General features: G+C 51.9%; 53 protein-coding genes (1 of these 53 only partly in view). 36 read left to right on the top strand and 17 right to left on the bottom strand.

The features are described 5' to 3' along the window. From OGX98_RS18755 to OGX98_RS18690, 14 genes are all read left to right on the top strand, one after another. Nucleotides 1-551, top strand: partial view of a fimbrial biogenesis chaperone gene (locus OGX98_RS18755; RefSeq protein WP_045443811.1) — the 3' portion only. Its footprint begins 172 nt before the window's first position; the window shows 551 of its 723 coding nt (coding positions 173-723); its start codon lies beyond the left edge, outside the window; its stop codon occupies nt 549-551. A gap of 55 nt (nt 552-606) precedes the next feature. Beyond that, entirely contained in the window at nt 607-2,886 is a 2,280-nt protein-coding gene (locus OGX98_RS18750; RefSeq protein ID WP_286595881.1) for a fimbria/pilus outer membrane usher protein, read from the top strand. Between the two features lie 19 nt (nt 2,887-2,905). After that, a complete protein-coding gene (locus OGX98_RS18745; protein WP_284096694.1) occupies nt 2,906-3,874 on the top strand; it encodes a Csu type fimbrial protein in 969 nt (322 codons plus the stop codon). Nucleotides 3,875-4,204: 330 nt separating this feature from the next. Beyond that, entirely contained in the window at nt 4,205-5,479 is a 1,275-nt protein-coding gene (locus tag OGX98_RS18740; protein ID WP_045443817.1) for a Glu/Leu/Phe/Val family dehydrogenase, read from the top strand. 323 nt (nt 5,480-5,802) lie between these two features. Next, nucleotides 5,803-6,873, top strand: a complete 1,071-nt coding sequence (gene dhaK, locus OGX98_RS18735; protein ID WP_045443820.1) for a dihydroxyacetone kinase subunit DhaK — start codon at nt 5,803-5,805, stop codon at nt 6,871-6,873. Nucleotides 6,874-6,884: 11 nt separating this feature from the next. Beyond that, nucleotides 6,885-7,517 carry a dihydroxyacetone kinase subunit DhaL gene (dhaL, locus tag OGX98_RS18730; RefSeq protein WP_048221336.1) on the top strand — a complete coding sequence of 211 codons (633 nt, stop codon included), beginning with the start codon at nt 6,885-6,887 and terminating at the stop codon, nt 7,515-7,517. Nucleotides 7,518-7,527: 10 nt separating this feature from the next. Continuing rightward, the gene (gene dhaM, locus OGX98_RS18725; protein ID WP_286595736.1) at nt 7,528-8,958 is read left to right on the top strand and encodes a dihydroxyacetone kinase phosphoryl donor subunit DhaM; all 1,431 of its coding nucleotides are present in this window, start codon (nt 7,528-7,530) and stop codon (nt 8,956-8,958) included. Nucleotides 8,959-9,129: 171 nt separating this feature from the next. Next, nucleotides 9,130-10,842, top strand: coding sequence for an alpha,alpha-trehalase (locus OGX98_RS18720; RefSeq protein WP_200011050.1), 1,713 nt, complete (start codon nt 9,130-9,132; stop codon nt 10,840-10,842). Nucleotides 10,843-11,040: 198 nt separating this feature from the next. Further along, on the top strand, nt 11,041-12,063 hold the full coding sequence (locus OGX98_RS18715; protein ID WP_286595735.1) for an iron ABC transporter substrate-binding protein: 1,023 nt from the start codon (nt 11,041-11,043) through the stop codon (nt 12,061-12,063). Nucleotides 12,064-12,089: 26 nt separating this feature from the next. Then, entirely contained in the window at nt 12,090-13,049 is a 960-nt protein-coding gene (locus OGX98_RS18710) for a FecCD family ABC transporter permease (RefSeq protein WP_502873569.1), read from the top strand. Continuing rightward, entirely contained in the window at nt 13,046-13,807 is a 762-nt protein-coding gene (locus tag OGX98_RS18705) for an ABC transporter ATP-binding protein (protein ID WP_048221331.1), read from the top strand. Before OGX98_RS18710 ends, OGX98_RS18705 begins: the two co-directional genes overlap by 4 nt. 9 nt (nt 13,808-13,816) lie before the next feature. Further along, entirely contained in the window at nt 13,817-14,629 is an 813-nt protein-coding gene (locus OGX98_RS18700) for a class I SAM-dependent methyltransferase (protein WP_225761005.1), read from the top strand. Then, a complete protein-coding gene (modD, locus tag OGX98_RS18695; protein WP_286595733.1) occupies nt 14,626-15,483 on the top strand; it encodes a ModD protein in 858 nt (285 codons plus the stop codon). Before OGX98_RS18700 ends, modD begins: the two co-directional genes overlap by 4 nt. Nucleotides 15,484-15,506: 23 nt before the next feature. Next, a complete protein-coding gene (locus OGX98_RS18690; RefSeq protein ID WP_286492636.1) occupies nt 15,507-17,477 on the top strand; it encodes a TonB-dependent receptor plug domain-containing protein in 1,971 nt (656 codons plus the stop codon). A 41-nt stretch (nt 17,478-17,518) separates the two neighbouring features. On the opposite strand, the gene OGX98_RS18685 is transcribed toward OGX98_RS18690, so the two are convergent. Beyond that, the gene (locus tag OGX98_RS18685; protein ID WP_045449665.1) at nt 17,519-17,773 is read right to left on the bottom strand and encodes a GlsB/YeaQ/YmgE family stress response membrane protein; all 255 of its coding nucleotides are present in this window, start codon (nt 17,771-17,773) and stop codon (nt 17,519-17,521) included. A gap of 188 nt (nt 17,774-17,961) precedes the next feature. Here OGX98_RS18685 and ycgR point away from each other — a divergent pair, with 188 nt between their 5' ends. Then, complete coding sequence (gene ycgR / locus OGX98_RS18680; RefSeq protein WP_045443852.1) at nt 17,962-18,696, top strand: flagellar brake protein YcgR; 735 nt, start codon at nt 17,962-17,964, stop codon at nt 18,694-18,696. An 11-nt stretch (nt 18,697-18,707) separates the two neighbouring features. On the opposite strand, the gene emtA is transcribed toward ycgR, so the two are convergent. Continuing rightward, entirely contained in the window at nt 18,708-19,319 is a 612-nt protein-coding gene (emtA, locus tag OGX98_RS18675) for a membrane-bound lytic murein transglycosylase EmtA (protein WP_048221326.1), read from the bottom strand. Between the two features lie 98 nt (nt 19,320-19,417). On the opposite strand from emtA, the gene ldcA reads away from it, so the two are divergent. Together ldcA and OGX98_RS18665 are read left to right on the top strand one after the other, a co-directional pair. Continuing rightward, entirely contained in the window at nt 19,418-20,332 is a 915-nt protein-coding gene (ldcA, locus tag OGX98_RS18670) for a muramoyltetrapeptide carboxypeptidase (RefSeq protein ID WP_048221325.1), read from the top strand. Nucleotides 20,333-20,430: 98 nt separating this feature from the next. Then, nucleotides 20,431-22,164 (top strand): potassium/proton antiporter, encoded by a 1,734-nt coding sequence (locus OGX98_RS18665; RefSeq protein ID WP_045443861.1) that lies wholly within the window; start codon nt 20,431-20,433, stop codon nt 22,162-22,164. 62 nt (nt 22,165-22,226) lie between these two features. Here OGX98_RS18665 and dadX read toward each other — a convergent pair whose 3' ends face one another. Continuing rightward, nucleotides 22,227-23,297, bottom strand: a complete 1,071-nt coding sequence (gene dadX / locus OGX98_RS18660; RefSeq protein ID WP_048221324.1) for a catabolic alanine racemase DadX — start codon at nt 23,295-23,297, stop codon at nt 22,227-22,229. A 12-nt stretch (nt 23,298-23,309) separates the two neighbouring features. Further along, a complete protein-coding gene (locus OGX98_RS18655; RefSeq protein WP_284096686.1) occupies nt 23,310-24,608 on the bottom strand; it encodes a D-amino acid dehydrogenase in 1,299 nt (432 codons plus the stop codon). Nucleotides 24,609-24,930: 322 nt separating this feature from the next. Between OGX98_RS18655 and OGX98_RS18650 the strand changes: the two genes are divergently transcribed. After that, nucleotides 24,931-26,463, top strand: coding sequence for a SpoVR family protein (locus OGX98_RS18650; protein WP_045443867.1), 1,533 nt, complete (start codon nt 24,931-24,933; stop codon nt 26,461-26,463). Nucleotides 26,464-26,503: 40 nt separating this feature from the next. On the opposite strand, the gene fadR is transcribed toward OGX98_RS18650, so the two are convergent. Beyond that, a complete protein-coding gene (gene fadR, locus OGX98_RS18645; protein ID WP_045443868.1) occupies nt 26,504-27,223 on the bottom strand; it encodes a fatty acid metabolism transcriptional regulator FadR in 720 nt (239 codons plus the stop codon). A gap of 237 nt (nt 27,224-27,460) precedes the next feature. Here fadR and nhaB point away from each other — a divergent pair, with 237 nt between their 5' ends. From nhaB to OGX98_RS18630, 3 genes are all read left to right on the top strand, one after another. Next, nucleotides 27,461-29,005: a Na(+)/H(+) antiporter NhaB gene (gene nhaB, locus OGX98_RS18640; RefSeq protein WP_225761008.1), complete on the top strand. Its 1,545-nt coding sequence runs from the start codon at nt 27,461-27,463 to the stop codon at nt 29,003-29,005. Between the two features lie 141 nt (nt 29,006-29,146). Next, on the top strand, nt 29,147-29,677 hold the full coding sequence (dsbB, locus tag OGX98_RS18635) for a disulfide bond formation protein DsbB (protein WP_045443875.1): 531 nt from the start codon (nt 29,147-29,149) through the stop codon (nt 29,675-29,677). A gap of 109 nt (nt 29,678-29,786) precedes the next feature. Further along, nucleotides 29,787-30,128: a TehB family protein gene (locus tag OGX98_RS18630; RefSeq protein ID WP_045443877.1), complete on the top strand. Its 342-nt coding sequence runs from the start codon at nt 29,787-29,789 to the stop codon at nt 30,126-30,128. 29 nt (nt 30,129-30,157) lie between these two features. On the opposite strand, the gene ycgN is transcribed toward OGX98_RS18630, so the two are convergent. The 3 genes from ycgN to OGX98_RS18615 form a co-directional block, all read right to left on the bottom strand. Then, nucleotides 30,158-30,604, bottom strand: coding sequence for a cysteine cluster protein YcgN (ycgN, locus tag OGX98_RS18625; protein ID WP_045443879.1), 447 nt, complete (start codon nt 30,602-30,604; stop codon nt 30,158-30,160). 92 nt (nt 30,605-30,696) lie between these two features. After that, on the bottom strand, nt 30,697-31,356 hold the full coding sequence (locus OGX98_RS18620) for a fumarylacetoacetate hydrolase family protein (RefSeq protein ID WP_048221320.1): 660 nt from the start codon (nt 31,354-31,356) through the stop codon (nt 30,697-30,699). 69 nt (nt 31,357-31,425) lie between these two features. Continuing rightward, nucleotides 31,426-31,719 carry a YcgL domain-containing protein gene (locus tag OGX98_RS18615; protein ID WP_045443883.1) on the bottom strand — a complete coding sequence of 98 codons (294 nt, stop codon included), beginning with the start codon at nt 31,717-31,719 and terminating at the stop codon, nt 31,426-31,428. A gap of 126 nt (nt 31,720-31,845) precedes the next feature. On the opposite strand from OGX98_RS18615, the gene minC reads away from it, so the two are divergent. The 3 genes from minC to minE are packed head-to-tail and all read left to right on the top strand — an operon-like array spanning nt 31,846 to nt 33,659. Beyond that, complete coding sequence (gene minC, locus OGX98_RS18610) at nt 31,846-32,553, top strand: septum site-determining protein MinC (protein WP_200011062.1); 708 nt, start codon at nt 31,846-31,848, stop codon at nt 32,551-32,553. Nucleotides 32,554-32,576: 23 nt separating this feature from the next. Then, the gene (gene minD, locus OGX98_RS18605; RefSeq protein ID WP_045443887.1) at nt 32,577-33,389 is read left to right on the top strand and encodes a septum site-determining protein MinD; all 813 of its coding nucleotides are present in this window, start codon (nt 32,577-32,579) and stop codon (nt 33,387-33,389) included. 3 nt (nt 33,390-33,392) lie between these two features. Beyond that, complete coding sequence (gene minE / locus OGX98_RS18600) at nt 33,393-33,659, top strand: cell division topological specificity factor MinE (RefSeq protein ID WP_003833739.1); 267 nt, start codon at nt 33,393-33,395, stop codon at nt 33,657-33,659. Between the two features lie 81 nt (nt 33,660-33,740). Here the strand turns inward: minE and OGX98_RS18595 are convergent, their stop codons facing one another. Next, nucleotides 33,741-34,658 (bottom strand): LysR substrate-binding domain-containing protein, encoded by a 918-nt coding sequence (locus OGX98_RS18595; protein WP_045443897.1) that lies wholly within the window; start codon nt 34,656-34,658, stop codon nt 33,741-33,743. Nucleotides 34,659-34,761: 103 nt separating this feature from the next. On the opposite strand from OGX98_RS18595, the gene OGX98_RS18590 reads away from it, so the two are divergent. The 5 genes from OGX98_RS18590 (at nt 34,762) to OGX98_RS18570 (ending at nt 41,369) form a co-directional block, all read left to right on the top strand. Then, entirely contained in the window at nt 34,762-35,844 is a 1,083-nt protein-coding gene (locus OGX98_RS18590; RefSeq protein ID WP_045443899.1) for a tartrate dehydrogenase, read from the top strand. Nucleotides 35,845-36,103: 259 nt separating this feature from the next. Continuing rightward, on the top strand, nt 36,104-37,705 hold the full coding sequence (locus OGX98_RS18585) for a BCCT family transporter (RefSeq protein ID WP_286595730.1): 1,602 nt from the start codon (nt 36,104-36,106) through the stop codon (nt 37,703-37,705). Nucleotides 37,706-37,752: 47 nt separating this feature from the next. Next, nucleotides 37,753-38,877, top strand: a complete 1,125-nt coding sequence (yeaW, locus tag OGX98_RS18580; RefSeq protein WP_286595729.1) for a carnitine monooxygenase, oxygenase subunit YeaW — start codon at nt 37,753-37,755, stop codon at nt 38,875-38,877. A gap of 18 nt (nt 38,878-38,895) precedes the next feature. Next, nucleotides 38,896-40,344, top strand: coding sequence for an NAD-dependent succinate-semialdehyde dehydrogenase (locus OGX98_RS18575; protein ID WP_286595728.1), 1,449 nt, complete (start codon nt 38,896-38,898; stop codon nt 40,342-40,344). Nucleotides 40,345-40,403: 59 nt separating this feature from the next. Beyond that, a complete protein-coding gene (locus OGX98_RS18570) occupies nt 40,404-41,369 on the top strand; it encodes a PDR/VanB family oxidoreductase (RefSeq protein ID WP_048221315.1) in 966 nt (321 codons plus the stop codon). Between the two features lie 50 nt (nt 41,370-41,419). Here the strand turns inward: OGX98_RS18570 and rnd are convergent, their stop codons facing one another. The 5 genes from rnd to yoaA form a co-directional block, all read right to left on the bottom strand. Further along, nucleotides 41,420-42,535 (bottom strand): ribonuclease D, encoded by a 1,116-nt coding sequence (rnd, locus tag OGX98_RS18565; RefSeq protein ID WP_045443915.1) that lies wholly within the window; start codon nt 42,533-42,535, stop codon nt 41,420-41,422. 84 nt (nt 42,536-42,619) lie between these two features. Beyond that, nucleotides 42,620-44,305 (bottom strand): long-chain-fatty-acid--CoA ligase FadD, encoded by a 1,686-nt coding sequence (gene fadD, locus OGX98_RS18560; protein WP_136345473.1) that lies wholly within the window; start codon nt 44,303-44,305, stop codon nt 42,620-42,622. A gap of 204 nt (nt 44,306-44,509) precedes the next feature. After that, nucleotides 44,510-45,091: a Slp family lipoprotein gene (locus OGX98_RS18555; protein WP_045443922.1), complete on the bottom strand. Its 582-nt coding sequence runs from the start codon at nt 45,089-45,091 to the stop codon at nt 44,510-44,512. Nucleotides 45,092-45,185: 94 nt separating this feature from the next. Then, on the bottom strand, nt 45,186-45,881 hold the full coding sequence (gene tsaB, locus OGX98_RS18550) for a tRNA (adenosine(37)-N6)-threonylcarbamoyltransferase complex dimerization subunit type 1 TsaB (protein ID WP_286595727.1): 696 nt from the start codon (nt 45,879-45,881) through the stop codon (nt 45,186-45,188). Nucleotides 45,882-45,939: 58 nt separating this feature from the next. Beyond that, nucleotides 45,940-47,850 (bottom strand): DNA repair helicase YoaA, encoded by a 1,911-nt coding sequence (yoaA, locus tag OGX98_RS18545; RefSeq protein WP_045443927.1) that lies wholly within the window; start codon nt 47,848-47,850, stop codon nt 45,940-45,942. A gap of 130 nt (nt 47,851-47,980) precedes the next feature. Between yoaA and OGX98_RS18540 the strand changes: the two genes are divergently transcribed. Beyond that, nucleotides 47,981-48,325 carry a RidA family protein gene (locus tag OGX98_RS18540; RefSeq protein WP_045443929.1) on the top strand — a complete coding sequence of 115 codons (345 nt, stop codon included), beginning with the start codon at nt 47,981-47,983 and terminating at the stop codon, nt 48,323-48,325. 6 nt (nt 48,326-48,331) lie between these two features. Here OGX98_RS18540 and OGX98_RS18535 read toward each other — a convergent pair whose 3' ends face one another. Continuing rightward, complete coding sequence (locus OGX98_RS18535) at nt 48,332-48,517, bottom strand: YoaH family protein (protein ID WP_045443940.1); 186 nt, start codon at nt 48,515-48,517, stop codon at nt 48,332-48,334. 83 nt (nt 48,518-48,600) lie between these two features. On the opposite strand from OGX98_RS18535, the gene pabB reads away from it, so the two are divergent. The 4 genes from pabB (at nt 48,601) to pdeD (ending at nt 53,821) form a co-directional block, all read left to right on the top strand. Further along, a complete protein-coding gene (gene pabB / locus OGX98_RS18530) occupies nt 48,601-49,962 on the top strand; it encodes an aminodeoxychorismate synthase component 1 (RefSeq protein ID WP_225761063.1) in 1,362 nt (453 codons plus the stop codon). A 3-nt stretch (nt 49,963-49,965) separates the two neighbouring features. Further along, nucleotides 49,966-50,544, top strand: a complete 579-nt coding sequence (locus OGX98_RS18525; protein ID WP_045443946.1) for a CoA pyrophosphatase — start codon at nt 49,966-49,968, stop codon at nt 50,542-50,544. 183 nt (nt 50,545-50,727) lie between these two features. Beyond that, nucleotides 50,728-52,092, top strand: a complete 1,365-nt coding sequence (sdaA, locus tag OGX98_RS18520) for an L-serine ammonia-lyase (RefSeq protein WP_045443949.1) — start codon at nt 50,728-50,730, stop codon at nt 52,090-52,092. Between the two features lie 130 nt (nt 52,093-52,222). After that, a complete protein-coding gene (gene pdeD / locus OGX98_RS18515) occupies nt 52,223-53,821 on the top strand; it encodes a cyclic di-3',5'-guanosine monophosphate phosphodiesterase PdeD (protein WP_048221311.1) in 1,599 nt (532 codons plus the stop codon). A gap of 6 nt (nt 53,822-53,827) precedes the next feature. Here the strand turns inward: pdeD and yoaE are convergent, their stop codons facing one another. Next, complete coding sequence (gene yoaE / locus OGX98_RS18510; protein WP_045443964.1) at nt 53,828-55,387, bottom strand: CNNM family cation transport protein YoaE; 1,560 nt, start codon at nt 55,385-55,387, stop codon at nt 53,828-53,830. After that, a complete protein-coding gene (locus OGX98_RS24115) occupies nt 55,375-55,533 on the bottom strand; it encodes a protein YoaL (protein WP_404979409.1) in 159 nt (52 codons plus the stop codon). Before OGX98_RS24115 ends, yoaE begins: the two co-directional genes overlap by 13 nt. Before the next feature lie 313 nt (nt 55,534-55,846). Between OGX98_RS24115 and manX the strand changes: the two genes are divergently transcribed. Together manX and OGX98_RS18500 are read left to right on the top strand one after the other, a co-directional pair. After that, a complete protein-coding gene (gene manX, locus OGX98_RS18505) occupies nt 55,847-56,812 on the top strand; it encodes a PTS mannose transporter subunit IIAB (RefSeq protein WP_045443967.1) in 966 nt (321 codons plus the stop codon). Between the two features lie 58 nt (nt 56,813-56,870). Further along, entirely contained in the window at nt 56,871-57,671 is an 801-nt protein-coding gene (locus OGX98_RS18500; protein ID WP_045443971.1) for a PTS mannose/fructose/sorbose transporter subunit IIC, read from the top strand.

Below are 57,671 nucleotides of genomic sequence, written 5' to 3'. Positions count from 1 at the left end.
TCAATGCCCAGGTCCGGGTTTTTCGCTGGAGTCAGAGCGCTTACGGCGACAGGTTATCCCCCTCCCAGGGACTTGTTATAAGTCCACCGATGCTGGCATTAGCACCGGGTGAACGTCAGTTGATTCGCGTTATTCGCACCGCTCCGCCATCAACCCAGGCAGAAGATGCTTACCGGTTATCCATCGATGAATTACCGCCCACAAAATTACAAAAAAATAAGCTGCAATTTGTCCTGCATTATTCCGTGCCCGTTTTTATTCAGCCAGCCACACAGGCTGAAACCGAAGCAAAACTTCAATGGAAGTTACAACTACTGGATGGCAAAAAATTCCTTGAAGTCAGTAATCAGGGAAACGGACATGCACAATTATCTGCTGCAACTTTTATTAATCATAACGGTACCAAAAAAGTCATTACGTCGGGACTGCTAGGTTATGTTCTTCCAGGCTCAACTATGCGGTGGATATTATCCCCGTCCGCCAGTGATACCCATAATGGCGGTAAAGTTGAAGTAACAGTAAATGGCCAAAAAACAGTACAAGATCTCTGACTGGTCATGCTTTCTGCTGAAATTTTGCTTACTCAACGGAGCATTAATATCTGCCATGGTTTCCGCACAAGCGCTTAATAATAACCAGACAAAAAATGGCGTTATTAGTGACGCAACTCCACTTGTGGGTGCCGATTTATATCTTGATGTAACGTTAAATGGTAACCCCGTTGGGCTGGTTCACCTTGGCTATGATAATGGAAAACTCTACGCTGGCGCACAGACCTTGCGCCAGCTAGGTTTTCGCATACCACAGGAAACCTCCGGGCCTGTTAACCTGAACGACATCGACCAGTTAAATATTGACTACAACGTTCAGCAGCAAACCCTGGCGCTTACAGCACCATTGAGCGTACTTGATCTTGCCACCACTCAGCTTAACCCCCCTGCAGAGAACGCACCGATGGCATCATCATCGCGTGGGGCGTTACTCAATTATGATGTCTATGCGCAACAGGGGGATGAAAGCGGTTTTAACACCTTTAGCGAACTGCGCGCTTTCAACAGCTTAGGGGTATTAAGTACAACCCAGCTTACGCAATATTCTACTGTTGCAAATGCGAATAACACTTTTAACCGGCTGGATACCAGCTGGCGTTCCTCGTTTCCGCAGGACATGCTGGCGATCACCGTTGGCGATACCCTGACAAGCTCACTCGCCTGGTCCCGACCTACCCACATCGGCGGTATTCAGATTGGGACCGATTTTGGTCTGCAACCCTATATGCCAACCACCCCACTCCCCGCCTACCTCGGCTCCGCAACCGTCCCCTCGAACGTTGAGCTGTACGTCAACGGAGTCAGGTACTACAACGGAGAAGTTCCGGCCGGGAGTTTTCAGATAAACACCATGCCAAACATCAGTGGCGCGGGTACCGGCCAGGTGATGATGACAGACGCGCTGGGCAGAACAACGGTACAAAACTTCTCTTTTTATAACGATCAACAACTCCTGCGGGCAGGGCTAACATCCTGGTCAGCTGAGCTGGGCGCAGTCCGGGAGAATTACGGTTACTCCTCATTTGATTATGCCAGCGTCCCTGTACTCAGCGGTACCTGGCGTCGGGGGATCAGCAATACGTTCACCGCTGGCGTCCATGCAGAAACAAGTGATGGGCTTATTAATGCGGGTTTCAGTAATGACTGGATCCCCGGTAGCCGCAGCGGAACGCTGTCCACCGCTCTGGCAGCCAGCGCCGACTCAGGGAAAAATGGTTTTTTGTACAGCGTGGGTTATCGCTGGTCTGCGGATAAATTTAATTTCAGCACCACTACCACCGCTACCTCCGGCGATTATCGGGACGTTGCCACCCATTATGGCGAGCCGCCGCCGACGCTGACCAGCAACACGGTTATTGGTTATTCAATGGCGTCTGCCGGGAATGTCAGCCTCAGCTACCTGCAGTTTCGCTATCCGCACGAAACGGCAGTGCGTTACGCCAACGCCAGTTGGTACAAATCTGTCACCGATAATGTCTCCCTCAATGCAGGCTTCAATCAGAACATTGATGATGACCGCGATCGCAGCATCTATCTGATGGTGACAGTCACCACCGGCAATAACCTGAGTGCCAGTAGCACCATACAACACACCAATAATGAAACCGGCTATCAGCTAAATGCCAGTCAGACACCGCCTGCCGACGGTGGATGGGGATGGAATATTGCCGCCAACCAACAGGCATCCCGCCAAAGCGGCCAGGGTGAGGTGGGATACCTGGGACGTTATGGGAAAGCATATACCGGCTTTAGTCGTTTACCGGACAACCACTATGGATATGCGGGGGTGACCGGTTCTCTGGTCACGATGGGCGGCGGCCTGTTTGCTGCCCGTGAAATCAATAATGGTTTTGCTGTGGTATCAACAGACGGCGTTCCTGACGTCCCTGTCAAACTGCAAAATAATCTTGTCGGGCACAGCGATGATCAGGGTTTGTTGTTAGTTACATCGTTGAACAGCTACCAAAGTAATCAGATCAGTATCGACCCGATGGATCTTCCCGCCAATATGCGGATCTCACGCGTTGAGGCTAACGCAACACCAGCGGATCGTTCCGGAACACTTGTCAGTTTTGGCATAACTCCCGTTCGCGCCGCACAAGTCATCCTGGTGGATGTTCAGGGTAAGGCGATTCCTGAGGGCAGCATGGCGAACGCTACCACCGGTTCGGGTCAGTCGTCTGTCGTCGGATTTGACGGTATGACCTGGTTCGACACGCTGGAACAACATAATCGTCTGCGCGTCGATACTGAAACCGGCAGTTGCAACGTGCAGTTTGACTACCCTCCTTCAGCAAAAGGCATTGTGCAGATAGGACCACTGGTATGCCGGTAAAAAGAACAGGAGAATTTTCTTGAGGTTAAGACATTGGCTACTCATGGTCGTTTTACCCGGATTTCCCGGAATAAGCTATGCAGTTACCTGTTCGGTAAGCAATGTTCAGCCAGTCAATTTTGGCTCCGTAAACCCGTTGTCGACGAATGGCGCGACATCAATAATGACGTTTGCCTATAGCTGCGCAAAGGAACTTGGCGACGTGCTTGCAGGGATCAATCTCTGCTTTAATATTGGCGCGTCAAACGTCAGCGGGCAGGTTACCCCGCGCACTATGTCATTAAGCGGTACACCGGCCAGAACGCTAAACTATCAACTCTACCAGGACACCGGATACAGCAAAATCTGGGGGAGCCAGTATCAGTCGGGAACCACCTTCCCGATGGTGCAGCTTAATCTGCTGAACCTGACGCCGGTAACAGGCACGTTAACGGTATTCGCGAAGATTGCCACCCCACAAACCGCCGCAGTCCCCGGCAACTATCAGGATAGCTATACGTCAGCAACCGCCCTGGTCACCCTCAATCCAGGACTACTTTTCCCGCCTACCACCTGCGGCGATACCGTTGCCGCCAGGTTGCCTTTCAACGTATCGGCCGTAGTCACGAAACAATGCAATATCAGCTATGCCAACAACATTGCCTTTGATCCGGTTAAGGCGAGCCAGCGTAATGCCACCGCGACAGGCTCCCTCGGCGTGGCATGCTCCACGAGTACCCCTTATACCATTGGGTTAACGCCCTCCAACGGCAATACAACAGGCAGTGGCATTATGGCCGGTACGGGTGCGAACAACGATAAGGTACCCTATCTGCTTAGCTCGACACCGGGGCCATCCGGTACAGTGTGGGGCAATACATCCCTCAATAACGTGGCAGGAACCGGCACGGGTTCAACCACCGCTTATCCGGTTTACGCCACTGTTCCCAGCGCGAACTATACCCCTGACAACTATGCCGACACCGTCACCATCTCTGTCACCTACTGACGCGCTGAACTGTCACCAAAAAACAACAAAAGAAAGCACAAATCATTATCATATTATTTACTTTTAGAGGTGCGTCATAAATCTGACAAATAGCACGCCTTAGGCATCATGCAGATTATGTGCATCAATTATCTATAAAAGCGCAAATTACGCCTTTAATATAAATAATTATTCACTAAGACTTTGCGTCAGCACCGAATTTTTGGCGGAAATTTCGTTTCTGGATGAGCCGATTCTTTGAAAAAATGTTAAATTTAAGTTTATATGGTGAGATTCACTGTATACCACGGCTAAATTAAGAACATATTACTTTTATAACTAAGGTTTATCATGGATAAGTTATCTTACGCTTCAGATAGCAGCACATCTGCCTGGAATACCTACCTGCAACAAATCGAGCGTGTGGCCCCTTACCTGGGCGAACTTTCCCATTGGGTGGATACCCTGCGTCACCCAAAACGCGCTTTGATTGTCGATATCCCGGTACAGATGGATGACGGTACCATCCGCCATTTCGAAGGATACCGCGTGCAGCACAACCTCTCACGAGGTCCAGGTAAAGGTGGTGTGCGTTATCATCCTGATGTTGATCTTAATGAAGTGATGGCCCTTTCTGCGTGGATGACCATCAAATGCGCAGCGCTGAACCTGCCCTACGGCGGCGCAAAAGGCGGCGTTCGCGTCGATCCGTTTAGCCTGTCCGAAGGCGAACTGGAGCGTTTGACCCGTCGCTATACCAGCGAAATCGGCATTATCATCGGGCCGCAGAAAGATATTCCTGCGCCGGATGTTGGTACTAACGGCAAAGTCATGGCCTGGATGATGGATACCTATTCCATGAACCACGGCACCACAGTGACCAGCGTGGTCACCGGTAAACCTATCCACCTCGGTGGCTCTCTGGGTCGTGATAAAGCAACCGGCCGCGGCGTTTTTGTTAGTGGTCTGGAAGTGGCACGCCGTGCAAACATCATGGTTGAAGGCGCTCGCGTGGCAGTGCAAGGTTTTGGTAACGTCGGCAGTGAAGCCGCCCGTCTGTTCGCAGCCGCGGGCGCTCGCGTCGTGGCGATTCAGGACCATACCGCTACGCTGTTTAACGCCACCGGGATCGATATGACCGCCCTCACCGCCTGGCAACTGGAGCACAAACAGATTGCCGGTTTCCCGGGTGCAGAAACGATTGCCAGCGAAACCTTCTGGAGCCTGGAGATGGATATTCTGATCCCAGCAGCACTCGAAGGTCAGATTACCCGCCACCGCGCGGAGACGCTGACCTGTAAGCTGGTGCTCGAAGGCGCAAACGGCCCAACTTATCCGGATGCCGATGACGTTCTGGCAAGCCGCGGTATTGTCGTCGTACCTGACGTTGTTTGTAACGCGGGCGGCGTAACCGTCAGCTATTTCGAATGGGTTCAGGACATGGCAAGTTTCTTCTGGAGTGAGGAAGAGATCAACGCACGTATGGATAAAATCATGACCGATGCGATGGTGCACGTCTGGGAGAAAGCGGCTGAGAAATCCTGCTCCCTGCGTACCGCTGCCTACATTGTGGCGTGTGAGCGAATTCTGTTGGCCCGTAAAGATCGTGGTATTTACCCGGGCTAATGCCAGGCCAATCCTAAAAGACCACCTGCTCAGCAGGTGGTTTTATCTCTACAATACCCATCACGTTCACTTTCTGCGATAAACGCTGCCTAACCTCTCATTTCTGCTGATTTATGCACCAATACGTTCCAATACGGAACATTGCAAGCCATGAATGTTCCGTATTGAAACATACATGCCTTCAATTTTCTTTTGACTACCCTCGTGCACAATAACCTTATCGGCAGCGAGCGGTCGCCGTGCGTTGTACACAACCGATACCCTACATCAGATGTCTGCCCGATTTATGCAGCCATCTCAGGACTGTCTGCGGAGCATAAAAAATGAAAAAATTGATTAACCGTGTTGAAGACGTACTGAATGAACAACTCGCGGGACTGGCAAAAGCCTACCCTTCACTGTCACTGCATCAGGACCCTGTGTACGTTACTCGCGCAGACGCGCCGGTGATGGGTAAAGTGGCGCTGCTCTCTGGTGGCGGCAGCGGACACGAGCCGATGCATTGTGGTTATATTGGTCAGGGCATGCTTTCCGGTGCCTGTCCGGGTGAGATCTTCACCTCACCAACGCCTGACAAAATGTTCGAATGCGCAATGCAAATTGACGGTGGCGAAGGCGTCCTGCTCATCATCAAAAATTACACCGGTGACATTCTTAACTTCGAAACCGCTACCGAGCTGTTGCATGAAAGCGGCGTAAAAGTCACCACGATGGTGGTGGATGATGATGTTGCGGTAAAAGATAGCCTGTATACCGCGGGTCGCCGTGGTGTCGCCAATACGGTACTGATCGAAAAACTGGTTGGTGCTGCCGCTGAACGTGGAGATTCACTGGAAGCCTGCGCGGCGCTGGGTCGCAAACTGAATAATCTGGGTCATTCCATTGGTATCGCTATCAGCGCGTGTACCGTTCCTGCCGCCGGACAACCCTCTTTCACCCTACAGGACAATGAGATGGAGTTCGGCGTCGGTATTCATGGGGAACCCGGGATTGACCGTCGCCCCTTCTCTTCCCTTGACCAGACCGTGGATGAAATGTTCGATACCCTGCTGGAAAACGGTAGCTACAGCCGCTCATTACGTCACTGGGATAACGTCCAGGGTGCCTGGCAGGAAGGCAAAGAAACCAAGCAACCGCTACAGGATGGCGATCGCGTCATTGCGCTGGTCAATAACCTTGGTGCAACGCCGTTGTCCGAACTTTTTGGCGTGTATAACCGTCTTGAAAGCCGCTGTCAGGATGCAGGCATCATTATCGAACGCAACCTGATCGGTTCTTACTGCACCTCTCTGGATATGACCGGCTTCTCAATCACCCTGTTAAAAGTGGATGACGACACGCTGAACTTATGGGATGCACCGGTTCACACCCCTGCTCTTAACTGGGGTAAATAAGGAGATTCATGATGTCCCTCAACAGAACACAAATTGTTAACTGGCTCTATCGTTGCGGTGAAATATTCACCACAGAAAGTGATTTCCTGACCGGACTTGATCGGGAGATTGGTGATGCAGACCACGGCCTGAATATGCACCGTGGCTTCAGTAAAGTGGTCGAAAAATTACCGTCAATTGCGGACAAAGACATCGGCTTTATTTTGAAAAACACCGGAATGGTGCTGCTTTCAAGCGTCGGAGGTGCCAGTGGCCCGCTGTTCGGCACCTTTTTCATCCGCGCGGCGCAGGTGACTCAGGCACACCAGAGTCTGACGCTTGAGGAACTTTATCAAATGATACGCGATGGCGCTGAAGGTGTGATCAGCCGGGGTAAAGCAGAGCCTGGTGACAAAACGATGTGCGATGTTTGGGTGCCGGTGGTTGAGTCGTTGCGCCAGTCCTGTGAACAGAAGCTAACGGTACAGGCAGCGCTGGAAGCAGCAAGCCAGCAAGCGGAAGCGGCGGCGCAAAGCACTATTACGATGCAGGCACGCAAAGGCCGCGCCAGCTATCTGGGTGAGCGCAGCATTGGGCATCAGGACCCTGGGGCAACGTCCGTTATGTTTATGGTGCAGATGCTGGCTCAGGCATCCAGAGAGTAAGGATAAAGCGATGGTAAACCTGGTTATTGTGTCTCATAGCGCTCAGTTGGGCGAAGGCGTCGGTGCGTTAGCCCGGCAGATGTTAATGGGTGACGGCTGTAAACTGGCGATTGCCGCGGGCATTGACGATCCTGAGAACCCCATCGGCACCGATCCGATTAAGGTAATGGAAGCCATTGAGTCAGTGGCGGATACCGATCATGTTCTGGTAATGATGGATATTGGTAGCGCATTACTGAGTGCGGAAACGGCGCTGGAGTTACTCGATCCGGCGATTGCCGCAAAGGTACGTTTATGCGCCGCCCCTCTGGTTGAAGGCACGCTGGCAGCGACGGTCAGTGCTGCTGCGGGGGCCGATATCGAGCGGGTCATCAAGGATGCCATGAACGCCCTCGACGCTAAATATGAGCAACTGGGTTTACCTTCGTCATCTCCGGATAAAACCGCACCGGCTGCACTGTCAGCCGACGCGGATGCACGTTCGGTTGCCGTAGTAGTGAAGAATCCCAACGGCATACACGTCCGCCCGGCGTCAAAGCTGGTCTCCACCCTGTCTGTTTTCAACGCTGACATGTTGCTGGAGAAAAACGGTAAGTGCGTAGTCCCTGACAGCCTTAACCAAATCGCCCTGCTTCAGGTACGTTGTAACGATACGCTGCGACTCATTGCCAAAGGTGAACAGGCGGACGATGCGCTGGCAGCATTCCAGCAGCTTGCAGCAGAGAATTTTGGCGAAACCATAGAAAAACCACATGCTGACAAATTGGCACATTCAACGCCCTCGCAGGTAACCGGTATGGCCTTCTGTTACACACCGTTCTCGCCGGAAATCCCCTGTCATGCAGCAGCAAATATGCAGGAAGAACAGCAGCAGTTACAGGTAGCTATACGCAAGACACTGGACGACCTGAGCTTTCTGACAGCTCTCGCGGAAGAAAAATATTCCGCCGATATCGCCGCAATTTTTTCTGGTCACCACACTCTGTTGGATGATCCTGAGCTGTATGATATGGCCTGCGATCTGATGCGTGAGAAACAGTGTAGCGCCGGGTATGCCTGGCAAAACGTTCTGAACGATCTGCGCCAGCAGTATCTCCAGCTCGACGATCCGTATCTACAGGCACGATATATTGATATTGAAGATTTGCTGTCCCGTTCGCTGAGGCATCTGACTGGGGAACATACGCAAATCCCCACATTTGTTCGCCCAACAATCCTGGTCGCGGATGCCATTTACCCCTCTACCGTGTTGCAGCTCGATCCGCTGACTGTTAAAGGCATCTGCCTGCGAGACGGGAGCGAGACTTCTCATTCGGCGATTATTGCACGTGAAATGGGCATCTGCTGTATTTGCCAGCAAGGCGAAGCACTCGACGCGATTCAAACGGGTAACACCCTGACCCTTGACTGCGTGGCGAATAGACTGGTCTTTGTGAACTGATACTCACCGCACACCCTTACCGTCTGGGGTGTGCGGCTTCCCCTGAGTACATCAGGAAATGTCTGTTTGTTCGCAAAATAGGGCCTCTATCACGCGCAACGGCCAATCCTGAACTAAGGTTTTCTCATGGTAAATGCCGCTACTTCGGCACGCCGCTAAGGAGATTAACCGATGATAACGCCAGCAATTCGCCATCCTGGCATGCTCTCTGTCGCAATAAAACTGACACTCGCAAGTACCCTTTTCGCCTTTAGCTCGTTTGCCGTTAATGCCGCGGAACAGCCAACCGACGCACCTCAGCCTCCTGATATCCTGCTCGGCCCCCTGTTTAATGATGTGCAAACAGCGAAACTATTCCCCGATCAGAAGACCTTTGCCGACGCCGTACCCAACAGCGATCCGTTAATGATCCTCGCTGATTACCGGATGCAGAAAAATCAATCCGGTTTCGATTTACGCCATTTTGTGAATGTAAACTTTACACTGCCCAAAGAGGGTGAAAAATACGTGCCGCCTGCAGGACAGTCACTCCGTGAGCATATCGATGGGCTGTGGCCGGTGTTAACGCGTTCAACAACAGATGCCGAGAAATGGGATTCGTTGCTACCACTGCCCGAACCTTATGTCGTACCCGGCGGTCGTTTTCGCGAAATTTATTACTGGGACAGCTATTTCACCATGCTGGGGCTTGCTGAAAGCAATCACTGGGACAAGGTTTCCGACATGGTGGCGAACTTTGCTTACGAAATCGACACATGGGGACACATACCTAACGGTAACCGTACCTACTATCTAAGTCGTTCTCAGCCTCCGTTCTTCGCCTTTATGGTCGAACTGCTGGCACAACATGACGGTGATGATGCTCTGAAAAAATATCTGCCGCAGATGCTCAAAGAGTACACGTACTGGATGGAAGGCGTCGAAACTCTCCAGCCTGGCCAGCAGAACAAGCGTGTCGTCAAACTGGCTGACGGAACCATTTTGAACCGCTACTGGGATGACCGCGATACACCAAGACCGGAGTCCTGGGTTGAGGACATCGCGACCGCCAAAAGCAACCCGAACCGCCCCGCCACAGAAATTTATCGCGACCTGCGATCTGCCGCGGCTTCGGGCTGGGATTTCAGTTCACGCTGGATGGATAATCCCAGCCAGTTGAGCTCCATTCGCACCACCAGCATCGTCCCGGTAGACCTCAATGCGTTGCTTTATAAAATGGAAAAAATGATCGCCCTCGCCAGTAAAGCCGCAGGCGACGACGCGAAGGCTGCGCAATACGAAGGCTTCGCCAACGCCCGGCAAAAAGGGATCGAAACCTGGTTATGGAATGATAAAGAAGGCTGGTACGCCGACTACGATCTGCAAAGTAAGAAAGTACGTAATCAGCTGACTGCCGCCACGCTGTTCCCGCTGTATGTCAATGCGGCAGCAAAGGATCGAGCCAGTAAAGTCGCTACTGCAACCCAGAAGCACCTGCTGCAACCCGGCGGTGTGGCTACCACGTCGGTGAAAAGTGGCCAGCAGTGGGATGCCCCTAATGGCTGGGCTCCCCTGCAGTGGGTTGCCGCCTCCGGGCTACAAAACTATGGTCAGGATAACGTCGCCATGGACGTGACCTGGCGGTTCCTCACTAACGTTCAGCACACCTACGACCGTGAGAAAAAGCTGGTTGAAAAATATGACGTGAGCACCACTGGCACCGGCGGTGGTGGTGGCGAGTATCCGTTGCAGGACGGCTTTGGCTGGACCAACGGCGTGACATTAAAAATGCTCGATCTGATTTGTGCCAAAGAAAAACCCTGTGACAACGTTCCATCAACGCGCCCGACGCCTGCCAGCGTTACACAGACCGAAACCCAAAAGCAGACTCAAACAACCCCATAACGTGCATGTATTGCCCGAAAATCCGCGCGTCGCCGCGGATTTTTTATTTCAGTCTCCCTCTCTTTTCACTGTCCCCATTGCACATAACTCTTACGGGTTACCCGGGATTTTCATCAGTGTGAAATTGATTCTGAACATGTTTTTATTCGCTATATATGTAAATATATAGCGAATTTATCACCGTTCAGGATGAATATAATGCCACTGACAAGACGGATGTTTGCCCAGCTCGTGGCCTCTGCGCTGCTTTTACGCCACTTTCCGGCCAGCGCCCGTACGCCGCTCACCGTTGCTATCGGTTCCTCTCCCGGGACTAACGCTATTCAACGCGTGGTGAGCGCCGGAGCTCCCGCTGATGTACTGCTGTTAGCCGTCGCACCGGAAAAGCTGGTGGGATTTTCATCCTTTGATCTCTCCCACCAGGCTGCCATTCCTTTGTCAGATAACATCCGGACATTACCCAAACTGGGCAGGCTGGCGGGTCGTGCCAGCACATTGTCTCTTGAAGCATTGCTGGCGCTGAAGCCCGATCTGGTCGTTGATTGCGGTAATGCGGACGAGACCTGGCTTTCACAGGCAAAGCAGGTCTACGCGCAAACGCAGATACCGTGGCTGCTGATTAACGGCGAACTTCGACAAACTCCGCAACAACTGCACGCCGCGGGTAAAGCACTGGGCACGGAAACGCGGACAGCAGCACAGGCAGCACTTGCCCAGAAATTCATTGATGAAGCCGATATTTTTTCGCGCTCTCCAGCCGCCAAACTGCGTTTTTATGCCGCTCGCGGCGCCAGAGGACTTGAAACGGGGTTACAAGGCTCACTGCACACCGAAGCCGCAGAGCTACTGGGATTACACAATGTAGCGCAAATCCCAGGACGGCACGGATTGGCGCAGGTGTCGATGGAAAACCTGCTCAGCTGGCAGCCCGATATCATCCTGGTGCAGGATGCGATTACAGCACAGTACCTGCGAGAAGATCCGGTCTGGCAAGGGGTAAAGGCCGTCGCCGATAAACGTATTCTTTTTCTCAGCGGTCTGCCGTTTGGTTGGCTCGATGCGCCTCCCGGCATCAACCGTTTACTGGGTTTACGCCGCCTGCACGCCTGGCTTGACCCACTGGTAAATGCAAGCTTTCAGGATGACATGCAGCGCTATTCACAGCTGTTCTGGCATACCTCTTTAAGCGACTCGCAGTATCAACAACTGGTGGCGGTCTGATGAGAACAACGACACTCAGTCTCCTGATGATTGTGACCATTGCGCTTTGTGTGGTTGTCGCTGTGCTTTCCGGAGCCTATCGGCTGGATATTCAGCATGTGATGGCGCTCATTGTCAGCCAGGAGGGTGTGACGGCGCAGGATAAAATCGTCTTCTGGCAAATTCGTCTGCCGCGTATTGTGGCCGCGCTGCTACTGGGGGCGGCACTGGCCGGAGCAGGCACAACCTATCAGGGAATGTTCCGTAATCCGCTGGTCTCACCGGATATTCTTGGCGTCGCGGCTGGTGCCGGTTTAGGTGCCTGCTCGGCCATCCTGCTGGGTTTGCCGATACTGTTTATTCAGCTTTACGCATTCGTCGGAGGTTTGCTGGTAGTCGCGGGCGTCTGGCTCATTACCTGCCGTGTTTCCCGCCACGATCCGGTATTAACGCTGGTACTGGTTGGGATTGCGCTGGGAACAGTATGTGGCGCGGGAATTTCGCTTATCAAGACGCTGGCTGACCCATATACCCAGCTCCCTTTGATTACCTTCTGGCTACTCGGCGGTTTATCCACCATTACGCTACATGACCTTTGGTTTTCAGCGCCGCTGATCGTGGCAGGTTCGATTCCGCTTTTGCTGCTGCGATGGCGCATGAACCTGCTTACGCTCTCGGATGATGAAGCACGCTCACTGGGAATTAACGTTTCTCGGCTGCGGCTGGGGTTGATCGTCTGCGCCACGCTCATTACCGCCAGTACCGTCGCCATTGCGGGCATTATCGGCTGGATTGGGCTGGTTGTGCCGCATATTGGCAGACTCCTCACCGGTAACAATCACCAGCAGTTACTGCCTGTTTCAATGGGAATTGGTGCCATTTTACTGCTGTTGACCGACACCCTCGCGCGCACGCTTAGCAGCACGGAAATCCCACTCGGGATCCTGACGGCCTTTATTGGTGCCCCCTTCTTTTTGTTACTGCTCCTGCGGGGTGGCCGCCCATGACGCTGCTAACCGTGTGCAACGCTTCGCTGGGATATTCTGCCCAACACCCGGTGTTGCGCAATGTCTCGTTCAACGTCTGCGAGGGGGCAATTTGCTGTCTGCTTGGCGCAAACGGTAGCGGAAAAACCACGCTGATGCGCACGCTCCTTGGCGTTATCCGGCCACTCCACGGCGATATTTTACTGGATGGCGTAGCGGTGAATCTTCTCAGCGAACGTGAGCGCGCGGGTGCCATCGCCTGGGTCCCGCAAGCCCACGACGGCGCTTTTGCCTTCACCGTTCTGGATATGGTGATGATGGGACTGACCCCGCAGATGGCCGCCTTTGCAGTCCCTGGCGTAAAAGAGCGCGAAATTGCATATCAGCAACTGGAGCTGTTGGGGATCCCCCATCTGTCAGACAGACGCTGGAACACGCTGAGTGGCGGTGAACGCCAGTTAGTGCTGATTGCCCGCGCGCTGGCGCAGCACCCACGTTTACTGTTGCTGGATGAACCGGCCTCCAGCCTCGATTTTGGTCATCAGATCCGCCTGCTCGACACGCTGGTTACACTGAAGAAGAGCGGAATGGCCCTGTTGATGTCCACTCACCACCCATTGCATGCGCGAGCAATAGCCGACAGCGTAGTGCGCATCGAACCAGACGGGCTGGTATCGCAAGGACTTCCCGAACAACAACTCGCCACAGATCGGCTGGCAACGCTGTACCGCGTCGCCCCTTCTCAAATCCACCACCACCTCTTTGGCACCCAACAATAAGGAATCACGATGCTCATTGACGACATTGATTTTGCTGACCTTTACCGTAAACAGTTACTTCTGGCGAACCGAACCGAGAAAAAGCCGGAGCACTGGGATAAACGTGCGGAAAAAATGGCAGAGAATTGCGCCTCATTAACCGACAGCTATCTGCAACAGCTGCTGGGAAAAATTAATCTTGAAGGTGTTGGATCACTGTTCGATATGGGCTGCGGTCCTGGTACGGTCTCACTGGCATTGGCAAAAAAGATCCCGACAATATACGGCGTGGATTATAGCCAGGGAATGCTGAGCGTGGCCGCCCGTCGCGCCGGGCAGATGGGAGGCAGCCATGTCCACTGGGTGCAACGTTCCTGGGAGGAACACTGGGACGATTTGCCCCCATGCGATATCGCCGTAGCGTCCCGCTCCACGCTGGTCGCCGATATGCGCCAGGCGATGACAAAACTGAACAATCAGGCGCGGCTGCGGGTTTACACCACCCATCTCGTGAGTTCTTCGTTTGTTTCTCCCACCATTCAGCGCGCACTGGGCCGCGAGGTGATTGAGCTTCCTAACTATATCTACGCGTTAAACGTTTTATACCAGATGGGCATCCACGCCCACGTTGATTTTATCCGGGGGCCGAACTGTCAGCAGGACAACAGCACCTGGTCCCGCTTTCTGGAAAATGTGCGCTGGAGTATGGGCGATCTCAGTGAAGATGAGGTTGATCGTCTGGATACCTGGTATCAGCAACAGGATCCCCGCGCCATTGCTCCCGCCAGTCGCGACTGGGCGCTGATCTGGTGGGACAGCGTCGCCCCGGAGGCGCTGCGATGATTTACTTTTCTCAGGCGCAGACCGACGCCTTGTTACTGGAAGATATTCAGGGGGGCGACCTGACTACCCGGGCACTGGGTATCGGTGCGCAACCGGGAGTCATGGAATTCTGTCATCGCCAGGGCGGGTGCGTCAGCGGCATTACCATCGCCAGACAAATGCTTCATTCACTGGGACTGACCGTCACTGAACAACTGGCGGAGGGTGAACGGGCGACCGCCGGTCAGTTAGTTATTCGCGCACACGGGAATGCGGCCGCGCTACATCAGGGCTGGAAAGCCGTACAAAATGTTCTGGAATGGAGTTGCGGCGTTTCAGACTATCTCGACAATATGTTGACCATTGTTCGTAGCCGCTACCCTGACGCCCAGATAGCCTGTACCCGAAAAGCGATTCCTGGCACCCGAATGCTGGCCACACAAGCGATTCTCGCGGCGGGAGGGATTATCCACCGAGGCGGATGTTCCGAATCCGTACTGCTTTTTGCTAATCATCGCCGTTTTCTTGCTAACGAAAACAACTGGGCTGACGCTATCGCACAGTTGCGACGTCATGCGCCGGAAAAAAAGATTGTGGTCGAAGCGGACAATCCCACAGAGGCGCTGGACGCGCTACGCGCCGCGCCCGATGTTCTGCAGCTCGACAAGTTTAGCCCTGAACAGGCCGCTGAGATTGCACGCATAGCCCCTTCTCTGGCCCCCCATTGCACGCTGGCGCTGACTGGCGGCATTACTCTCGCCACCCTGGCGAGTTACCTCGATTGCGGCATCAGACTCTTTATCACTTCCGCACCTTACTACGCGCCACCAGCGGATATCAAAGTCACCCTGAGTCCGGAAGCTCGCGGTATTTAACATTCATAAATGGACTAAAAATAATGAATTTCAACAAGAGTTTTCTTTACACAGCGCTGTCGTTTGTTTTTGCACAGAGTGCTTTCGCCGGGCCAGAAAGCGAAACGATGACTGTCTGGTCAAGTCCAGCCTCTGCGGCCAGCACGACGGTACTTGGACAGGAAACAATGCAGGATCTGGACAAGCAAAACGTTGCCCAGGCGTTGAGTGTTATCCCCGGTGTAGTGCTACAAAAATCAGGCAACCGTAACGAACAGCAGGTGAAAGTACGCGGCTTTGATAGCCGTCAGGTGCCGGTATTTTTCGACGGTGTTCCTGTTTATATCCCCTATGATGGCAACCTGGATTTAGGACGTTTTCTCACCTCTGATATCGCCACGGTTGAAGTCTCTAAAGGTTACTCATCCTTGCTTCAGGGACCAAACCAGATGGGTGGCGCTATCAACATCACCACTAAAAAACCGACGAAACCCGTTGAGGGCAGTATCGGATATCGTCAGGGCTGGAGTCGCAGTAAAGACAATGCCCACGATATGCACGCCTCATTTGGTGCCAGTAACGACTTGGGATATATCCAGCTTAGCGGGAGCCAGCTGAAGCAAGATTTTCTCGGCCTGCCGCATGGTACGGATAACCCGGTGGCGGGTCGCAATGGTAAAATGATTAACTCATCCGCTGATGATAAACGCGGGATCGTTAAACTGGGTTTCACCCCGCGTGACAATGATGAATATGTCCTCACCTACATCAATCAGGACGGCGAAAAAGATAACCCTCCCTACGCCGGTACCAGCAGCCAGAAATCACGCTACTGGCAGTGGCCACAATATGATAAAGAGAGTTATTACTACCAGGGCACGACACATCTGGGCGATCGCTTTACCCTGAAAAGTCGACTTTATCGCGACACCTTTGAAAATACGCTGATGATGTACAACTCTGTTGCTGATTTAAAAAATAAGAAAGGCAGCTACAGCCACTATTCTGACTATAGCGACGGGGCTGGCCTGCAGCTCGCCGCCGATATGCGTGAAAACGATCTGCTCTCTTTTGCTGTTAACTGGAAAGACGATGTTCACCGCGAAAAAGGCGCGCCGAACGCTGCTTACGATCGTTACGAAGACCGTACCTGGTCTGTCGCCAGTGAATACCAGTGGGCAGCAGCGGACAGTGTCGATGTCGTCGCGGGTATAAGCTACGACTGGCGCGACAGTCTGGAGGGGATGAAGCATGAGAAAAACGGTAGCGTCACCCATTATGATGACAACAATCAGTCGGCATTTAACTGGCAGGTGATGACCAAATATCACTTTGAAAATTCTGACACCCTGGCGCTTTCTTACTCTGACAGAACGCGCTTTCCGACGCTCAAAGAACGTTACACCACGTCGAAACCCGCTTATAACCAGGTGGCACTTGTTAATCCACAGCTAAAACCTGAACGTGCCCGCAGCGTCGACCTGACCTGGAATGGTTCGCTCACACAGGACTGGGGATTTGAAGTCAGCGTGTATTACAACCGCATTACCGATGCGATTCTTTCGCACAATATTGATGCAGACACTATCCAGAATCAGAACAGCGGTCGCGTGGATTACACTGGTCTGGATGCGGGTGTCAAAGGTAACGTCTTTGATATGCTGGACGTCGGGTTAAGCTATGGACTCATCCATGCAGACGCCAAACGCAGTGATATCGGCAAGATTACCGACCTGCCTACGCAAACGCTCACAGCCTGGATGACGCTAAAACCCTGGGATCCGCTCAGCATCACGCTGTCCGAAGAGGCACGTTCCTCGAGCTACAGTAATACGGATGGCTCACAAAAAGCAGCAGGTTTTGCCATCACCCATTTACGTGCCGACTACGCCATCGGTCACGGTTTTAGCGTTAACGCATCGGTCAATAACCTGTTTGATACGCAATATGTCTATAGCGAAGGGTTTATCGAAGAAGGTCGCAATTACTGGGCAGGCGTTGAGTATAAATTCTAGCTATTATTGTTTCAGAAAAACGGCCCCGAGGGGCCGTTCAATTAATTTCTGCGCACAAGGCGGAAAACACCCAGCACGACAATCGCACCAACGACAGCCACCAGGAAACTGTGGAGGTTAAATCCACTGATATCACCACCGAGACCAAACATTGTTGCCAGCCATCCACCAACCACGGCCCCGACGATACCGAGAATACAGGTCAGGATATACCCACCACCATCACGACCCGGCATGATCAGTTTGGCGATCACCCCCGCAATCAGACCAAAAATAATCCAGGCAATAATTCCCATTTTCAGGCCCTCTTTCCAGTGAATGCACGCGCAAGACATTCCTGCGCCACTAGGTTAAGTATAGGCAGTGCGTTTTCATTCAGACGTAATTCCGTGGATTTGATAAAAAATTTCATCCATTTGTATTAAGTTCCGTCACGTGATGCCGATAATCCAACGACAAACCAGGCATCCAGGAGTCATTAGGTGTGAGCAACTACAATGAGCAGTTCCTGAAGCAAAATCCATTAGCGGTGTTAGGCGTGCTCCGGGACTTAAATATCAACCAGGTTCCACTGCGTATCTCCTGGTCAGGAGGTCAGTTCATCAGCAAGATCCTCGCTGTTAACCCTGACGAACTGATCATGGATTTTGGCAGTCAGGAATATGAAAACCACGCCGTACAACGCGCGAATCAAATTTCGATAATCGCCGAAACGCAGGGGGCCAAAGTTGAATTCACCCTGCCAGAGCTCAAAAAAGGCGAGTATCAGCGGCTGCCGGCATTTATCTCATCACTGCCGCCTGCGCTATGGTTCATCCAGCGTCGGGAGTATTTTCGCATCTGTGCTCCACTGCATCCTCCCTATCACTGCACGGCAAAAATGCCGGACAACAGTATTCTGCGTTTCCGCTTATTCGATCTGTCTCTCGGCGGGATGGGCGCATTGTTAGAAGAGGCAAAACCCGAGGGGTTGACGGAAGGGATGCGCTTCTCGCAAGTTGAACTGAATATGGAACGATGGGGGGTATATCATGTTGACGCCCAGCTCATCTCCATTAGCGAACGCAAAGTTATTGACGGGAAAAATGAGACCATCACCACTCCCCGCCTGAGCTTCCGTTTTCTCAACGTTGGCCCGGCGGTGGAGCGGGAATTACAGCGGATTATTTTTTCACTTGAGCGCGAAGCCCGGGAAAAATCTAATAAGGTGCGCGAATAGCATCACGCTAACTACATGGCATCCAGCGCTTGCTGAAGCTTCCAGATATAGCGTGGAGCCTGCGGCGCAGGATGGTTATCGGCAACGTGTTCGATAAACTCATCAGCACTAAGATCGTTGATTTTGCTGATAGCCTTTTTCCTGTCGGAGGAGAATGTCCGCAGAAGCGCGCCGGCACCGTTGGCATATGACACCACCAGGGCATATTGCATTACCTGTGGATCTTCGATCCCAGCCAATGGCCCGTTTTCCAGAATACTCAGGTATGCTGCACCCATAGAGATATTTCGCTCAGGGTTTTTCAGCTCACTGGTAGACGGCTCTCCACTCCATCCCATGCGACGATATACATCCCGTCCCGAAGTGGAGGCTTTTAATTGCATCAGTCCAATTGCATTGGATTTGCTGACGGCATTTGGGTTACCACCCGATTCAATCGCGATGATAGCCGTAATCAATTGTGGGCTAACCCCCCAGGCCGCGCCGGCTTTTTCACTAATAGGCATCCATTGCATTGCGCGTTTTACCGGAACTTCAGCATTCCATGGCGGATTTTTGTAATCCTGTTTTGAACTACAGCCCGCAAGTAATACAACCAAAAAAGCAAACCATCTCAATTTCACGTCATCTATCCTTATAGCCGGAACCTGTCGCTGAGGTGACAACGACATACCTACGCGGCATGATATACATTTGGTTTTAGTTGTAGCAAGGAAATGCCATGTCCCGGTTTCACTTAATTGCCCCTTCGGGCTACTGTCTCAACCAGCAAGCGGCGTTACGCGGGCTTCAGCGTCTTACTGAAGCTGGTCATCAGGTCGAAAACTCTGCAGTTATTGCCCGTCGCTACCAGCGTTTTGCCGGTACCGAAGCAGAACGACTGGCGGATGTAAATTCACTCGTTGACCTGAAAACGCCCAATACCATTGTGATGCCGGTACGCGGCGGCTACGGCGCCAGTCGTTTGCTGGAGGATATTGACTGGCAGGCGCTGGCCGCCAGACAGCAACACGATCCGTTGCTTATCTGCGGGCACAGCGACTTTACGGCAATCCAGTGTGGTCTGCTGGCGCAGGGCAATGTCATCACCTTCAGCGGTCCGATGCTGGCAGCAAACTTCGGTGCCGAGGAGATGGATCCGTTTACTGAACAGCATTTCTGGCTGGCGCTGCGCAATGCGCAATTTACTGTCGACTGGCAGGGTAATGGCCCTGAATGCGCGACTGAAGGAACGTTGTGGGGGGGAAATCTGGCGATGCTCATGTCGCTGATAGGTACGCCGTGGATGCCAGCTATCGATAACGGTATTTTGGTGCTGGAAGACATTAACGAGCACCCATTCCGCGTAGAACGTATGCTCCTGCAGTTGTATAACGCGGGTATTTTAGCTCGCCAGAACGCCATCATTCTGGGCAGTTTTAGCGGCAGTACGCCGAATGATTACGACGCCGGTTACGATCTGGATGCAGCCTGTACGTTTCTACGTTCCAGACTGTCTGTGCCATTGATTAGCGGCCTCGATTTTGGCCATGAGCAACGTACCGTCACGCTACCGCTGGGCGCTAATGCAGTGCTGAAAAATGATAAAAACGGCAGTCAGCTCACACTGACCGGACATCCGGTGCTTAAATCGTAAAAAAAGCTTCATCCAGGGCTAAGTAAAACGCTGTTTCTGTCGTTATTATGTTAGGGTGTTATTAATACGAAACAGCGTAATTCAGGAGTAAACGAACGTTGGATGCCGCAGCAATTATCAGCCTTTTTATTTTAGGTTCCGTCCTCGTCACTTGTAGTATTTTACTCAGTTCATTCTCATCACGCCTTGGTATCCCTATTCTGGTGATATTTCTCGCTATCGGTATGTTGGCGGGCGTGGACGGTATTGGCGGTATTCCTTTCGATAACTACCCTTTCGCCTACATGGTGAGTAACCTGGCGCTGGCGATAATCCTGCTCGATGGCGGGATGCGAACCCAGGCCAGCTCCTTTCGCGTTGCGCTAGGTCCGGCGTTATCGCTGGCAACCATCGGGGTGTTGGTTACCTCCGGGTTAACCGGCATGATGGCCGCATGGCTGTTTCATTTGGATCTTATCGAAGGGCTGTTGATTGGTGCGATTGTCGGGTCAACTGATGCCGCGGCAGTCTTCTCTCTGCTCGGTGGTAAGGGACTTAACGAACGTGTCGGTTCCACGCTGGAAATAGAATCAGGTAGCAACGATCCGATGGCGGTATTTCTGACCATCACACTTATCGAAATGATCCAAAACCATGAGACCGGCTTAAGCTGGATGTTCGCGGTGCATATTATCCAGCAATTTGGTCTGGGTATCGCACTCGGTCTCGGCGGTGGTTATCTGCTGTTGCAAATGATTAACCGAATTTCGCTGCCTGCCGGACTCTATCCGCTGCTGGCGTTGAGCGGTGGGATCCTCGTTTTTGCCGTCACTACCGCACTCGAAGGAAGTGGAATTCTGGCGGTCTATCTGTGCGGATTTTTGCTTGGTAATCGCCCTATTCGCAACCGGTTTGGTATTCTGCAAAACTTTGACGGCCTGGCCTGGCTGGCGCAAATCGCGATGTTTCTGGTGTTGGGACTGCTGGTTACGCCGTCCGACCTGCTGCCAATTGCAGTGCCGGCGCTGATTTTATCTGCCTGGATGATTTTCTTTGCCCGCCCGTTGTCAGTGTTCGCCGGGCTGTTGCCGTTTCGGGGCTTCAATCTGCGCGAGAGAATTTTTATCAGTTGGGTTGGCTTACGCGGCGCGGTACCGATTATTCTGGCCGTATTCCCCATGATGGCCGGGCTGGAAAATGCGCGGCTGTTCTTTAACGTCGCGTTCTTCGTGGTGTTGATCTCGCTACTGTTTCAGGGCACGTCACTTTCCTGGGCCGCGAAAAAAGCCAAAGTGGTGGTCCCCCCGGTCGGCTGGCCTGTATCCCGTATTGGCCTGGATATTCATCCTGATAACCCCTGGGAACAGTTCGTTTATCAGCTTAGCGCAGACAAATGGTGCGTTGGTGCAGCATTGCGTGACCTGCATATGCCAGAGGAAACACGAATTGCGGCACTGTTTCGCGACAACGTGCTGTTTCACCCGTCAGGCAGTACCCGTCTGCGTGAGGGCGATGTTTTGTGCGTGATTGGCCGCGAACGCGACCTCCCGGCATTAGGCAAGCTGTTCAGCCAGTCACCTCCGGTGGCATTAGACCAACGGTTTTTTGGTGATTTTATTCTCGAAGCCAGTGCCAAATATGCTGACGTCGCGCTGATTTATGGGCTGGAAGATGGCACCGAGTACCGCGAAAAACAACAAACGTTGGGTGAAATTGTCCAGCAACTGTTAGGTGCAGCACCGGTTGTGGGCGACCAGGTGGAGTTTGCCGGCATGATCTGGACCGTTGCTGAAAAAGAGGATAATGCGGTATTGAAGGTCGGTGTGAGGGTGGCCGAAGAAGAGAGTGAATAACTGAACTGACCGTAACTTTCGTGGGCCGGATTAGCATAAATACCATCCGGCCATGTGTAAAGTTACACTGTCACAACAGGCACACGCAGCGCCAGCGAACACATTAACTCATAGCCCACCGTACCTGCCGCTGCTGCCACATCATCGATTTTGATCTCTTTCCCCCACAGCTCTACAGGCGTACCTATTCCTGCCTGTGGACACGGTGTTAGATCAACGGCCAGCATATCCATGGATACCGTTCCTACCGTACTGGTTCGCACACCGTCCACCAGCACTGGCGTACCGCTTGCTGCATGACGCGGATAACCGTCGGCGTAGCCGGTAGCCACAATTCCTATTCGCTGCTCACCGCTGGCAGTGTAACGCCCGCCGTAACCGACCCGGTCCCCCGCTTTCAGCGTCTGCACACCAATGATTTCGCTGCTCAACGTCATGACGGGTTTAAGACCTGTGTTGGCAATATCACGCCATTGCCCGGACGGAGATGCGCCGTACAAAATTATACCCGGACGAACCCAGTCAAAATGCGCTTCCGGGTGCCACAGCGTCGCTGCCGAGTTAGACAGCGAACGTTTGCACTCCAGTCCTTCCGTCGCCAGCCCGATCCGCGTCATCGCCTCCTGAATGCCATCCGGGTGTTCAGCATCAGCAAAATGTGACATCAGCGTCATTTGACCGACGTTAGGCATCGCCCGCAGCTGTTGCCAGACGGTCGATATCCGTTCCGGTAAAAAACCCAGTCGGTTCATGCCGCTGTTAACCTTCAGATAAACATCCAGCGGCGCGTTAAGGCGGGCATTCTGCAACGCTTTAAGCTGCCAGTTACTGTGTACACAGGTGGTCAGACGATACGTGTCATACACCGTCAGGTCTTCCGCATGGAAAAAGCCCTCCAGCATGAGGATCGGGCCTTTCCATCCACGCTCGCGCAAGGTTATCGCCTCTTCAAGATTGAGCATGGCGAAACCGTCGGTCGTTCCCAGCGCATTCCAGACACGTTCTATGCCGTGTCCGTACGCATTAGCTTTTACCACTGACCAGACGCGAGCGTCCGGCGCAGCCTGGCGCGCAATTGCCAGATTTTGTTTCAACGCCTGCAGGTCAATGCTGGCCAGTATCGGGCGGGTCATCTCGCGTCCTTATCAGTTATGTGCGCCGTGTAAATGCCGAGGACGTGACGGAGTAAATCCAGGGCTGTAACGTGCCACGCTCAGGTCGTCGTACGGTATCGCGGGAGTGCGCCCGGACAGAATATCGCTCAGGAGCTGGCCTGAGCCACAGGCCATTGTCCACCCCAGTGTGCCGTGACCGGTATTGAGCAACAGATTCTTAAAGCGGGTACGCCCCACGACTGGCGTACCGTCCGGCGTCATCGGGCGCAGTCCGGTCCAGAAGGTCGCCTGCTCCACATGACCACCGCGCGGGAAGAGATCGCGCACCACCATCTCCAGCGTTTCACGACGCGGCTGTAATAACTCCGTATTGAAGCCCACAATCTCTGCCATACCACCAACGCGAATACGGTTATCAAAACGGGTAATGGCGATTTTGTAGGTTTCATCAAGAATAGTGGAAACCGGTGCACCATTTTCCTCGGCAATTGGGATAGTCAACGAATAGCCCTTAAGCGGATACACAGGGATATCAACAATCCCTTTCAGCATTGCCGTGGAGTAAGAGCCAAACGCCATCACATAGGCATCGGCTTTGATGATTTCATCTCCGCACTGCACGCCGTATATCTGCTCGCCTTCGCTCAGCAGCTTATCAACCGGCGTGTTGTAGCGAAACTTAACGCCCGCCAGCTCCGCCATTTGCGCCAGCCGCTGGGTAAACAACTGGCAGTCTCCGGTTTCGTCATTAGGTAAGCGCAATCCGCCGGTCAGCTTATCCGCGACTTCAGCCAGCGCCGGTTCGACTTCCGCCAGGCGGTTAGCTTCCAGCAACTGATAAGGTACTCCAGCATCTTCCAGGACGGCGATGTCACGCGTGGCGTTCTCATACTGTTGCGCGGTGCGGAAAAGTTGTAACGTCCCACCCTGACGACCTTCATACTCAATGCCCGTCGTCGCGCGCAGTGCCTTCAGGCAATCGCGGCTGTACTCCGCGAGGCGTACCATACGACCCTTGTTTTCCATGTAATGGCTGGTGTCACAGTTACGCAGCATTTGCCACATCCATTTCAGCTGGAACTGCGTACCGTCAAGGCGAACGGCTAACGGAGCATGGCGCTGAAACATCCACTTAATTGCTTTTAGCGGTACACCCGGCGCCGCCCAGGGGGCTGCATAACCTGGAGAGATTTGCCCCGCATTCGCCGCGCTGGTTTCCAGTGCCGGGCCGGGCTCACGATCAATGACGGTGACATCGTGTCCAGCCTGACTTAAATACCAGGCGCTGGTCACGCCAACGACACCACTTCCCAGTATGACAACTCGCATAGCCACTCCGTTAACAGTAAAAGAACAATCTTCTAATTACATCTTGATAACTCAGTTGAAAATATTATTCAACATATGGCTTTTTTATGGTGACCTATCTCACACATAGCGGTGATTGCAGGGAACTCTCTGGTTTGGGATCTCCTGCTACGCGTTATTTTTATCCAGCATAAAATTTTGTGATTATTGCGTTTTTCGACTCCACGCTGATGGGATATCGCAAAGAAAAATTTTCTGCTTGAGCACGCTTTTTAACACCGTGTTCTATGCTTGAAATGAGGTACTCCAGACAGAGAGTGCCGCCAACAATGAGGGTGCGCGAATGGCTACGATTGATTCCATGAACAAGGACACCACACGGTTGAGCGATGGACCCGACTGGACGTTTGATCTGCTGGATGTCTATCTGGCGGAAATAGACCGCGTGGCGAAACTCTATAAGCTGGATACCTACCCGCACCAAATCGAGGTGATCACCTCCGAGCAGATGATGGACGCCTACTCCAGCGTCGGGATGCCGATCAACTATCCTCACTGGTCGTTTGGTAAAAAGTTTATTGAAACCGAACGTTTGTATAAGCATGGGCAGCAAGGACTGGCCTATGAGATTGTCATTAACTCTAACCCATGTATCGCTTATTTGATGGAGGAGAACACCATTACCATGCAGGCGCTGGTGATGGCGCATGCCTGCTACGGGCACAACTCCTTTTTCAAAAATAACTACCTTTTCCGCAGCTGGACCGACGCCAGCTCGATTGTCGATTATCTGATTTTCGCGCGGAACTACATTACCCAGTGCGAAGAGCGCTACGGGGTTGATGAAGTTGAAAAACTGCTCGACTCCTGTCACGCGCTGATGAATTACGGCGTTGATCGCTATAAACGCCCACAAAAAATATCATTACAGGAAGAGAAAGCCCGGCAAAAAAGCCGTGAAGAATATCTGCAAAGTCAGGTGAATATGCTGTGGCGTACCTTGCCGAAAAAAGAGGAAGAGAAAACCGTGTTTGAAGCGCGGCGTTATCCCTCTGAGCCACAGGAGAACCTGCTGTACTTCATGGAGAAAAACGCCCCGCTGCTGGAGTCCTGGCAGCGAGAAGTCCTGCGCATCGTGCGTAAGGTGAGTCAGTATTTTTATCCGCAGAAACAGACCCAAGTGATGAACGAAGGCTGGGCGACATTCTGGCATTACACCATCCTTAACCACCTTTATGATGAAGGTAAAGTCACCGAGCGGTTTATGCTGGAGTTTCTTCACAGCCATACCAATGTGGTATTCCAGCCACCGTACAACAGCCCATGGTATAGCGGAATCAACCCCTATGCCCTCGGTTTTGCGATGTTCCAGGATATCAAGCGTATATGTCAGTCGCCTACCGAGGAGGATAAATACTGGTTCCCGGATATTGCCGGTTCCGACTGGCTGGAAACTCTGCATTTCGCGATGCGCGATTTTAAAGACGAGAGCTTTATCAGTCAGTTCCTGTCACCGAAAGTGATGCGTGATTTCCGTCTGTTCACCGTGCTGGATGATGACAGGCATAACTATCTGGAGATTTCAGCAATTCACAACGAAGAGGGTTATCGTGAAATCCGCAACAGATTGTCGTCGCAATATAACCTGAGCAACCTGGAGCCAAATATTCAAATCTGGAATGTTGATCTGCGCGGCGATCGTTCCCTCACCTTACGCTATATCCCGCATAACCGCGCGCCGTTGGATAAAGGACGTAAAGAGGTGCTGAAACATGTACATCGTCTGTGGGGATTTGATGTGACGCTGGAACAACAGAATGAGGATGGGAGCGTTGAACTACTGGAGCGTTGCCCGCCAAGAATGAACGGTCTGTAAAATCTAATGCCGGATGACGCTGTCATCCGGCATTTAGCGATTAGCGGCCCTGAATAGCTAAATCACCCGGCAGATTCTTCTGCATACGATGCCAAATTTCACCACTATCGTGACCATAGCGGCGCACCGTTTCATATACCTGGTCATGAGAACCCTGCTCACACAGCTCTGACAGTTTACGGTAGAAATTCAGCGCCAGACCACGGGCTTCCGGGTTGGCAAAGTAATGACGGCCAATACGCGTATACAGCCCTTTCATTCCGTTCAGGATCAGACCATAAATCGGGTTACCTGACGCAAATGCCAGGCCGCGGAAAATGTTGTAGTCCAGATCGGCGAATGCGTCAGCATGATCGGCAACCTGATTCGCCGTCGCCAGAACGTCCTGCGCTTTGTCCGGATGCTGGCGGAACGCAGTACGAATAAAGATCGTCGAAATATTGGTTCGCACCGACAGCAAATTATCAATCAACTGCGGGACGCTCTCATGATCGAGGCGCGCCAGCGTTTCCAGGATGTTCAGCCCGGACGTTTCCCAGAAATTATTCACTTTCGTCGGTTTACCGTGTTGAATGGTCAACCAGCCGTCCCGCGCCAGGCGTTGCAATACTTCACGCAACGTGGTTCGTGTGACTCCGATGAGTTCAGAGAGTTCACGTTCTGCGGGCAAAATAGTGCCAGGGGGGAAGCGGTTATTCCAGATACTTTCAATGATGTACTCTTCCGCGAACCCCGCCGGGCTTTGCGCCTTAATGACCATAGTAATAATTCCATTACACAGCAAAACATAGTTACAGTTATCATACCAGACGGGTTACATAGCTGATAGCTGACACCATGAAGAAAAAGTGGATCAAGGCTTCATTTTCCGGATAACGCTGAAGTACATCTGCCGCGAGGCGTCACGTGAAGAGCTTGCCTGCAATCCTTCGTCCCGCTAAGCTTTGCGGTCAAACATAAAAACATGATTTCATTTTTATAGGTAAGGGAAACTGCCATGGAGCTCTCCTGGAGTCGCGCGTTGTGGCGCAACTTTTTGGGCCAGTCACCAGACTGGTACAAACTCGCATTACTTGTCTTCTTAATCGTTAATCCGATCATATTTTTCATTAACCCGTTTGTCGCAGGCTGGTTACTGGTTGCCGAATTCATTTTTACGCTGGCAATGGCGCTAAAATGCTATCCGCTGCTACCGGGTGGGCTGTTGGCCATTGAAGCCGTGATCATCGGCATGACCAGCGCCGCACATGTTCGCGAAGAGGTTGCCGCCAATCTGGAAGTGATATTGCTGCTGATGTTTATGGTGGCAGGCATCTACTTTATGAAGCAGTTGCTGCTGTTTATTTTTACCCGACTGCTGCTCAGCATCCGTTCCAAAATGATGCTGTCGCTGGCTTTTTGTGTTGCCGCAGCCTTCCTTTCCGCGTTCCTTGATGCATTGACTGTGGTTGCAGTGGTAATAAGCGTGGCGGTAGGTTTTTATGGCATCTACCATCGCATCGCCTCTTCCCGTGGTGAAGATAATAATATGCTCGATGACAGCCATATCGATCAGCATAATAAAGCCGTGCTTGAGCAGTTCCGCGGTTTTCTGCGCAGCCTGATGATGCACGCGGGGGTCGGTACAGCGCTGGGTGGCGTGATGACCATGGTGGGAGAACCGCAAAACCTGATTATCGCTAAAGCAGCGGGTTGGCATTTCGGTGACTTCTTCCTGCGCATGTCGCCAGTAACCGTCCCGGTATTGATTTGTGGACTGTTAACCTGCGTACTGGTCGAGAAATTACGCTGGTTCGGCTACGGTGAAACGCTGCCAGAGACGGTACGTGAAGTCCTGCAGCAGTTTGACGATCAAAGCCGCCTGCAGCGCACCCGCCAGGATAAAATTAAACTGATCATTCAGGCGATTATCGGCGTCTGGTTGGTGGTCGCCCTGGCTCTGCATCTGGCAGAAGTCGGGTTGATTGGCCTGTCTGTTATCATCCTGGCAACCTCTTTAACCGGTGTAACCGACGAGCATGCCATTGGGAAAGCATTCACCGAATCGCTGCCGTTCACCGCACTGCTCACCGTATTTTTCTCTATTGTTGCCGTGATTATCGATCAGCAACTCTTCGCGCCGATTATTCAGTTTGTTTTACAGTCATCAGAGCACGCACAGCTCACCCTGTTCTATCTCTTCAACGGCCTGCTCTCTTCTATCTCCGATAACGTTTTTGTTGGGACAATTTATATCAACGAAGCGAAAGCGGCGATGGAACACGGAACAATCAGCCTTAATCAGTTTGAGCTGTTAGCCGTAGCGATCAATACCGGCACCAACCTGCCTTCCGTCGCCACGCCTAATGGTCAGGCGGCTTTTCTGTTCCTGCTGACCTCCGCACTGGCACCGTTGATTCGACTTTCCTATGGCCGCATGGTATGGATGGCTCTGCCTTATACTCTCGTCCTGACACTAGTTGGGCTTCTCTGCGTGGAGTTTACGCTCGTCCCGGTGACCGAGTGGATGACACAAACAGGCTGGTTAGCCACACTTTCATAGCAATTCACCGGGCAAATCACTGCCCGGTTTGACTTTTTGCATGATAATTATCCAATTACACAATATTTCAATTGCCGCTAGTGGCGCTTAAATTGAATTGGTTTAAACTGCGGTCTCTACGCATGTTGCAGGGAAATTATTATGTTGCGATTTTTAAACCAGTGTTCCCGTGGTCGTGGGGCATGGTTATTGTTGGCGCTCACCGCTTTGGCTCTGGAACTGGTCGCGCTGTGGTTCCAGCACGTTATGCTGCTTAAACCTTGCGTGTTGTGTATTTATGAACGTAGTGCATTATTCGGCGTGATGGGTGCTGGAGTGGTGGGGGCAATCGCGCCGAAAACACCGCTGCGCTACGTAGCAATCATTATCTGGATTTACAGTGCATGGCGCGGCCTGCAGTTGGCGTATGAACATACGATGATTCAGCTTCACCCGTCACCCTTTATGACCTGTGATTTTGCCGCGCGTTTCCCGAGCTGGTTACCACTGGATAAATGGCTGCCGCAGGTATTCCTCGCATCCGGTGATTGTGCTGAACGTCAATGGTCCTTTTTAACCCTGGAAATGCCGCAGTGGCTATTGGGGATTTTTGCTGCTTATCTCATTGTCGCCGTGCTGGTGTTGATTGCTCAGCCGTTTAAACCGAAAAAACGCGACCTCTTCGGCCGCTAACAGAACGCTCCTCCGGGAGCGTTTTTTTTACCATAATGTCGTTGCCTGGTGGCATTTATAAGATGTATATTAAATACATCTTATAAATGCCACACCAAGGAGATGTCTTATGTCCCACTTACGCATCCCGGCAAACTGGAAAGTTAAACGCTCTACCCCCTTCTTTACTAAAGACAATGTCCCTGCAGCATTGCTTTCTCACCACAACACGGCAGCAGGTGTCTTTGGACAACTCTGCGTGATGGAAGGAACGGTAACCTATTACGGTTTCGCCAATGAAGAAGCGACAGAACCTGAGGTGAAGGTAGTTATCAATGCCGGTCAGTTCGCAACCAGCCCACCGCAGTACTGGCATCGTGTTGAATTAAGTGACGATGCACAATTCAATATTAATTTCTGGGTTGAAGATGACAACCACGGAGATGAGATGTATCAGGCGAAAAAGTCTTAATCTTCAACGCCTGCTGATCAATGGGCGGTTCATTCCGCCCATGAAGGTTTGTTCAAAATATGGTCCTGCCAGTCATACACTTCCGATTCTTTCACTGCAATATGCCGTACCGAAATGCGTTCACCATGCATTGCCGCTTTAGAACCGGTCAGCAACGGGTGCCAGTCTGGCAACCCTTTACCTTCCGCTAACAGACGATAGGCACAGGTCATCGGTAGCCATTCAAAAGTCGGGAGATTATCACGCGTTAACTTAATACAATCAGGCTCATATTCGAATCGGCGTTCATAATTACGGCACTGGCAGGTTTTAATGTTGAGCTGACGACAGGCGACGTTGGTAAAGTAAATTTCGTCGGTGTCCTCATCCATCAGCTTATGCAGACAGCATTGACCACACCCATCACATAATGACTCCCACTCGGCATCGGTCATTTCATCCAGGGTTTTGCTTTGCCAGAAAGGTTTGTCGCTCATCAGGGTATCCGCTATTGCAATAAAGCTGCACCTTATAACCAGTCTGGCACGCTGATGCAAGTTTTGCCGCCCGAAAAGGCGGCAAGAAGAGATTACAGCACTCGGGTCGTGAGAGTCTGACCATGGAAACTAATAGCCAGCTCATCACCACTATGCAATGGCCCAACACCTTCCGGCGTCCCCGTCAGCACAACATCACCCGCTTTAAGCGTGAAGAAACGGCTCATATAGGCAATCAACGGGACAATTTGATGGATCATATCCGCTGTGGAACCGTGTTGACGTTTTTCACCGTTTACTGTCAGACCGAGCTGCGTATTTTGCGGATCGCCGTTAAATTCCGAAACAGGAATAAAGCCAGACAACGGACAGGAGTTATCAAATCCCTTCGCTTTCTCCCACGGCTGACCCGCCTTCTTCATTTTGCCCTGAATATCACGCAGGGTCAGATCCAGAGCCACACCATAGCCAGCGATGGCTTTGCGCACGTGCTCTTCCGTCGCCTGGCGCAGAGTCGAACCAATCAGCACCGCCAGCTCAACTTCGTGGTGAACAGATCCCATATCCGCCGGGATCACCAGCGGCTGACGCAGATCGCACAGTGCGGTTTCAGGTTTTATGAACAGGACCGGTTCATCGGGCGTTGCACTACCCATCTCTTTAATATGGTTTGCATAATTGCTGCCTACACAAACCACTTTACTTACCGGGTAATCCAGCAGAGCACCATGCCAGTTGTGATGTTGATACATTACTTTCCCCTAACGTAGTCATTGATTTCATAAACTGCATCGATGGGACACGCTACTGCCGGATACAGTTTAAGGTTTAACGTCTGGTGTATTTTGTTTAACCACAGACAGATGCTGTTTGAGTAAATCTTCTGGCGGTGGCGGTAATTGTAAATAATAGCCCTGCTCAGTTAACGCCTGTTTTACTTTTTCAAGATCGGCGTTGACGAGTTTTTTACGGCCATCAAGCGGTAAAATCATTGCCAGCTTCGGTTGACCAAATCCTTTCATCAGTTCTTCAGGAACGCGTGAGAAATCGTCTTTTTTTTCGACATATAAATAGGTCTGGTCACGTTTGCTGCTTCGGTAGATCACACAAAACATATCTTTTACTCTGAATTCAGGGAATGGTGGCTTGCCTCAATATAATACTGACTATAACATGCCTTATAGTCTTCGGAATATCACCCCGCGCTGGGGATGATAAATAGCAAATTGAGTAAGGCCAGGATGTCAAACACGCCAATCGAGCTTAAAGGCAGTAGCTTCACCTTATCAGTGGTTCACTTGCACGAAGCAGAACCCGAGGTTATTCGTCAGGCGTTGGAAGACAAAATCGCGCAGGCACCTGCTTTTTTAAAACATGCTCCCGTGGTGATCAACGTCAGTGGCCTTGAAAGCCCGGTAAACTGGCCGGCGCTGCAAAAAGTGGTCGCATCTACCGGCCTGCGTATTATTGGCGTCAGCGGCTGTAAAGACGCCAAACTTAAGGCTGAAATAGACGAATTGGGTCTTCCTTTACTCACTGAAGGTAAAGAAAAAACCATCCGTTCCGCGCCAGTTAATACCCCGGCCCCTGCCGCGCCACCACAAAACGTTACTCCCATCACAAAAACGCGATTAATAAATGTACCGGTTCGTTCCGGTCAGCGTATTTATGCACCACAATGTGATCTGATTGTTACAAGCCACGTCAGCGCAGGCGCTGAGCTTATCGCTGATGGTAACATTCACGTGTATGGTGTGATGAGAGGCCGTGCACTGGCGGGCGCCAGCGGTGACCGGGAAGCACAAATTTTTTGTACCCATCTGACGGCAGAACTGGTGTCTATCGCAGGTGTATATTGGCTGAGTGATAATATCCCAGCAGAATTTTATGGCAAAGCGGCTCGTCTGCAATTAGCAGAGAACGCTTTGACAGTTCAACCGTTGAATTGATCCCTTTTTAACAAGGAATTTCTATGGCACGCATTATTGTTGTTACTTCGGGTAAAGGGGGCGTTGGCAAAACAACCTCCAGCGCGGCCATCGCTACAGGTTTGGCCCAGAAGGGAAAGAAAACTGTCGTTATTGATTTTGATATCGGCCTGCGTAATCTTGATTTGATTATGGGTTGTGAACGCCGCGTCGTTTACGACTTCGTCAACGTGATCCAGGGCGATGCGTCGTTAAATCAGGCGTTAATCAAAGATAAGCGTACCGAAAATCTCTTTATTCTTCCGGCCTCACAGACTCGCGATAAAGACGCGCTGACGCGCGAAGGCGTCGCAAAAGTTCTGGATGATCTGAAAACGATGGGCTTCGATTTCATCGTCTGCGACTCCCCGGCAGGTATTGAAACCGGCGCGTTGATGGCCCTGTATTTTGCTGATGAAGCTATCATCACCACCAACCCGGAAGTTTCATCCGTACGTGACTCTGACCGTATTCTGGGTATTCTGGCGTCGAAATCTCGTCGCGCTGAAAATGGTGAAGATCCGATTAAAGAGCACCTGTTACTTACGCGCTACAATCCGGGCCGCGTAAACAAAGGCGACATGCTCAGCATGGAAGATGTACTGGAGATTCTGCGAATCAAGCTGGTCGGCGTGATTCCTGAAGATCAGTCAGTCCTGCGCGCGTCTAACCAGGGTGAGCCGGTTATTCTCGACATCAATGCTGATGCCGGCAAAGCCTACGCAGATACCGTAGACCGTCTGTTGGGAGAAGAACGTCCTTTCCGCTTCATTGAAGAAGAGAAGAAAGGTTTCCTCAAACGCCTGTTCGGAGGATAAGTTATGGCATTACTGGATTTTTTTCTCTCGCGGAAAAAGAGCACAGCAAACATCGCTAAAGAGCGACTGCAGATTATTGTTGCGGAACGTCGTCGCAGTGACGCCGAGCCGCATTATTTACCGCAGTTGAGGAAAGATATTCTCGACGTTATCTGTAAGTATGTACAAATTGACCCCGAAATGGTCACCGTACAACTTGAACAAAAAGACGGCGATATTTCTATCCTCGAACTTAACGTGACATTACCTGAAGCAGAAGAGTCTAAATAACGTCTTTTGTAAAAGAGTATGGTCAGCAGCAAAAAGGCAGATTATTCTGCCTTTTTTATTTTTCCCCCAGCCAACTCGCATTTATTCCAGAGAAAACCTGGGGTAATTCTCCTCAAAATAGCGGCGCAAAAACTCAACCGTAATACGAATTTTGGCCGATGTCGCCAGGCGAGAAACATATACAGCCCAGATATTAGCTGGCTGATAATACTCTGGTAATATCTGAACCAGATGTCCGCTAGTAATGTTGTCGCATACATCCCACCACGAACGCAGCGCAATACCCTGCCCATCCAGACACCACTGATGAACAACCTCACCGTGATTAGATGATAATGGACCCGTCACTTTAATCGAGTGCTCACCTTCTTTATTACGCAATTGCCAGATGCCAAACGGATGATCACGTTCTTTAATTACCAGGCAGGGAAAGCTTGCCAGTTCATTCAGTTGCTTAGGCGCACCGTATTGCGTCACAAATTCTGGTGAAGCGCACAGGATGCGATAATTAGTCGCCAGCTTTCGTGCTATCAAATTAGGAGCAATATCATCACCAATACGAATATCAAGATCGACACCTTCATTAACCAGATCCACCAACCGATCCTCAACATCGAATCTTAGCTCAAGCTGCGGATACTGTTTCGCCAGTGCAGACAGTGCAGGCGCCACCACCTGGCGACCAAAGCCAAAGCTACTGATAATGCGCAACATACCCTGAGGGATCTGCCGGACATCAGACAACTCATCCATCATCTGATCCACATCCTGCAGGATCCGCTGCGCCCATTCGTAGATCCGCTCTCCCTCTTCCGTGATGGTCACTCGCCGCGTGGTGCGGTGTAACAACACGACATTCAGCGTCTGTTCAAGCAGCGCAACGCGCTTGCTGATAAACGCGGGAGAAACGCCCAACTCCTCAGCAACAGCGGCAAATCCTGCACGACGGGCAACCAGCATAAAGACGCGTAAATCATTTAGCAGCGGCAGATTATTCATGATCTGTGTTTTATGTTTCACCAGTTAGGGGGATTAACTCTTAATCAGTCAATTATAGGATAAGGGGAAAGTCAATTTTGATGGCGTACAAGTGAGAGCTGCTATGAAGAAAACCTGTCGTATTGCCGCTATTCCCGGAGATGGTATTGGTAAAGAAGTCCTGCCTGAAGGCATTAATGTGTTACAGGCGGCTGCGGAGCGTTGGGATTTGTCGCTCAGCTTTGAGCAAATGGAATGGGCCAGCTGCGAATACTATACGCATCACGGAAAAATGATGCCGGATGACTGGCATGAGCAGCTAAAATCATTCGATGCTATCTATTTTGGAGCTGTCGGTTGGCCAGATACCGTGCCGGATCACATCTCATTATGGGGATCATTACTCAAGTTTCGGCGCGAATTCGATCAGTACGTCAACCTGCGTCCGGTTCGCCTGTTCCCCGGCGTTCCCTGTCCACTGGCAGGAAAAAAACCAGGCGACATTGATTTTTATGTCGTGCGCGAGAATACCGAGGGGGAATACTCTTCACTGGGCGGGCGAGTAAACGCAGGAACCGAGCATGAAGTGGTCATTCAGGAATCCGTCTTCACCCGTCGTGGAGTCGACCGCATTTTGCGTTACGCGTTCGAACTGGCCCAGAGCCGTCCACGCAAAACGTTAACCTCTGCAACCAAATCAAACGGTCTTGCCATCAGTATGCCCTACTGGGATGAACGCGTTGAAGCCATGGCAGCTCAATATCCTGAGATTCGCTGGGATAAGCAACATATCGATATTCTGTGCGCCCGTTTTGTTATGCAGCCTGAACGCTTTGACGTGGTGGTCGCCTCGAACCTGTTTGGCGATATCCTTTCCGATTTAGGCCCTGCTTGCACAGGGACAATTGGTATTGCCCCTTCTGCAAACTTAAACCCGGAACGCACCTTTCCATCGTTGTTCGAACCGGTACACGGTTCGGCACCAGATATCTACGGCAAGAATATCGCCAACCCGATTGCCACAATCTGGGCGGGAGCCATGATGCTGGATTTCCTCGGCAACGGTGATGCAAATTATCAGGCTGCTCACGATGGGATCGTGGCGGCGATTGAACAGGTCATTGCCAGTGGTCCTAAAACACCGGATATGAAAGGGACCGCCACCACATCACAGGTTGGCCAGGCCATCTGTCAGGCCCTTCGTTAAAGGTCAAACCACTTAATTTGAGCCGCGTCACTGACGCGGCTTTTTTATGCGTTCAATTGCTGAAATAACCTGCGCGAATTCACCTTTTATTATTTCCGTTCCGTGTTTTATTGCTTCACGCATCGGGCAATTGTTTAATTCATGTAAAGAACAAATAATTAAAATGTTAAATAACGAAGCGACACATTGTACCCCTACAGCATGATAACAACGACAGGCTAATGCCAAACGCGGGCAACTTATGCCCAGGAGATCACCCATGTTGAGCAACGTAAAGAAAAAAGATGTGCCACTCATAGCCATCAGCCTGGTGGCCATTCTTTTTATCGCAGCCACACTGAGTTTCTTCCCTCAGCAATCCGCACAAGCGGCAAACACCATTTTTAATGGTGTCACCCGCATGCTGGGTTCAGCAGTCCAGATACTGGTCCTCATGGCTATGGGACTGGTCATCTATCTTGCCACCAGCAAGTACGGCAACATTCGTCTGGGAGAAGGCAAAGCGGAATACAGCACTCTTTCCTGGCTGTTTATGTTTATCTGCGCCGGGTTAGGTTCTTCCACGCTCTACTGGGGCGTTGCAGAATGGGCCTATTATTACCAGACACCGGGCCTGAATATCGCCCCCCACTCGCAAAAAGCACTGGAATTCAGCCTGCCCTACTCTTTTTTCCATTGGGGGATCAGCGCGTGGGCAACCTATACGCTGGCCTCATTAACCATGGCTTATCACTTCCATGTGCGTAAAAACAAAGGGTTGAGCCTGTCCGGTATTATTGCTGCAATTACTGGCGTTCATCCGCAAGGCGTCTGGGGGCGCTTAGTCGACCTGATGTTCCTGATTGCCACCGTCGGCGCGTTAACCATCTCCCTGGTCGTCACCGCAGCCACCTTTACTCGTGGCTTATCGGCTCTCACTGGTCTGCCGGATAACTTTACGGTGCAGGCATTTGTGATCCTGTTTTCGGGGGGCATCTTCTGTCTCAGCTCCTGGATTGGCATCAATAACGGCTTACAACGTCTGAGCAAAATGGTTGGCTGGGGCGCATTTTTGCTGCCGCTGCTGGTATTGATCGTCGGCCCAACCGAGTTCATCACTAACAACATCATCAATGCCATCGGCCTGACAACACAAAACTTTTTGCAAATGAGCCTGTTTACCGACCCTCTCGGTAATGGTGAGTTTACCCGCAACTGGACGGTATTTTACTGGCTGTGGTGGATCTCCTATACCCCTGGCGTAGCGATGTTTGTTACCCGCGTTTCCCGTGGACGCAAAATTAAGGAAGTGATCTGGGCATTGATCCTTGGTAGTACCGTCGGTTGTTGGTTCTTCTTCGGGGTGATGGAAAGTTACTCTATCCATCAGTTTGTTAACGGTGTAATTGATGTTCCGCAAATAATGGCAACGCTTGGCGGCGAAACGGCCGTCCAGCAGGTACTGATGTCACTACCCGCCGGGAAACTGTTCCTGGTGGCCTATCTGGCTATCATGATTATTTTCCTCGCCTCACATATGGATACTGTGGCCTATACCATGGCGGCCACCAGCACGCGCAATCTTCAGGAAGGTGAAGATCCCGAGCGCGGCTTACGCCTGTTCTGGTGCGTGGTCATTACCTTGATTCCATTATCGATTCTGTTTACCGGTGCTTCACTGGAAACCATGAAGACTACCGTGGTACTGACCGCACTTCCCTTCCTCGCCATTTTGCTGGTGAAGGTCGGCGGTTTTCTTCGCTGGGTTAAACAGGACTATGCCCATATTCCTGCTCACCAAATTGAAAGTCATCTTCCCGACGCACAGGGCGGCGAGCCTGTCACGCCACCCGCCGGGGCATTACTCAAAGGCGACAGTTGAGCGCCAGTACAAAAACATCCTCTTACTCACAAATTAAAGGTAATCCAATGAGCAATCTGAGCCCTGAGTTTATTCTGCCGCAAAATTTTTGTGCCAACCCGCAGGACGCATGGACCATCCCGGCACGGTTTTATACCGATCAACAGGCGTTTGAGCACGAGCAAGAGAACGTGTTTGCCAAAAGTTGGATTTGCGTAGCCCACAGCAGCGAACTGGCAAAACCAAATGACTATGTCACTCGTGAAGTGATTGGCGAAAATATCGTGCTGGTACGGGGTCGCGATAACGTGCTGCGCGCTTTCTACAACGTCTGCCCACATCGGGGTCATCAGTTGCTAAGCGGCGAAGGGAAAGCGAAGAATGTCATTACCTGTCCCTATCACGCCTGGGCTTTTAAGCTCGATGGCAACCTGGCACACGCCCGTAACTGTGAAAACGTGGCCAATTTCAATAGTGAGAAAGCCCATCTCACTCCGGTACGGCTTGAAGAATATGCCGGATTCGTATTTATCAATATGGATCCGAATGCCGGCAGCGTTGAAGATCAACTCCCGGGACTGGCAGCGAAAGTTGTCGAAGCCTGCCCTGATGTACACGATCTGAAACTGGCTGCGCGCTTTACGACTCGCACACCTGCCAACTGGAAAAATATCGTTGATAACTATCTGGAGTGCTACCACTGCGGTCCGGCACACCCTGGTTTTTCCGACTCGGTACAGGTTGACCGCTACTGGCACACCATGCATGGCAACTGGACTCTGCAATACGGTTTTGCCAAACCATCAGAGCAGTCATTTAAGTTCGAAGAAGGCGTTGATGCCGCCTTCCACGGTTTCTGGTTGTGGCCATGCACCATGCTCAACGTCACGCCAATTAAAGGCATGATGACCGTTATCTATGAGTTCCCGGTGGATGCAGAAACCACACTGCAAAACTACGACATCTACTTCACCAATGAAGAACTCACCGAAGAGCAGAAAGAGCTGATTGAATGGTATCGCAATGTCTTCCGCCCTGAAGATTTACGTCTGGTCGAAAGCGTACAAAAAGGGCTGAAATCACGCGGCTATCGCGGTCAGGGACGCATTATGGCAGATACCAGCGGCAGCGGGATTTCTGAACACGGTATTGCCCATTTCCATAACCTGGTAGCCCAGGTGTTTCAGGATTAATCCTTGAAGGAGTTCGTCATGACCGTCTTTCAGACTTCACTTTTCCGCCAGCAGGCGTTTATCGCCGGGAACTGGTGCGACGCCGATGACAACAATACGTTATCGGTCAGCAATCCGGCGACAGGCGCTATTCTGGGGAAAATACCCAATATGGGAATGTCAGAGACTCAGCGGGCTATTGATGCCGCCTCTCAGGCGTTACCCAACTGGCGTGCAATGACCGCAGCCCAGCGTTCCACTCTGCTCAAAGCCTGGCATCACTTAATTCTCGACAACAAAACGGCGCTGGCGCAAATCATGACTGCCGAACAGGGAAAACCGCAGACAGAAGCGGAGGGCGAAATTGTCTATGCCGCTTCGTTTATTGAGTGGTTTGCCGAACAGGCAAAACGCACCAACGGTGAAATCATTCCCTCTCCTACAACGGACAAGCGGTTGATGGTGATCCGCCAGGGCGTCGGCGTCTGCGCCGCGATTACGCCGTGGAACTTCCCCGCCGCCATGATCACCCGCAAAGCCGGTCCGGCACTGGCTGCAGGCTGTACGATAGTGATAAAACCGGCCAACGAGACGCCGTTCACAGCACTGGCACTTGCCGAGCTCGCACGTCAGGCCGGCATTCCCTCAGGCGTCATCAACGTCGTAACAGGAAAATCACGCGAAATTGGCGCTCAGTTCACCGCTGATGATCGTATACGTAAGCTCTCGTTCACGGGTTCAACAGAAGTCGGACGCGTCCTGATGCGCCAGTGTTCTGACTCCATCAAAAAGGTGTCACTGGAGCTGGGGGGTAATGCGCCGTTTATTGTGTTTGATGACGCAGATATTGATAAAGCCGTCGAAGGGGCGTTGGTTGCCAAGTTTCGCAACGCCGGACAGACCTGTGTCTGTGTGAATCGTTTTTATATTCATCAGGCCATTTACGACACGTTTTGCGAGAAGTTTGTCGCCCGTGTCGCCGCGCTGAAGGTAGGCAATGGTGAGCAACCAGGCGTACAGACCGGACCACTGATCAACAGCGCCGCCGTAGACAAAGTACAATCACTTCTTGATGACGCCCTGACGCGTGGTGCCACGCTGTTAACCGGCGGCCAACGCCATGCGCTGGGCGGAAACTATTTTACCCCTACCGTCATCGGCAACGTGCAGCCAGGCACGCAACTGTTACAGGAAGAAATCTTCGGACCGGTCGCCGCGCTGGTGAAATTTGACGATGAACAGGACGTGATCCACCAGGCAAACGATACGATCTACGGTCTGGCATCTTACTTCTATAGTAATGACGCTGCGCGTATCTGGCGAGTTTCTGAGCAGCTTGAATACGGCATGGTGGGGATCAATACCGGGCTTATCTCTAATGAAGTTGCCCCGTTTGGCGGCGTCAAACAGTCCGGCCTTGGGCGTGAAGGCTCTGAACACGGTATCGAAGATTACCTGGAGATGAAATATCTCTGCCAGGGGCTGTGACACAGATTCCGGCGCGCAGGGTTAACCCGCGCCGGACAGATTTTTAAGGGAGTGCCGCGATGTCTGAATATCAAATGCATGAAGTGCGGGTCAGCCGGATTGAGACCATTACTCCACATGTAAAACGTTTCACCTTAGTTGCCTCTGCAGGCGGCTCGTTACCCGCGTTCAGTGGAGGCAGCCATATAATCGTGCAGATGCGCGATGGCGAAAATCTCTACAGCAATGCCTATTCGCTGATGAGTTCACCGCTTGATACCACCGCTTATCAAATAGCTGTACGACTGGAGGAGGAGTCCAAAGGCGGCTCACGTTTCTTACACCAGAACGTGAACGCTGGCGACACGCTGACGATATCCACACCAAATAATCTCTTTGCCCTCGAACCTCAGGCACGAAAACATATACTGATTGCAGGAGGCATTGGCATAACGCCCTTTTTATCGCAGATCCCGGAGCTGGAACAATCACACGCTGAGTGGCAACTGCATTACTGCTCCCACAGCCCGGAAAGCTGCGCATTTCATCATGAACTCACTCAGCACATCAACGCCGAGCGCATTCATCTGCACCTTTCTACCGAAGGCACCCGCCTTGACCTGGCGCGTCTGCTGGCCGATGTAGAACCCGGCACGCATATTTACACCTGCGGCCCTGCTGTACTTAACGATGCCGTAAGACGCGAAGCCGCCCGCCACGCTCTGGACAACGATACGCTACATTTCGAACAATTTGCCGTGGAAGATAAGAGCGGTGATGCGTTCACCCTTGTGCTGGCACGTTCTGGACGTGAATTTGTCGTTCCGGAAGAGATGACTATTTTACAGGTTATCGAAAATAACAAAGCGGCCAGGGTGGAATGTCTATGTCGCGAAGGCGTATGCGGTACCTGTGAAACGACAATTATTGAAGGGGAAGCGGATCATCGCGATCAGTATTTCAGCGACGATGAGAAGGCCAGCCAGCAAAGTATGCTCATCTGTTGCTCGCGCGCCAAAGGCAAACGTCTGGTCCTTGATTTGTAATCACGTCAGGCCGGGTGAGCGATAGCGCTACCCGGCTTAGTCTGATCAACTTACTGCGGATATTCCAGCAACAGTGCGTTAAGACGCTCGGCCATCAGTTCACCACGCCAACCGGAAATCAGTTCCGGCAGGGAAGCCTGCGGCTTTAGTTTCCAGTGCCAGTTGAGAAGCTGATTTATCTGACGGCGCGAAGCCAGTAACTCAACGCTGAGATTATGTTCCGCACTCACCTCTGCAACCAGTGCCTTAATGGCCTTGAATGCCTTGCGATATCCCGGCATATCCATCAGGTTCAGCAACGGTTCCGGCAATGATTCTTCCGGCAGAGCCTGAGCCTTCTCCACCAGCGAAATCAGCGTCTTGCCGTGAAAACGAATCTCGCTACCGGAAAGACCCAGACTGTCCAGTTCACCCAGACTACCTGGCATATAGCGAGCGACAGACCACAGGTGTTCTTCACGTACCACAAAGTTCACCGCCAGATCGCGCTCACGCGCCTTACGTAATCGCCAGTCAGCCAGCAGTTGCAGGCAGGCAAGCTGGCGGGTTCGTAGTTGCCAGGCATTGGTTATCTCACGCCACGCATCTTCAGGCGCCAGAATTTCCTGACGACGCTGCTGCATTAAACGGCACTCATCCAGCGCGGCGGGCAGCCAGCCAGAGGCATCAGTCTCTGTCATCAGCTTTTGGGTGATCGGTAATAAATACCAGACATCCGCTGCCGCATACTCACACTGACGCTCAGTTAACGGACGCGCCAGCCAGTCAGTGCGGGATTCGCTTTTATCCAGCGCCACTCCCGTATACTCTTCCACCATCGCGGCAAATCCCCACGATAATGGACGTCCGCAGAACGCAGCCAGAATTTGTGTATCAATCAGCGGCTGTGGAAGTTCGCCAAAGGCGTTGAGAAACACTTCCAGGTCTTCACTTCCTGCATGCAGGAATTTGGTAATGGCAGTGTCCTGCAAAATGGTCTTCAGCGGTGACCAGTCGGTGATCCCAAGCGGATCAATCAGAGCAACGTGTTTGCCATCAAACAACTGGATCAGACCCAGTTGCGGGTAATAGGTACGTGTGCGAACAAATTCAGTATCCAGGGCAATAGCCGGAAACTCACGAACGGCTTCGCACAGCGTGGCCAACGCGTCGTTCGTGGTGATCATTTGGTAATTCAAATCGTGCTCTCTCAGGTTTGCACCAAAAAAAACGCCGGTTTAACCGGCGCTTTCTGATGGCTGTCTTAACGCTTAGCTTTTATTGTCCACTTTGCCACGTGCTTCGTCACGTAATTCTCGTCGCAAAATTTTGCCAACGTTTGATTTTGGCAGCTCATCACGGAATTCCACCAGCTTCGGCACTTTATAGCCCGTCAGCTGACGTCGACAAAAGGTAATCAAGGCCTCATCGGTTAACGAGGCGTCTTTCTTCACCACAAAAATTTTCACAGCCTCACCGCTGCTGCCCGACGGCACACCAACTGCGGCCACTTCCTGGACACCTGGGTGTTGCATCACCACATCTTCAATCTCGTTCGGATAGACGTTGAAACCTGAAACCAGGATCATATCTTTTTTGCGATCGACAATCCGCAGGAAACCTTCATCATCCATCACCGCAATATCACCGGTGTGCAACCAACCGTCTTTGACAATTTCATCTGTTGCATCTGGTCGCTGCCAGTACCCCAGCATTACCTGCGGACCTTTAACGCACAGCTCGCCAGGTTCCCCTGGTGGCACTTCGTTATCGTCGTCATCCACCAGTTTAACGTCAGTGGAAGGAACCGGCAGGCCGATACTGCCACTGTGATAATCGATATCGTGAGGGTTGACACTCACCAACGGCGCACACTCGGTCAGGCCGTAACCTTCCAGCAGATACTGTCCGGTCAGCTTCACCCAGCGTTCTGCTACCGCCTGCTGTACCGGCATACCGCCACCCGCGGAGAGATGCAGTGATGAAAAGTCCAGTTGCTGAAATTCTTTGTTATTCAACAAAGCGTTAAACAGCGTATTGACGCCGGTCATCGCGGTAAACGGGTATTTTGCCAGCTCTTTCACCAGACCCGGAATATCTCGCGGGTTAGTGATCAACAGGTTTTGACCACCCAGTTCGATAAACAACAGGCAGTTCATGGTCAACGCGAAGATGTGATACAACGGCAGCGCAGTCACCACCAGCTCTTTACCCGGATGCAGCAATGGACCGTAGGTAGCATTGACCTGTTCCAGGTTAGCCAGCATATTGCGGTGCGTTAGCATTGCGCCTTTCGCCACGCCAGTGGTGCCACCGGTATACTGCAGGAAAGCCAGATCTTCAGAAACCACTTCAGGCTTCACATACTGCATGCGATAGCCGTTTTGTAACGCGCTGCGAAACGAGATGGCATCAGGCAGGTGATATTTCGGCACCAGACGCTTGATGTACTTGACGACAAAGTTAACCAGCGTCCCTTTAGCGGTAGAAAGCTGATCGCCCATACGTGTCAGGATCACATGTTGAACCGACGTTTTATCGACCACTTTCTCCAGCGTATGAGCAAAGTTGGAGACAATCACGATCGCCGCCGCACCGCTGTCATTAAGCTGATGCTCCAGTTCCCGCGGCGTATACAACGGGTTAACGTTCACGACGATCATTCCGGCACGCAGGATGCCGAACAATGCCACAGGATACTGCAGCAGGTTAGGCATCATTAGCGCGACACGATCGCCCTTTTTCAGCCCAAGCCCCTGTTGCAAGTAGGCTGCAAATGCCCGACTACGCTCCTCCAGTTTGCGGAAGGTCATCACCTCCCCCATATTTACAAACGCGGGCTGGTCAGCATAGCGCCTTACTGAGTGTTCAAAGAGCTCCACCAGGGATTGATAACGGTCAGGATTGATCTCCGCGGGAACGCCCTCGGGATAACGGTTAAGCCAAACCTTTTTCAATACATCACCTCTAAAATGCGTATTCGTCGTCATCACAACCCCAGACAATAAACAAACTATTAACATAATATTAACTCAGCGTACCAGTTTGTTTATTACACAACGACAAGGTTGCGAAGCGCGTCACTATTTATTTTTTTTATATCCACGTTAATGCAGAAACAGCGGACGAGCCGCTGTTTCTTTTACCAATAAAACAAAGAGTTACTCTGTTACTATCGTCTGAACCTGTGCGGGACCGGGATTGTACCATCCCCAACCGCCATAGCCGTATGGCCAGCCACGCGCACCATAGAACCAGGGGTCAATCGGTTGCGGTGGCATCACGATCTGCTGAGTAATATGCCAGCGTTTATAACCTGTTACCTGCATCAGCATAAACTTATACGGCGTACTACCGATTTTACCGTCTACCGTGCCGCTAATCGGTCCCACGACGGTAACCAGTTGTCCACGAAAATCAACCGGATCGAGGAAGCCGTTTACATCAGCATAAATCCTTCCGCGTGAGGCTTCTCCCAGTATTGGTCGCGCGCCACTGTCGAGCGGAACGGTAGCAATCTCCAGACGGGATTTCCCCTGCTGATTCTGAATGTCCACCACTTTACCGCCGAAACGCGCTTCCTGTCCGACGTACAACTGCGGTGCATTCATCACCCGCACCAGATCCTGCTGCGGTGTAGGGCTTGAACCTTTAATCGCATCCGGAATGGTGACGCAACCGCTTAGCATTAATGCTAATACACCAGCCAGTACACCTTTCATTACCTGTTTTTGAACCGCCATGTGCGACTCCCTTTTCTCAGCGCCTGCCCTGTCTCTGTCAAACTGCCGCGTATGAACTGCAATTCAAATTAATCAGGGTATTTACTACTAAGATTCATTCTTTCCCAGGAAGTTTCTTCCACGCTACGGTGTTACGTAAATAAACCGGTTCAGCATGTTCCACCGCAACCGTCTTTCCTGCTGCCAGCATTTGAGTGGCGACAGGCAACATGTCTTCAGCAGCCGGAAGCAAAACGCCGCCATCAATCAGCATCAGACCACTGTCTTTGCCGAGTTCAGGCCATGCCGACCAGCCTGTGCCAACCGTCGCCCAATCGCCGGAAAGTTGCAGCAAACGCTCATGAACTTGTTCTGGTGTTAATACCGCTTCCGTCTCTTCGCCGTTCCAGACGCCGTCTTCATCACGCTGGTATTCGGCCCAGTAAACTTCACCCATACGTGCGTCAATCGCCGCCAGCACGCGCATTGCCCCAGTTTTACGCCAGGCTCCCTGCGCCATTGTTGCCAGAGTTGAAACGCCGATCATGGGTAATTCCGCACCTAATGCCAGCCCCTGAGCAATACCGATACCAATACGTACACCGGTAAAACTTCCGGGACCGCGACCAAACGCCAGCGCGTCGATCTCCGTTAAGGTAGTACCGTCATCAGTCAGGATGTCCTGAACCATCGGCAGGATTCGTTGGGTATGTTCTCGTGGGCAAAGCTCGAAATGAGCCTTGATATTACCGTCATTCCACAGGGCAACAGAGCACGCTTCTGTGGCGGTATCGATAGCCAGAATTCGCATGGGTCTTCGTGATCAGATCAATAAATTTGGCGCGCATCTTACCATACTCCGTAACAAATTACTCAGCCGTTGGTATAGCAAGAAATCGAACAGCGCGGGCAATGTCACGCGTACGCGGTGCCGGCGGCAGACTCGCCAGGAAGGTGGCGCCATAGGGTCGCATCACCAGCCGGTTGTCACAAATCACCAGCACACCGCGATCGTCAGCATCACGTATCAAACGCCCCACCCCCTGTTTCAGGGTGATAACCGCATCCGGGAGCTGGACTTCGTCAAAAGGATCGCCGCCGCGCAGGCGGCAATCTTCCATTCGCGCTTTCAACAATGGATCGTCCGGTGAGGTAAACGGCAGCTTGTCTATAATAACCAGCGAAAGCGTATCACCACGCACGTCCACCCCTTCCCAGAAACTACTGGTAGCCACCAGTAAAGCATTCCCCGCGCTAACAAACTGTTGCAGCAGTTGCCCTTTGCTGGTCTCTCCCTGCAACAACACGGGAAGCGTCATGGTGGCGCGAAACTGTTCCGCCAGGTCGCGCATCATCGCGTGCGAGGTACACAGCATAAAACAACGACCGTTGTTCGCCTCGATGATTGGCCGCAACATAGATGCCAACTGGCGCGCCGCCCCTGGCTGATTGGTTTGCGGTAGATTACGTGGTACGCACAGCAGCGCCTGACGCGTGTAATCAAAGGGGCTAGGCAGCAGCATCGACTCCGCCTGTTCAATACCCAGCCGCGCCGTAAAGTGGTGGAGATCATCGTTTACCGACAACGTCGCTGAGGTGAAAATCCAGCAGCCCGGTTTTTGTTCCATCACTTCTTTGAATTTATCCGCCACCGTGAGTGGCGTCAGCGCCAGGGTGAAATGGCGCGAGGTGCATTCATACCAGTAGCTGAACCCTGGCTGGTTAATCTCTTTTAGCCGTTTCAAACGGGTGCGATACAACGTGGCTCGCTCAAACGCCGCATCCAGCAGTGCCGAACGTCCCAGAGAGAGTTTTGCCACGTCGTAACACAGCTCCAGGGTATCATCGAGCAGTAAAAATGCTCGCTGCACGCGCTGATCCGCCAGCAGCTCCCGCAGGTTGCCGCGATAGCCCGGCTCACCCAGTTGCAGGCGGAAATCCTGTGCGCTTTGAGCAAGACGGTCAGCACACTTTTGTAGCTGTTGAGTATCTTTCAGCTCGGTGCGATACGCGATGGTAATGTCCTTTGCCAGGTCGAGAAGTTGGCGGCTGGAGAGTGACTGACCAAAATACTGGCTGGCGATATCCGGTAGCTGATGGGCTTCATCGAAGATCATCACGTCAGCCTCAGGGATCAGTTCACCGAACCCACTCTCTTTCACTACCATATCGGCAAGAAACAGATGGTGGTTTACCACTATAACGTCTGCGTCCATCGCTTTTTTACGCGCTTTGACAACAAAACACTCTTTATACAGCGGGCAGTCGCTGCCCAAACAGTTGTCGTTGGTGCTGGTCACCAGCGGCCAGGCCTGTGAATCTTCGGCCACACTGACACAGGTGCTGATGTCTCCATCGAGGGTTTGATTTGACCACGATCGCAACAGAATAACGTCGCTTAATATCTGGACCGGCAGGTCACCGCCCGCCAGTGCCTGTTGTTCGAGTCGCTCCAGGCAAAGGTAGTTGGAGCGCCCTTTCAATAGCGCCAGTTTGCCGGTGAATTTCAACGCTTTTGCCACAGTAGGCAGATCGCGGCTGTAAAGCTGATCCTGCAGTGCTTTCGATCCGGTAGAGATGATGACTTTCTTTCCAGCGCGCAGCGCGGGGGCAAGATAGGCGTAGGTTTTCCCTGTTCCGGTCCCGGCCTCTACGACAAGCGGCTGTGATTTTTCAATGGCATGCGCGACGGCCAGGGCCATCTGTCGTTGTGGTTCACGTGGTTTAAAACCCGGTATCGCTTTAGCCAACTGACCGTCTGCTGCAAAATCGTCCGTCACACTACCCCCTGTTCATTTGAACAGGGATTATGTCAGGCCATCGGGTCTTTCGCCAGTTGAAGAGGTGACGTCAGACTGACATTATGGCAGTCTTGCGGCGTAAAAATGGAAATTTAACGAGGAAAAATGTATGACTATCGTGCGTATTGATGCCGAGGATCGTTGGTCTGACGTGGTGATTCACAACAACACGTTGTATTACACCGGTGTGCCGGAAAATCTGGATGCAGACGCATTCGAACAAACGGCAAACACGCTGGCGCAAATTGATGCTGTGCTGGAAAAACAGGGCAGCAACAAGTCACGTATTCTTGATGCTACCCTGTTTCTGGCTGACAAGAACGATTTTGCCGCTATGAATAAGGCCTGGGATGCCTGGGTTGTTGCCGGTCACGCCCCGGTACGCTGCACCGTACAAGCCGGGTTAATGAACCCAAAATACAAAGTTGAGATAAAGATTATCGCTGCGGTGTAACCGACGTTACTCGTCTTCGTCTTCATCTTCAAAACGCGCCACGATCCGTTCGCCGGTATGGCTGGCGCGTAATTCAGCAGCCACTTTCGTAATCGCCTCGCCACTGCTCATCCCCTGGGATATCAGTTCATGAATGCGTTCAACCGCCTGTTGCTGCTGATCGTGCGTGAGTGAAGGTAAACCTGCAATCATGGTGAACTCCTGCTAAATTATTAGCGCTAATTATTTCATGCTACCCGGCACATAGCCAGTGAAGTAGCAACGAGTCAGGACTGATGAAGACGTTATCTCCCGCTGTAATCACACTACCCTGGCGTCTGGACGCCGCTGAGCACTATTTTGCCACATTAAGCCACCAGCCCTGGGCAATGCTTTTGCATTCAGGCCATGCCGACCATCCGCATAGTCGCTTTGATATTCTGGTCGCCGACCCCATCACAACGCTGGTCACACGTGCTGAAGAGACCGTTGTGCATGACCGGCACGGTACTATGCAAACGGTTGATGATCCGATGACGGTCTTACACTCGGCGCTGACATCGCTGGCTATTCAGCCCGATTATAATCCCGATCTTCCGTTCCAGGGAGGCGCGCTGGGTCTGTTTGGCTATGATTTAGGCCGCCGTTTTGAATCTCTGCCAACGGAAGCCGAACAGGATATCACGCTACCGGACATGGCGGTTGGCATTTACGATTGGGCGCTGATTGTCGATCATCAGTTGCAAAAGGTGTCACTACTTAGCCACTCCGATGTGCAGGCACGACGCCGTTGGCTGGAAAATCAACAGATATCCGTGCGCGAACCGTTTTCGTTAACATCCTCGTGGCGGTCCAACATGACCCGTGCGCAGTACGGTGAAAAATTCCGTCAGGTGCAGCGTTATCTGCACAGCGGCGATTGCTATCAGGTCAATCTTGCCCAGCGCTTTCAGGCGCATTATCAGGGCGATGAGTGGCTGGCGTTTGTACGTCTAAACCATGCGAACCGCGCCCCGTTCAGTGCATTTTTACGTTTTGAGGAAGGGGCGATTCTAAGCCTTTCGCCTGAACGTTTTATTCAGTTAGAAAACCAGCACATCCAGACGCGTCCCATTAAAGGCACATTACCCAGACTGGACTCCCCTGATGCCGATCGTCTGCAGGCTCAAACACTGGCGAACTCTCCAAAGGATCGGGCGGAAAACCTGATGATCGTCGACTTGATGCGCAACGATATAGGCCGCGTTGCCGTGCCAGGCTCGGTAAACGTACCAGAGCTCTTTGTGGTTGAGCCGTTCCCAGCCGTGCATCATCTGGTCAGTACCATCACCGCGCATTTGCCAGAGACGTTGCATGCAGCAGATTTGCTACGCGCAGCCTTCCCAGGAGGGTCAATTACCGGCGCGCCGAAAGTTCGGGCAATGGAAATTATTGATGAACTGGAGCCACAAAGACGTAACGCCTGGTGCGGCAGTATTGGTTATCTGAGTTTTTGCGGCAATATGGATACCAGTATCACCATCCGTACTCTGACAGCTGTAGACGGACAGATCTACTGCTCTGCGGGCGGCGGCATTGTTGCAGACAGTCAGGAAGACGCGGAATATCAGGAAACGTTTGATAAAGTGAATCGTATTTTGCACCAACTGGAGAACTAAACAGTGGAATACAGCAACCTGACGCTTGATGATTTTTTATCGCGCTTCCAGCTTTTGCGTCCGCAAATAAACCGGGAAGCGTTAAACCAGCGCCAGGCAGCTGTACTTATTCCTGTAGTCCGGCGCGCGCAACCAGGACTCCTGTTGACCCAACGTTCCGTTCATCTACGCAAGCACGCCGGACAGGTCGCTTTTCCCGGCGGTGCCGTGGACAGCAGCGACGCTTCACTGATTGCCGCCGCGTTGCGCGAAGCACAGGAAGAAGTCGCGATTCCGCCCGAATCAGTGGAAGTGATCGGCGTTTTGCCTCCGGTCGACAGCGTAACGGGCTTCCAGGTCACTCCTGTAGTGGGGATAATTCCACCTAATTTGCCCTATCGGGCCAGCGAAGATGAAGTTTCCGCCGTTTTTGAAATGCCGTTGGCACAGGCCCTGCATTTGGGACGCTACCATCCACTGGATGTTTATCGTCGTGGCGATTCTCATCGGGTCTGGCTCTCCTGGTATGAGCATTATTTCGTCTGGGGAATGACCGCTGGGATAATTCGTGAGCTGGCGCTGCAAATTGGCGTGAAACCCTGACTATACTTATCTTTACGCGCAGAAGACACAACCTGAAACTCCCGTCACAACATTAGTAAAATCGCGGTTATCTATTAGTTTAATTCATGTGAATAGTTAAGCCGATCGCCGCGTTCCCTCTTACACTATGCGCAGTTATAACATCGTTACTGGAAAGCCCAGTCGCCCTGTAGGAGTATTATCGTGATTAGTCTATTCGACATGTTTAAGGTGGGGATTGGTCCCTCATCTTCCCATACCGTAGGGCCTATGAAGGCAGGTAAACAGTTCGTCGATGACCTGGTCGAAAAAGGATTACTGGACAGCATTACTCGTGTTGCCGTCGACGTGTATGGTTCACTGTCGCTCACGGGTAAAGGTCACCACACCGATATCGCCATTATTATGGGTCTGGCAGGTAATGAACCTGCGACCGTAGACATTGACAGCATTCCCGGATTTATCCGCGACGTAGAAGCGCGTGGTCGCCTGCTGCTTGCGCAAGGCCAGCACGAAGTTGATTTCCCGCAGAATGACGGAATGCGTTTTCACAACGGTAACCTGCCGTTGCATGAAAACGGTATGCAGATCCATGCGTACAACGGCGAAACCGTCGTTTACAGCAAAACATACTATTCGATCGGCGGTGGATTCATCGTTGATGAAGAACATTTTGGCCAGGATGCAGCGAATGAGGTCAGCGTGCCTTATCCGTTCAAGTCCGCAACCGAAATGCTGGAGTACTGTAACAGCACTGGCTTGTCGCTCTCTGGCATGGTGATGCAGAACGAACTTGCGCTGCACAGCAAGAAAGAGATTGAAGAGTACTTTGGCAACGTCTGGCAAACCATGCAGGCCTGTATTGACCGTGGGATGAATACCGAAGGGATTCTGCCGGGTCCGTTGCGCGTTCCTCGCCGAGCTTCTGCCCTGCGCCGTATGCTGGTCTCCAGCGATAAACTCTCCAGCGATCCGATGAATGTGATCGACTGGGTGAACATGTTTGCGCTGGCCGTTAACGAAGAGAACGCCGCCGGTGGCCGCGTGGTGACTGCACCAACCAACGGTGCCTGCGGCATCGTGCCTGCGGTACTGGCTTATTATGACCATTTCATTGAGTCCGTCAGCCCGGATATTTATACCCGCTATTTCCTGGCGGCCGGTGCAATTGGCGCATTATACAAAATGAACGCCTCTATCTCTGGCGCGGAAGTGGGCTGTCAGGGCGAGGTTGGCGTGGCATGCTCGATGGCTGCGGCAGGTCTGGCGGAACTGCTGGGTGCAAGTCCTGAGCAGGTTTGTGTTGCTGCCGAAATCGGTATGGAGCACAACCTGGGGCTGACCTGTGATCCGGTTGCCGGACAGGTTCAGGTGCCTTGTATTGAACGTAACGCGATTGCCTCCGTTAAGGCTATCAACGCTGCACGAATGGCAATGCGTCGTACCAGCGCCCCGCGCGTCTCGCTGGATAAAGTCATTGAAACAATGTACGAAACCGGCAAGGACATGAACGCCAAATACCGTGAAACATCACGCGGTGGCCTGGCGATTAAAGTCCAGTGTGACTAATACTTATTTTTCGCCCATCTGCGACGGATGGGCGAATTTACTTCCTCATCCTCGTCTAGCGTAATTTTCCCCACTACACTTGCTCTGTTGCTGTTGGCTAATGTGACCAACGGCTTATCGGGCGGCCCGCATGCAAACAGCACAACGGATCATCAAAACTTATCGTCGTAACCGCTTAATCGTCTGCACAATTTGTGCACTGCTGACGCTCATACTCACATTGTCTGCCCGATTTATTTCGGAGCGTAATTTAAATCACCATTACACTGTCACTTTTGCCAATCATGCCGTAGAAGCGCTGGATAACGTGCTCCTTCCCCTACAGGCCGGACGCGATGTGCTACTGCCGTTGATAGGTTTGCCCTGTTCCGTGGCGCGTTTACCCCTGAGCAAACATGCCGCCAGACTACAGACAGTGCGCTCTATAAGCCTGATCCAGCGCGGCATTCTCTATTGCTCAAGCATTTTTGGTTATCGCAATACCCCAATTCGCCAGCTACAACCTGAGTTGCCCAGCAGGGAGCCGCAGCTTTTGTTGTCTACCGACCATTCGCTTATCAAAGGCAGCCCTATTCTTACGCAATGGTATCCGTCGTCTGTTGATGGTGAAGATGGCGTTCTGGAGATCGTCAATATTGATTTGTTATCAACGATGCTGCTTGAGCCTCAGCCGCCGCAGATAACCAAAGCAAGTCTGACTGTCGGCAACCGTCACCTGCTTTACGGTCAAGGTGTTGTAGATACGCTGCCTGCACTTGATGATGAAAAAAGCTACCAGTTGTCATCACAACATTTTCCTTTCGCAATCAGCGTTACAGGCCCTGGGGCCAGCGAGCTGGCGTTAAAAAATCTGCCTACTCAATTACCCTTAGCGGTGATGCTCAGCCTGTTAGTGGGCTACCTTGCATGGCTGGCTACGGCCAACAGAATGAGTTTTTCCTGGGAAATCAATCTGGCCCTCGCTGCACGCGAGTTTGAGTTATTTTGCCAGCCTCTGCTAAATGCCAGCACCCAACAGTGCACCGGTGTTGAAATCCTCTTGCGCTGGAATAACCCCCGTCAGGGCTGGATTTCGCCTGAAGTTTTCATTCCTATTGCTGAAGAGCACAACCTGATCGTACCGCTGACCCGCCATGTCATTGCAGAAACCATTCAGCAACGACACGTTTTCCCGATGAGCAGCCAGTTTCATATCGGTATCAACGTTGCCGCCAGCCATTTTCGCCATGGAACGCTGTTAAAAGATCTCAACCAATACTGGTTCAGCCAGCACCCTATTCAGCAGTTAGTCATTGAGTTGACTGAGCGTGATGCCTTGCTTGATGTGGATTATCGGGTAGTGCGCGAATTACATCGTATGGGGATTAAACTGGCCATTGACGATTTTGGTACCGGAAACAGCTCACTCTCCTGGCTGGAAAAGTTACGTCCGGATATTCTGAAGATTGATAAATCATTCACCTCCGCGATCGGCACTGACGCCGTGAACTCGACGGTTACCGACATCATCATCGCGCTGGGGAAAAAACTAAATATTGAACTGGTGGCTGAAGGGGTAGAAACGCAGGCGCAGGCACAACATTTGCGGCGTCATGGCGTGCATGTATTGCAGGGATTTCTCTATGCCCAGCCGATGCCGCTGCGTGATTTTCCTAAATGGTTGGCGGGCAGTACGCCACCACCCGCCCGGCATAAGGGCCATATCATGCCCCTTATGCCGTTTCGCTGAACCGAATTATACGTCTTCGTCGTGAGCCGATTGTTCTTTAACAATGCGAACTAAATCCACACGGTAATCGTTGGCTTCGACAATCGTAATGCTCAGCGGAGCGACCTCAATAACATCTCCGACACGCGGAATGTGGCCGTTAACCGCAATCACCAATCCAGCCACCGTGGCGATATCCTGGTCTTCATCCACCAGCGTATCAACGTCCAGCGCCTGCTGCAGAGCATGCAGATCGGTTCCACCTTTCACCAGCCAGCTACCCGCTTCGGCAACTATCTCGGGCGTTTCATCGGCATCCGGGAACTCACCGGCGATGGCTTCTAATACATCCAGCGGTGTCACCAGCCCCTGGACAACACCGAACTCGTTAGTGACGATAACAAAGCTACCGCGGGCACGACGCAATACACCTAACAAATTAATCGGATCCAGCGTTTCCGGTACAACGATAGCCGGAGAGGCTGAAGCAATCGCAGCCACATCTACGCCATCCTCAAGCGCCACCAACAGCTCTTTTGCCCGAACGATACCGATAATTTCGTCAAGCTCACCACGACACACCGGGAACAGGCTGTGCGGAGAAGAGAGCAGCTGTTCTCGGATTTCCGCCACGCTCAGGTCAGCATCAACCCAACTGATTTCACCACGCGGCGTCATAATGCCACGTAATGAACGCGATGCCAGGGACAGAACGCCGTTGATCATGTAACGCTCTTCTTCAACGAACTCCCCTTCTGGTACAGGTACCGGCACCGGATTGTCAGATTCAAGCTGCGCACCGGTCTGACGCTTACCGCCCATCAGACGCAGAATGGCATCGGCCGTACGTGCACGCAGCGGCAATGTCGACTGGTGGCGAATAAAGTTACGGCGGGCAATCTGGTTAAACAGTTCGATTATGATCGAGAAGCCAATGGCCGCGTACAGATAACCTTTCGGAATGTGGAAGCCAAACCCTTCGGCGACCAGACTCAAACCGATCATCAGCAGGAAGCTCAGACACAGCACCACGACCGTTGGATGTTGATTCACAAATCGTGTCAGCGGCTTTGATGCCAGCAGCATTACCGCCATCGCTATCACGACAGCAGCCATCATAACCGGCAGATGGTTCACCATACCCACCGCGGTAATTACTGCGTCCAGGGAGAAGACCGCATCCAGGATAACAATCTGCGTCACTACGACCCAGAAGCTCGCATAGCCTTTTGACTGGCCGGTATCGTGTTCTCGGTTTTCCAGCCGTTCATGTAGCTCGGTAGTGGCCTTGAACAAGAGGAAGATACCCCCCAGCAGCATAATCAGGTCTCGCCCGGAGAACGCGTACTCCATCACCGTGAAAAGCGGTTTTGTCAGCGTCACCATCCAGGAAATAACGGACAGCAAGCCTAAACGCATAACCAGTGCCAGTGACAACCCGATCAGACGTGCTTTATCCCGCTGTTTAGGCGGCAGTTTATCAGCCAGAATCGCAATAAAGACCAGGTTATCAATACCCAGAACAATTTCGAGAACAACAAGCGTGAGCAAACCCACCCAAATCGAGGGGTCCATTAAGAATTCCATGACAAGCTCCTGCTTAAAGAATGACCAAACTGCGCCCTGAACATCTCAGGCGTTAAAGCAATATGCAGAAAAATTTTGTGGCAAAAAGTGCCAAACTGACAGGCGTGATACGGCCTAAAGGTGAAATGACGTCGGTGACGATCCATACGGTGGGCTACTACCCTATACTCCTGAGTTATTAAACATATGCTAAACATAACAGAGACAACCGTTTTTTAGCAAAGATTTACCTTCCTTTGCAATAAGTTGTTTCGGAGATATTTTACTCTTCGAAATTTCTTTTCATCGGAAGTTAATTTACGGATCTTCATCACACAAAATAATTTTTTCGATATCTAAAATAATTCACGAAATCATATGTTTTTCTTTGTAACCCTTATCTGAATCGATTCGATTGCGGACGACGATTCAAAATACATCTTCATGTTGATGTGTTAACGATAATAAAGGAGGTAGCAAGTGACCATTGCTATTGTAATAGGCACACATGGTTGGGCTGCAGAGCAGTTACTTAAAACAGCAGAAATGCTGTTAGGCGAGCAGGAAAATGTCGGCTGGATCGATTTCGTTCCAGGCGAAAATGCCGAAACGCTGATTGAAAAGTACAACGCTCAGTTGGCAAAACTCGACACCAGTAAAGGCGTGCTGTTTCTCGTTGACACATGGGGAGGCAGTCCGTTCAACGCTGCGAGCCGCATTGTCGTCGATAAAGAGCATTACGAAGTGATCGCCGGCGTGAACATTCCGATGTTGGTAGAAACGTTCATGGCGCGCGATGACAACCCAAGCTTCGACGAATTAGTCGCTCTGGCGGTTGAAACCGGTAGCGAAGGCGTGAAAGCGCTGAAAGCAAAACCGGTTGAAAAAGCCACGCCAGCCCCGGTTGTAGCACCAAAAGCTGCAACGCCCGCAAAACCAATGGGACCGAACGATTATATGCACATCGGCCTGGCGCGTATTGATGACCGTTTAATCCACGGTCAGGTGGCAACTCGCTGGACCAAAGAAACTAACGTAACCCGTATTATCGTCGTCAGTGATGAAGTCGCAGCAGATACCGTACGTAAAACGCTGCTAACTCAGGTTGCTCCCCCAGGTGTTACGGCGCACGTGGTTGATGTCGCAAAAATGATTCGCGTCTACAACAACCCAAAATACGCTGGCGAACGTGTGATGCTGCTGTTCACTAATCCGACCGACGTAGAACGTATCGTCGAAGGTGGCGTGAAAATTACCTCCGTGAACATTGGCGGCATGGCTTTCCGTCAGGGTAAAACTCAGGTAAATAACGCAATTTCCGTTGATGAAAAAGACATCGAAGCCTTCAAGAAACTCAACGCGCGCGGTATTGAGCTCGAAGCCCGTAAAGTTTCTACCGATCAGAAATTGAAAATGATGGATTTGATTGCCAAAGCGGCGAAATAACCACCTGGCATTTACTTAGTTTTCACACTTAAGTCTGTATAGCAATAGGAGAAGTACAATGGAGATTACCACTCTTCAGATTGTGCTGGTGTTCATCGTCGCATGTATCGCGGGTATGGAGTCGGTGCTCGATGAATTTCAGTTCCACCGTCCGCTGGTGGCCTGTACGCTGATTGGCGCCGTTCTCGGGGATATGAAAACCGGTATTATCATCGGTGGTACCCTGGAAATGATCGCCCTCGGCTGGATGAACATCGGTGCAGCTGTTGCGCCGGATGCCGCACTGGCCTCAATTATTTCTACTGTTCTGGTTATCGCGGGCCATCAAAGCATTGGTGCCGGTATCGCGCTGGCTATCCCACTGGCAGCAGCAGGCCAGGTTCTGACCATCATTGTTCGTACCATCACCGTTGCATTCCAGCACGCCGCGGATAAGGCAGCCGAAAGTGGCAACCTGACGGCGCTATCCTGGCTGCATGTGTCCTCTCTGTTCCTGCAGGCAATGCGTATCGCTATCCCGGCGGTTATCGTGGCGATTTCTGTTGGGACCAGTGAAGTCCAGAGCATGCTGAATGCCATTCCTGAAGTGGTTACCGGTGGCCTGAACATTGCTGGTGGTATGATCGTCGTAGTCGGTTATGCAATGGTCATCAACATGATGCGTGCAGGCTATCTGATGCCATTCTTCTACCTCGGCTTCGTCACTGCGGCGTTTACTAACTTCAACCTGGTTGCTCTGGGTGTGATTGGCGCAGTTATGGCCATCCTCTACATTCAGCTGAGCCCGAAATATAACCGCGTAGCCGGTGCGCCAGCGCAGGCTGCTGGTAATAACGATCTTGATAACGAACTGGACTAG

This window comes from Citrobacter sp. Cm046 (assembly GCF_030333065.1).
In the GTDB taxonomy this organism is placed as follows: Bacteria; Pseudomonadota; Gammaproteobacteria; order Enterobacterales; family Enterobacteriaceae; genus Citrobacter; species Citrobacter murliniae.
Note: the sequence above shows the minus strand (reverse complement) of the source record. Positions and strands in the feature narration are given on the sequence as shown.

What these genes read in the sequence shown, in the direction of transcription:
- OGX98_RS18535 (WP_045443940.1), bottom strand. Translation starts at nt 48,517, where the DNA reads ATGATTGCAGGTTTACCTTCACTCACGCACGATCAGCAGCAACAGGCG.
- OGX98_RS18500 (WP_045443971.1), top strand. Translation starts at nt 56,871, where the DNA reads ATGGAGATTACCACTCTTCAGATTGTGCTGGTGTTCATCGTCGCATGT.
- OGX98_RS18615 (WP_045443883.1), bottom strand. Translation starts at nt 31,719, where the DNA reads ATGTTTTGTGTGATCTACCGAAGCAGCAAACGTGACCAGACCTATTTA.
- OGX98_RS18540 (WP_045443929.1), top strand. Translation starts at nt 47,981, where the DNA reads ATGACTATCGTGCGTATTGATGCCGAGGATCGTTGGTCTGACGTGGTG.
- fadR (WP_045443868.1), bottom strand. Translation starts at nt 27,223, where the DNA reads ATGGTCATTAAGGCGCAAAGCCCGGCGGGGTTCGCGGAAGAGTACATC.
- OGX98_RS18700 (WP_225761005.1), top strand. Translation starts at nt 13,817, where the DNA reads ATGCTCATTGACGACATTGATTTTGCTGACCTTTACCGTAAACAGTTA.
- dsbB (WP_045443875.1), top strand. Translation starts at nt 29,147, where the DNA reads ATGTTGCGATTTTTAAACCAGTGTTCCCGTGGTCGTGGGGCATGGTTA.
- OGX98_RS18690 (WP_286492636.1), top strand. Translation starts at nt 15,507, where the DNA reads ATGAATTTCAACAAGAGTTTTCTTTACACAGCGCTGTCGTTTGTTTTT.
- OGX98_RS18585 (WP_286595730.1), top strand. Translation starts at nt 36,104, where the DNA reads ATGTTGAGCAACGTAAAGAAAAAAGATGTGCCACTCATAGCCATCAGC.
- ldcA (WP_048221325.1), top strand. Translation starts at nt 19,418, where the DNA reads ATGTCCCGGTTTCACTTAATTGCCCCTTCGGGCTACTGTCTCAACCAG.
- ycgN (WP_045443879.1), bottom strand. Translation starts at nt 30,604, where the DNA reads ATGAGCGACAAACCTTTCTGGCAAAGCAAAACCCTGGATGAAATGACC.
- pdeD (WP_048221311.1), top strand. Translation starts at nt 52,223, where the DNA reads ATGCAAACAGCACAACGGATCATCAAAACTTATCGTCGTAACCGCTTA.
- nhaB (WP_225761008.1), top strand. Translation starts at nt 27,461, where the DNA reads ATGGAGCTCTCCTGGAGTCGCGCGTTGTGGCGCAACTTTTTGGGCCAG.
- OGX98_RS18650 (WP_045443867.1), top strand. Translation starts at nt 24,931, where the DNA reads ATGGCTACGATTGATTCCATGAACAAGGACACCACACGGTTGAGCGAT.
- dadX (WP_048221324.1), bottom strand. Translation starts at nt 23,297, where the DNA reads ATGACCCGCCCGATACTGGCCAGCATTGACCTGCAGGCGTTGAAACAA.
- minC (WP_200011062.1), top strand. Translation starts at nt 31,846, where the DNA reads ATGTCAAACACGCCAATCGAGCTTAAAGGCAGTAGCTTCACCTTATCA.
- OGX98_RS18655 (WP_284096686.1), bottom strand. Translation starts at nt 24,608, where the DNA reads ATGCGAGTTGTCATACTGGGAAGTGGTGTCGTTGGCGTGACCAGCGCC.
- OGX98_RS18575 (WP_286595728.1), top strand. Translation starts at nt 38,896, where the DNA reads ATGACCGTCTTTCAGACTTCACTTTTCCGCCAGCAGGCGTTTATCGCC.
- OGX98_RS24115 (WP_404979409.1), bottom strand. Translation starts at nt 55,533, where the DNA reads ATGGATCGTCACCGACGTCATTTCACCTTTAGGCCGTATCACGCCTGT.
- OGX98_RS18720 (WP_200011050.1), top strand. Translation starts at nt 9,130, where the DNA reads ATGATAACGCCAGCAATTCGCCATCCTGGCATGCTCTCTGTCGCAATA.
- yeaW (WP_286595729.1), top strand. Translation starts at nt 37,753, where the DNA reads ATGAGCAATCTGAGCCCTGAGTTTATTCTGCCGCAAAATTTTTGTGCC.
- dhaM (WP_286595736.1), top strand. Translation starts at nt 7,528, where the DNA reads ATGGTAAACCTGGTTATTGTGTCTCATAGCGCTCAGTTGGGCGAAGGC.
- OGX98_RS18620 (WP_048221320.1), bottom strand. Translation starts at nt 31,356, where the DNA reads ATGTATCAACATCACAACTGGCATGGTGCTCTGCTGGATTACCCGGTA.
- OGX98_RS18590 (WP_045443899.1), top strand. Translation starts at nt 34,762, where the DNA reads ATGAAGAAAACCTGTCGTATTGCCGCTATTCCCGGAGATGGTATTGGT.
- yoaE (WP_045443964.1), bottom strand. Translation starts at nt 55,387, where the DNA reads ATGGAATTCTTAATGGACCCCTCGATTTGGGTGGGTTTGCTCACGCTT.
- OGX98_RS18630 (WP_045443877.1), top strand. Translation starts at nt 29,787, where the DNA reads ATGTCCCACTTACGCATCCCGGCAAACTGGAAAGTTAAACGCTCTACC.
- OGX98_RS18595 (WP_045443897.1), bottom strand. Translation starts at nt 34,658, where the DNA reads ATGAATAATCTGCCGCTGCTAAATGATTTACGCGTCTTTATGCTGGTT.
- OGX98_RS18715 (WP_286595735.1), top strand. Translation starts at nt 11,041, where the DNA reads ATGCCACTGACAAGACGGATGTTTGCCCAGCTCGTGGCCTCTGCGCTG.
- OGX98_RS18750 (WP_286595881.1), top strand. Translation starts at nt 607, where the DNA reads ATGGTTTCCGCACAAGCGCTTAATAATAACCAGACAAAAAATGGCGTT.
- OGX98_RS18705 (WP_048221331.1), top strand. Translation starts at nt 13,046, where the DNA reads ATGACGCTGCTAACCGTGTGCAACGCTTCGCTGGGATATTCTGCCCAA.
- dhaL (WP_048221336.1), top strand. Translation starts at nt 6,885, where the DNA reads ATGTCCCTCAACAGAACACAAATTGTTAACTGGCTCTATCGTTGCGGT.
- minE (WP_003833739.1), top strand. Translation starts at nt 33,393, where the DNA reads ATGGCATTACTGGATTTTTTTCTCTCGCGGAAAAAGAGCACAGCAAAC.
- minD (WP_045443887.1), top strand. Translation starts at nt 32,577, where the DNA reads ATGGCACGCATTATTGTTGTTACTTCGGGTAAAGGGGGCGTTGGCAAA.
- OGX98_RS18685 (WP_045449665.1), bottom strand. Translation starts at nt 17,773, where the DNA reads ATGGGAATTATTGCCTGGATTATTTTTGGTCTGATTGCGGGGGTGATC.
- modD (WP_286595733.1), top strand. Translation starts at nt 14,626, where the DNA reads ATGATTTACTTTTCTCAGGCGCAGACCGACGCCTTGTTACTGGAAGAT.
- OGX98_RS18710 (WP_502873569.1), top strand. Translation starts at nt 12,090, where the DNA reads ATGATTGTGACCATTGCGCTTTGTGTGGTTGTCGCTGTGCTTTCCGGA.
- OGX98_RS18555 (WP_045443922.1), bottom strand. Translation starts at nt 45,091, where the DNA reads ATGGCGGTTCAAAAACAGGTAATGAAAGGTGTACTGGCTGGTGTATTA.
- tsaB (WP_286595727.1), bottom strand. Translation starts at nt 45,881, where the DNA reads ATGCGAATTCTGGCTATCGATACCGCCACAGAAGCGTGCTCTGTTGCC.
- OGX98_RS18740 (WP_045443817.1), top strand. Translation starts at nt 4,205, where the DNA reads ATGGATAAGTTATCTTACGCTTCAGATAGCAGCACATCTGCCTGGAAT.
- dhaK (WP_045443820.1), top strand. Translation starts at nt 5,803, where the DNA reads ATGAAAAAATTGATTAACCGTGTTGAAGACGTACTGAATGAACAACTC.
- OGX98_RS18570 (WP_048221315.1), top strand. Translation starts at nt 40,404, where the DNA reads ATGTCTGAATATCAAATGCATGAAGTGCGGGTCAGCCGGATTGAGACC.
- pabB (WP_225761063.1), top strand. Translation starts at nt 48,601, where the DNA reads ATGAAGACGTTATCTCCCGCTGTAATCACACTACCCTGGCGTCTGGAC.
- rnd (WP_045443915.1), bottom strand. Translation starts at nt 42,535, where the DNA reads ATGATCACCACGAACGACGCGTTGGCCACGCTGTGCGAAGCCGTTCGT.